The sequence below is a fragment of the Pseudoalteromonas sp. P1-7a genome, from assembly GCF_001401855.1.
Taxonomy (GTDB): Bacteria; Pseudomonadota; Gammaproteobacteria; order Enterobacterales; family Alteromonadaceae; genus Pseudoalteromonas.
In genome coordinates, this window is the sequence record NZ_LKDU01000023.1 from 1 (window position 1) to 57671 (window position 57671).

Sequence of the window (57671 nt, forward strand, 5' to 3'; positions counted from 1 at the left end):
AAAGCTAAAAGCTAAAAGCTAAAAGCTAAAAGCTAAAAGCTAAAAGCTAAAAGCTAAAAGCTAAAAGCTAAAAGCTAAAAGCTAAAAGTGCTCACATAGTAAACACTTACGCCCTATGCTTTAATATTAAAAACAAGGGAGGGCGTTATGCGTAAAAATCGATTTTTATTTAATAAACACGTTGTGGCAATGGCTACGCTAGGGGCTTTAGCTGCCCCGCTGCCTGTATTGAGTAATGAGCCAGGGGTATTAGTTGAGCAGCTTTGTGCCAGTTGCCATAGTTTAAATAACCTAGAGCGCAGTGCGGGTTATAGCCAAGCGGATTGGCAAACACTCACAAGTTATATGGTTGATACAGGGGAAGGCACGGCCCTTAGTAAAGATATAAGCACGTATTTGGCAAAGCATTACCCTGTTAACACTAAGCGCGAGTCAACGGTGGTTAAAGGCGATTTAAAACTAAACTTTAAATACTGGCAAGTGCCTACGCTTGGGCAACGCGCTCGCGACCCTGTGCAAGGTGAAAACGGGCTTATTTGGTGGGTTGGCCAGTGGGGCAATATTTTAGGCAGGTTAAACCCTAAAACCGGTGAAATGAAAGAGTACACTTTGCCAAGTAGTACGTATGCGCACAGTGTATCGCTTGATAAAAACCAAACCCCTTGGTTTTTAGGTAATAAAAATGGCACGGTTGGGTATTTAGATTTAACGACCGAAAAATTTAAAGTGTATAAAATGCCCAATAAAAATGCCCGTGACCCGCATACTGGCGTGTTTGATGATGCAGGTATTTTTTGGTTTACCCTGCAGCACAGCAACATGGTTGGCAAGTTAGACCCAAAAAGTGGCGATATTAAACTGGCTACTTTACCCACTAAAGGCTCACGGCCCTATGGTATAAAGCTTGATTCAAACGGGACGCCGTGGGTGTCGTGTAATGGCAGTAACTGTCTGGTTAGAGTTGATAAAAACACCATGGCGCTTAGCGAAATAAAACTCCCAGGTGCTAAAACACATACTAGGCGCCTTGCTATTACGCCTGATGATATGGTGTTTTATGTAAACTCTGGTATGGGTAAACTTGGCCGCTATAACCCCAAAAACGGTAAAATAACGCAGTGGGATAACCCCAGCGGCGCAAACAGCCACCCGTATGCCATTGAGTATGCCGATAATGCTATTTGGTTTAATGAATCGGCTAAACGCCCCGAAACACTAGTTAGGTTTGATTTAAAAACTCAAACCATGCAAAGCTGGCAAATTCCCAGTAAAGAAGGGGTTTACTCTGGCTTAATTAGGCATATGCGTATGGGCAATAACGGCTTAATTATTCATCAAACGGCTACTAATCAATTAGCCGAAATTACGTGGTCTAAGTAATTGAGTTTATTAACACGTTATAGAGAGCTGCTAAGCGTTAATACCCTTATGTATGAGGTAGGAGTTTTTTACAACAGTTAGCAATATTTACGTTATTTACAAGAGTGTGCGAATGGGGTTTGACTTAAGTTATTGATTTTTATCTATTGTTTTGGTGGCTTAGGTTTTGCTTAGTAATAGCTGTATTATTTTAAATAAATAAAGGAGTTATTATGAGCAAGGTTATTACTGGGTTATTTGAAAGTGCATCGCAAGCAACACTGGCTATTTATAGGTTAGAAGCATTAGGTATTAATGAAGCTGATATAAGCATTGTAGCCAACGACTCATACGCAAAGGAAGATTTTGCTTTAGATGAGGGAACTAAAGCGGCTGAGGGCGGCATTGTAGGAGCTGCCTCAGGTGGTATTATTGCCGCTCTTGTAGGCGGGTTTACTGCTGTAGGTAGCGTGGCAACAGGTGGAGCAGGCTTGCTCGTAGCTGGTCCATTAGTGGCTGCTTTTGCAGCGGGCGGCGCTGGTGCTGCTGTAGGTGGCACGTTAGGTGCTGCTATTGGTGCATTTATCCCTGAGCACGAAATTAAATATTATGAAGATGCGATTGAAAAGGGCTCTATTTTAATCGGCGTTAAGTACGATAGCGATAACAAAAACGCAATTGAAGAAATTCTTAACAATGCAGGGGCAAGCAACGTCTCTACTGCATAATGGTTAAAGGAATTACCAGAAAGGTGAAACGTAGTTTCACCTTTTTTTATTCATTTTTAAATGTCTTTAAACACACTTTATTTATAGCGTTAAAAAACCCCTATAAGGGGCTTTAGAAAAGTTACACTTATTAGGTGGGTTATTTGTGCTTTCGTTTATCTAGCGCGTAATTTACGGCCATTCTTGCTAAGCCTGCACCCACGCCCGACACCACAGCCCATGTAACGGCTTCTTTAAGATCAGTTTTTTCACTCGGCTTGTTTTTTGGGGCTGGCTCATTGGTTACTTTTTCCCACGACTTTTGTAAACTTTTTCTGGTCAACATGCCAGCTGATGCAGCGGCTAGGCCTATACCTAGTGTTTTAATTAGTTGCTTGTTACTCATAATTCCCTCCATTGTTTAATAACGATAGGGTCATCTATAACCCGTTTAATGACACTAGTATGTGGAGCAATTAGCATACCGACAGCGCAATGGGCGTGGCGAGCATGGTTTATTTTAGTTTGTGTATGAGGGGGTAATTTGATTAAACGCGCTGTGCTACTGGCTTAGCGTAAAGTTAACTAATTAGCCTCTTAGCGGTTAAGTTGTTTTTTAAGCCACCGCAAAAGGTATTTAGGAAAGCGTGGGTTGCCTGCTAGGCCTGTAAAGTTGTCATTTTATTTGTAAATATGCATCAGTTTTTGTACAGCGTTTTGGCAAAATTGCGCAGTATGATTAAAAGTGGCGAGTTGATAATTTCCCATAGCTGATTATTTTATTATGATTCAGCGAGTTAAGTATTATGTAGGTAAATTATGCATCCATAGCGAGCTTGGTATAAAGATTGAACCTAACAGCTAAGCAATCACGGTAATTTATAAACCTGATACTTTACGAGGAGATTACAATGAATAGTTTACTGTTTAATTCATCTGGTAGTAAAAGCGTAACACAAATTTTTAAACCCGCTTGCGCCATATTTTTTACCGCTGCAATGCTACAAAATAGCGCATTGGCGAATGTAGATGTTGATATGCATGCAGTAAGTAAGTCGGGGCAAGGTGAGCTACTTGGCACCGTTACATTGACAGAAAATGAGCATGGGGTGGTATTTACCCCTGCGCTTAAGGGGTTAACGCCTGGGCAGCATGGCTTTCATGTTCATCAATATGCTAGCTGCGAGCCAAAGCAAAAAGACGGTAAAGTTGTACCTGCCGGTGCTGCTGGTGGGCACTTTGATCCTAACAGTACTAAACACCACGATGAACCGTGGAGTAATGGCCACTTAGGCGATTTACCTGCGTTATATGTAAATAAGGATGGCGAAGCTACATCGCCTGTTTTAGCCCCAAGGCTCAAGCTTGAGCAGCTTAAACAACACGCAGTGATGATCCACAAAGGGGGCGACAATTATGCCGACGAACCCAAGAAACTGGGTGGCGGCGGTAAACGTGTTGCGTGCGGCGTAATTAAGTAATACGGAGGTTATTATGCCTTATCAAAATACAAATGAGTTACCGGAGTCGGTAAAAAGTAATTTACCAAAACACGCCCAAGAGATATACCAAGAGGCGTTTAATAGCGCGTGGGATACCTATAAGGACCCAAGCGATAGAAAAAACGATGACGATCGCGAAACCACAGCGCATAAAGTGGCGTGGTCTGCTGTTAAAAATAGCTACAGTAAAAATGATAATGGAAACTGGGTTAAGGCGAGTAATTAGTTACTTGTAAAAGTAAAAAACCAACGTTTAAAAAGCCGCTACAACTTTTGTAGCGGCTTTTTTATAGCGTAATTGGGCTACTCGCTTTTGTGCTTACGGCGTTTATAAAAGGCAAAACCACCTACTACACACGCTAATATAAACGCCATAATAATAGTAAATGCCCACGGCCCAAAATTAGCAATGGCAGGAAGTGCGAGCGCAGTAACAATACCGCCGCCAACCACAGGCTCATAAAGCGGTTGTTTGTAACTAAAGGGGCGAATATGCTCACTAGGGTTCGAGGTAGCCTGTTTTAGCATTAACAGTCCAACCGCCGTGGTGCCCATAGATTGCCCAAGCTCGCCAATCCCTCTCACTTTCCAATCTTTAGGGAAAAACCACCCACCAAAGAAAAAGTAAATAGCTGCGCTATAAGCAACCCCCACCGCACCTAAAATTAAAATACTTTGCCAATATTTAGCAAGCACCGATAAGTTAAGTGCACCCAGTGCGGCAATTATCAGTAAATCGAGGGAGAGGTTAGAAAGCAGGTTTATTTGATAGTGACTAATTAAGTTACCCATGCCTGATTTATTAAGCGCTATTTGCACCACTAAACCCACCATCATGGCAATGGGGAATAAAGGCATGTACTCAAGTATTTTTACAGATGAATCGGCAAAAAGGCTTTTTTCGGCTACTTGTAAGCCGCTAAGTAAAAGCCAAGCAACAATAACAACAGTGCCTAAAATAGCAAAGTGCAGACCAAACGGGCGGTCTTTTACTTCTACTTTTTCGTCGTGGCTAATTTCAAGCTCTTGGTCGCCATCATCGGTGCGATTAGACATAATAGTCCCTAACACGATGGCGCTTATAAGGCCTATTGTTGCTATACCTAGCCCCAAGTCCATACCTTTTGCAAAATCGATACTCTCAAAAGTGGATTGCAGGCCAGCTACGGTGCCATGTCCGCCTTGAAACCCCACAGCAATAAGCGCACCGGCAATTTCATTGGTATCAAATAAAGGGGCTAGTATTAATAATGCTGTGATCATCCCGACTACATATTGGCCTATGGCAATGCTGTAGCCAAAGCTTAAATTGGGTAGGCTTTGATTTAGCGATTGCTTAATTGTAGGTATTCTTTTACCTAAAAATAAACCTGCAAACACCACCACAATTAAATACCCAGGTAACTCCTTCCATATATTTGTGACCTTTTCATCTATCCATAAATTAGTCCCTTGGAGTGACAAATTAATATGCTCACCGAGTAATTGTGGCCCTAATAAAAGAGCCAACACGCCGGCAATTAACGAGGAGGGCACAATTAACCCCCTTAAAAATGTGTACTTAATTAAATTACCTAGCGTTAAAAAAAAGGCTAGTAATAGTAACGACTTAAAAAATATAGCTATATCCATAACTGATTTAACCTGTGTTTTATGCTCCTTTAAACTGCCCGCTAATAAAAAGAGCTATACATGTTTGAGTGCTAAATACGCTAGGTAGCAATATATATTCCAGCAACTTTTAAATTTTAAGTGATTGATAATTCTATTTTAAATATTTTATACTGAATTGAGTGCGACGGCTTTACAGAGTTTTTGTATGATTTTCAAACTAAAGTGTTAGGTAAATAAACAGGGGATGCGCTAAACACTCGTGTGAGTTTCACTCAAATGTGCGTTACTATTTGGCTAAATTAAGTTTGTTTTAGCCCATTGGGATAGCGTTGAATTATTTAGCTCACCTTTATTTTGCACAACCTACAGCCGATTCGCACTTTGGCAATTTATTAGGTGACTTTGGCGGCCGCAGGTATGCACAGCACCTGCCAAGTAGCGTTATACACGCACTAGAAAATCACTACTTAGTTGATAAGTTTACCGACTCACACTATTTAGTAAAATCCGCTAAACAGTACTTTTCGCCCGAGCGAAAACGCTTTGCAGGCGTAGCGATTGACGTGCTGTTTGATCATTTTTTAATTAGGCATTGGCAACACTTTAACAAACTCCCTTTAAATGACTTTAAACACAGCAGCTACGCACTTTTAAATGATCGCATAGCGGTTATGCCACCGCGCATGCAGCATGTTGTAACCAGCATGATTACAAACGATTGGTTTAAAGAGTACGAAACGATAGAAGGGGTAGGGCTTGCGCTCGATAACATAGCCAAACGTATTCGTTTTACTAATAACTTTGCTGGTACTGCTGATGATATAACGCAAAACTACCATGAGTTAGAAACAGTATTTTTAGCGTTTTTTCCTGAGCTGATTGAGCATGTAAAAGAGAGCGGGCTTGAAAAAACATATTAAAAAAGGCCCAACGACACTAGGTTGTTCGGCCTTTTAAGTTTAATTTTTATAGCTATTTTAGTTACTTTTTCTTTTCACTCGGCGCTGGTTGGCCATAATTAGGTGAGCGAGGTCCGTATAATAAGCCGTTGTAAGCATCTGAAGAAAGTAAGCGGCTTGAAGTAATAGCGGCTATTTCAAATCCCTTATCAGTCACAGTTTCTGCTATTTGATTAATAGCTGCCACAACAAGCATACCGACTAGCCCACCGCCGCTATTATTTTGCTGCTCTGCCGAAGATGCTCTAGCTTTGCCTTGCCATAATTGCTCGCCACTTCGTAAATCAACTAATGAAGCTGATACAGTTACAGCGGTTTCGCTAGAAATTACAACATAGCTAGTACCATATTCTTCAATGGTAATATAAAGGGCAGTGTCAGCACCAAAAATATCATGTAGTTTTTTTACAGGTACTTGGTGTACATCACTTGCGACCGTAAGGCCATTGCCCTTGAAGGTTTGTTCAACTAGTGCTACCGGAAAAACGTAAAAACCAGACTCAGCAATAGGGGCTACCATTTGTGTCATAACACTGTAAGGCGCTATAACTTCAGGTGTATTATTTAATGGCGGTAAAATAATTACTGAATGCGGATCTGCTTGTTTAAATGCTGTGTAGTCGTGTGCTGGTGGAGCCGACACACACCCAGTAAGCAGTGCTAATAACGCTATTGTTGTAAGTGTTTTAAAGTTGAACATATTAAGCACCTTTCGCCGATTTTAGAAGGAAATCTATATATTGAACAGACTCAGGGAAAAGTGTTTTTTCTGTTTCAAAGTGAGTTGTACCTAAAGCGGGGTTGCCTGTTTCGAAATAAAGCATGCCCAAGTGAGCATGTAGGCCAGGCGCAACAGGTTTGTTTTTACCAGCGGCTTCGCTGATGATTTGTTCAAGCATGCTAATTTGTTCTTCAGCTGACACTTCATCTGCTTTTAAGTAGGCATAAACTGCAGTGCTATAATCGCCATAGTAATAAATTGGCTCTTTAGTCGAATTACAGCCTGTTAGAGCTGCACAAACCATAATTAGAGATAACAGTTTTTTCATTATTTATCACCCCATTGGCCTGATTCTAAACCAGTAACAAGCTTATTAACGACTTCACGAATCGCTAAATCGAGCACTTTCCCATTTAAAGTTGCATCGTATGAAGCTGTACTACCAAAGCCAATAACTTCGCGTTCCGATAAGCTGTATTCGCCAGCGCCCTGAACAGAGTAAATTACTTCTGAAGTTGTTACATCAACAACATTTAAGGTTACTTTTGCATAGGCAATTTGCGATTTACCTTTGCCTAATAAACCAAATAGTTGGCGATCGCCAATGGCTTTTCGACCGAACTCTGTTACATCGCCTGTTACTACAAACTTTGCACCACTAAGAACTTGTTTTGTACCTGTTAACTTTGCTTCTTCTGCAAGGGCAGCCATGTTGTCGCGATCTAAAACGCTAAAGCGATTTGTTTGTTGTAAATGGCTCATTAATGTCGTTTTGGCTTGGTTACCTAAACGGTCTTGTCCTGAAGAAAATATGCCGTTTTGAAAGCTAGAGCGATTTACAAATTGGCCTACGACTAATTTACTTTTTGTGCCAGAATAGGTTGTGTTGTAGCTTGCTACCGTTGGTGTTTCAACTACTTTTGATGATGTAGTTGCACAGCCTGATAGAGTAGATGCAGTAAGTGCAGAGATTATAATTGTTTTAATGTGTTTATTGCTTATGCGCATAAGTTTTTTATATCCGTTTAAATAAATGCAGAAGTAATCTAGAAAGGAGCTTGCACAAGAAAAACCAGTTTAAGTTCAAGAATCCATTCCAAGCGACTTTATAAACAATAATTCATGTAAACGCAATGTTATTATTAATTTAAGAGCAATATATCAACCGGGAAATAAGTGTAACCCTTACAACCTTGCTTCAACTTTTAACTATTGAATTAAAAAATATGAAGTTAGGACTGATAGCTATTTAAGTGAGCTATATATTAATCCGTCAAGGTAATAGATAAATTGAACGACTGCTCAAGTTATGCTTTAATTGTAGCTACTACTTTTAGGAGCGTTTTATGATCAAATTTTATTTTCACCATACACCTAACCCAATGAAGGTTGCTTTGTTTTTAGAAGAAACAGGCCTACCGTTTGAACTTGTACCACTTGATACTTTAAAAGGTGAGCAACATACACCTGAGTTTAAAGCCATTAATCCTAATGCAAAAGCACCTGCCATTGTTGATGGTGAAACCCGTGTGTTTGATTCGAACGCTATATTAATGTACCTAAGTGAAAAACACGGCAAGTTAGCAGGTAAGCCAGAGAATCGCGCCGAAATGCTTTCATGGTTAATGTTTATTGCATCGGGTTTAGGCCCATACTCAGGGCAAAGTGTTCATTTTAGACACATGGCGCCAGAAGGGCTTGATTACGCAGTAAACCGCTACTTGCGTGAGGCGCAGCGCCATTACGAAGTGCTTGATACACACCTTAAAGGTCGCGACTTTATAGTGGGTGATGAATACACTATTGCTGATGTATCTGCTTGGGGTTGGATTGATAAAGCCCCTGTAGTACTTGGTGAAGAAGGCCTTGCACCATACCCTAATTTAAAGCGTTGGTTTGAAAGCATTGATAGCCGACCAGCGGTTGCGCGTGCACGCAAAATTGGCACCGATGTCGCCTTTAAAAAAGAATTTGATGAAGAAGCCAAACGTGCTTTTTTCCCATCTAATTACCCAAAGAGCTAACGCTTAAAAGTAAAAAAGGGCAATTTTTGCCCTTTTTTATGCGTATTAATTCCTTAATTTTGCTACAGCGCTACTAAGCTATGCTCTAGCATTGATTGAATCTGTTCTACTATTTTAGCTTCTGTTTCTGGTTCAAACTGTTGTATACGCGGAGTATGGATATGTCCGGTAGGTATGCTTGAATTAAGCTCGTCACGTAGGCGTATGCTGCGATACGATATTTCGTTAGATAAATAGCCACCCCCGCCGCCATTTACCGCAACACTGTTCTTAAGTACGCCATACGATCCCGCTTTAAAGGTTTTATTAAGTGTAGTGACTTCGCGGTTGTTGATTACTTTATACGGGCCTTTGGCTTTTTGCATAGCGCTTACAGGTAGGCTAAATTTTACAAACTCATTACCAGGTAGGGGGCGTCCATTTAGCTTAGGAATAACAGGGCTTGTTTGCGTACCGCCGTAGACAATATTAGCGTTATCTGGCGCGGTGACACTGCGGCGTTTACCCGGAAAGTGCTCTAAATCAAACTCGGTTCTGCCCATGCTAACCGTTACAACCATGTCAACGTTATTTAGTGCATAGTAGGGGGCAAGCAGAGACTCTATTATGCCTTGGTCAAAGTCTTTGTAGCGTACTGGTACCATAACCGTGTTAATTTCGGCGCTAACGCCATTGTAATTAATAACTTGGCCGTCGAGTAACAACGCGGCTACCCCAGATGGGTTACTTTGGTTGATATTTTTGTCGAGTAAAAAAGGGTCAAAACCGGTTAGAACAATCTTTTTATCACTGCCTGATGAAAAAGCTAAATCGGTGCGGCCTCGGCTGCCTTCTTCAAGCATTTTTAGCAGCGTATTTATTTGCGCGTCAGATAGCTCAAATTTTGCGGCGGTTGTACGTATTATTTTACTTGAAAGCAGGCGCGCCCAGTAAAGTGCTCTATCGTCGTAGTTTTTAGTTTTAATAATGCGTTGCTTAGCGCTTTCCCAAAGCTCAAAACTATAGGTTTTTATGAGCTGCTTGGCCTCTTTAAAGTTATTGAGCGCTTTGAACTGCTGCTCAAAGCTGGTTACTTCTTTATCAAAGGCGTTTAACACGGCGGGCATTACAGTTTGTGCTTTGCTGATGCGTTGTTCTTCAACGGTGAGTGGATTACTTAAAGCTGCGAATGAAGAGGCAATTAAGCTGGTTGCTAGTAATACTTTGATCATGATACTCCTAATTAAGCCGTTGTTATTTGAGTAACTTACTATCCTACTATTAAACAGTGAGGGCAATTATTTAAAGTTGAATTAATTGATATCTGGTACGGATAGAATGTTACATTATTACATTTTAATGAATTTAGCAAAGCGCCGCACTTTTAGTGGGTTATTTCCTTTACTATAGATTTAATAAAAAACACGGGAATAAAATAATGGTCTCTAGAAGAGAGTTTTTATTAAGTGCAGGCTCGCTTGCGTTTATTGGCTTATCGCGCAGCGCAATGGGTAATGTTGCTTTACCTGAAGTAACAACTAAGCTGCCCGCTTATGGCCCATTAATAGCCGATCCTCAGGCCTTATTAGATTTACCTAAAGGCTTTAGTTATCAGGTTATATCTAAGCTTGGCGATAAAATGGATGATGGTTTAGATGTGCCCGATCGGGCTGATGGCATGGGCTGTATTGCATTAGATAACGAACGCGTAGCCCTTATCCGTAATCATGAATTACAGCCTAAACACATTGATACAGCGTCTGATTTAATTTGTAATCACAAAAGCCCCTTAGCCTATGATTCGCTTGAAAATGGTGTAGCTTTGCCTGGGGGCACTAGTCATATAATTTATAATTTAAAAGAGCAAAAACGCGAGCAAGAATATTTATCGCTATGTGGCACAATACGAAACTGCTCAGGCGGTGTAACACCATGGGGTAGTTGGCTAACGTGCGAAGAAACCGTTATGGATAAAAGCGATGGTTTGTCACAATCTCATGGTTACATTTTTGAAGTTCCAGCTAGTGCCAAAGGCTTAACTAAGCCAGAGCCATTATATGATATGGGCCGATTTAACCATGAAGCCGCAGCAATAGACCCACAAACCGGTATTGTTTATTTAACTGAAGATAGAGGCGATAGTTTGTTTTATCGGTTTATTCCTCATCATCGCGATAAGTTAAATAAAGGCGGCACATTGCAAGCTATGGTAATTAAAAACCAGCCTCAGTTTGATAGCCGAAATTGGGACTCTCCGGCCATGCCACTTCACAGCGACCTTTTGGTTGAATGGATAACACTTACAGACCCTAAAAGCCCAAATGATGACTTACGCAAGCAAGGTTATAAAAAAGGCGCAGCCTTATTTGCACGGGGGGAGGGGATACATTGGGGTAAAAATGAGCTTTATTTTTGCTGTACTAATGGGGGCAAAAAGCAGTTAGGTCAGGTAATGAAGTACACACCATCAAAAAACGAAGGTACTGAGTTAGAGCAAAATGAACCTGGCAAAATACAACTATTTGTAGAAAGTACAAACGAGTCGTTATACAATTTTGGTGATAATTTAACGGTAGCGCCTAATGGGCATTTAATTGTATGTGAGGATCAATATACTGATACGGTGAATAACCATATACGCGGGGTAACACCTAAAGGAGAGGTGTATAACTTTGCTAAATTGCATACGCAAACAGAGCTTGCTGGGGCGTGTTTTTCACCTGACGGGCAAACCTTATTTGTAAATGTATACATGCCATCTAAAACGTTGGCTATTACTGGTCCTTGGGATAGTTTTAAGCTTTAAAGCGGTAAAAAATACAAACGCTTAGCATGCTTATACTAGGCGTTTGTATTTTAACAATCCTTGTAGATTTACCAAATCCGTTAGCAAGCTTTAATCGTCCTTGGTGCATTTACTGCATCCTTTATGTAATAAGTAACGGGTCCTTGTAGTTTGCACTTCATCCTGTACCAACTTATGTAACGTATCCTTGTATGATTATTAGTCCCTTAACACTTATTAACATTCCTTGTATGGCAAAGTAGGTAATCAATTAATGATTTAGTTTACCAGCAGACGATTCAATGTGAGCACGCACAAACCATTGAAATTGCTCCAAATCGCCAAGCTGGCTGGTGATCATGTCTTCAGATACAGGGTCTAATTCAGACAGCGTGCTAATGGCATTACGATGATCGGCGTTTACGCCACTGTATACTTTGTCTAATGCGCCCAAATGTTCAATAACAAAGGCTTTACCTAATGAATATTCATCCCACGTGCGGCGATCTACAATTGACTTAGGTGTACCTTGTGGCGTACCGCCTAATGTAGCAATACGCTCTGCGATGGTGTCGGTCATTTCGCGAATAGCATCCACCTGCGGGTCTAACATTTCATGAACGCCAATAAAACTAGGGCCCACTACATTCCAATGAATATGCTTTAAAGTAAGTTGTAAATCTAAAAGAGATACAAGTCGATTATCGAGTGTTTCAATTGTTTTTTTTGCTGTTTCGTTATCCATACCTGGGGCTGTAAATTCAATTGGGTGTTGTGAGTTACTCATAATGTCTCCCGTTATGTAATGTGTTGTATGTAGCCATTGCTACTATTTAACTTGCAATACATGAAGCAAAGCCTATGCCTATTAGAATTGTTTATATAATCCTTTGATAATTAATGGTTTATTTTAATTTCTAGTGTGAGGTAAACAAAAGGAAGGGCGGAGATTATGAATTTTATGCACTGATTTTTGTAAATTCTGCATACTAGCAATAAAGTCGGAATGCGTGTGGTACGCGTTTAAATTAGACGGCGTTTAGAAAGGCATAATCGGTGTAGTGCAACTATTTTGCGTACTTAGTAGTTAATTTAGACCCGCATTACATGAGCTTTAAAAGTTAGTTTTAGGGCGCACGCGTTTCAATATTTAAGTTAGACATAATTTATAAACTAAGCAGCTATACCTAAAAGGAGCCAATTGTGTACCTACGTTAAATTAGCACTCACACTTTATATTCATACAAAGCCTGTACAGTTCTTCGATTGCTGCATATAACTGCCTAGATTTAAAAAATCATTCTTTATACTTATTTAATCTCTTTAGTTGGTGAATGCTCACTGATATACTCCTGCCGCATTTTAATTGGGGTTATGTAAATAAATAATGAATTTTTTTAAAGCACTGTTTACAATATCTATACTGCTTTTGTCTCACTCAGCTCTAGCAGAAAATTGGAGCATCACACAGCTTCACACAAACTTTGGCGATGCCTTAAATCCTTTTACTGGGGAGTCGTCATTTACACGCACCTACACCATAGAGCATGCCTCAGAGCATGACTTGGGTGATAACTACTTTTTTATCGATTTTTTAAACGACAGCCTTAGTGATGGTTTTCAAGATACGGGTATTTATGGCGAGTGGTACACAACACTTAGCTTATCTAAAGCCTTAGAGACTTCTTTAAAATACGGACCAATAAAAGACACAGGTTTAGTATTTGGTATAAATGCCGGTGAAGAGGGGTTAATGAAATACACCCCAGGCATAAAGCTCAGCTGGGATGCGCCAGGCTTTGATTTTTTAACAACCACTTTTGCAGGCTATATTGATGCCAATGGTGGCGTTCAAAAAGATCAGTTAGCTAAACAAGATAACAGTATTTTTATAGACCTTGCTTGGGGTGCTCCTTTCTCGTTAGGTAGCCAAGCATTTTACTTTACCGGCCATGTTGAATACATCTCAGGGCGTAATGATGAGTTAGACAAAAAAGTTAATGAATGGCTACTTGCGCAGCCTGCAGTGTATTGGGATGTTGGGCAAAACTTTAATTTAGATGCTAAGCAATTAATGGTGGGAGCTGAATGGCGTTATTGGTACAACAAGCTTGGTACGGCTGACATAGAAAACCAGCCCTTTTTACATGCCATTTGGGTATTTTAAGCAAAGCATGCTTTGCTAGGCTGATAAAAAAATAGCGCCTTTTGGCGCTATTTTTGTCAGTGTGGTTGGAACTATAAATGGTTGGTTTTATACCAACCCGCAATAAAACTTAATCATTTTTAGGGGCTAAAAGTGTCGCTATCTGCGTTAAAAAACTCTCATTTAGAACAACTAAATAGCGAATTTTTTGCCTTCCTATCAACACGTTTTTCCATCCTCAAAATAGATCACGTAATTATACGGATTGGTATTACTCGTAACCACGAGGTTTTTTGGTTTTTATTACTGCGATGTAAGCATGCCAGCTGGCATAGCTTAGCAAAGGCATAATTACAATAAAGCCCGCGGCGCCGGTAGCAAAGCCGATGGCTACGAGTAAAAATATACAAATAGACCACACCACCATAGCGGCAAAGTTAGTTTTAACAGCGTTCATAGAGCTGATCACTGCGGTCATAATATCTACTCGGCGCTCCATCATTATTTGCGGAGCAAAAGCAGAAAGCGAAAACACAGTTACAAGCAATACACCACCTATTAAACTGCCTAGCGTTAAAAACGCTGATAATTCTTCAAAGGTGGGGTTGGCATGGCTAGGATATAAAGCATGCACAAGCGCGGCTAATCGCATCCAAGCTATCATGATCACCATTAGCATTATTGCAAAACCCCATTCACCTACCGGGTTTCTAAACATCGACTTAATAGAGTGGCTTAATGTGGGTTTATGCCCTTTCTCAAGCTCCCATGCTACATCGTAAAGACCTGCGGCAAAGGCAGGGCCTATTAATGCAAATGCCACGGTTGCGGGCAGTATCACTAAATAAGTCCCTGTAAACATTGCCGAGTAAATAATAGCTACAGGAATTAGGGTAAATATAACCCCGTAAATTAGGCTCAATATGGGCGCACGGGTCATGTCTTTAAACGCCAGTGCGAGCCAGTGAAAAGCTGCAAATGTGTTTACCTTATTGCATTCAATGCAGCGGGCAAATTCAGAGTGTTTATTAATCGTATTTGTTGTTGGCATAACAACGCTCCTTAACAAGGTGTCTCTTAAAGGTTTAGAACACATTGGCTTTATTTACAAATTGAACAACATATACGCAACAAAAAATATTTTCGGTCAATTTATATACTAATTTGGTTTTGACAGCTGCTATTGGTGAGATAAATGAAAGGCTAATTTAGTAAGTAGGTATAAATTTGCAATTTGGTTAGTAAAAAGTTAATAAGTGGTGCTGGTAAGCTTTTTTTAATTACAACCAGTCTAACAGGAATAATAAAATGGACGAGATAATACATAATATTGATGTAAATCAGTATTTGCCCGCAGCAATAATGTGGGCAACAAATATTTTAATGGCAATCGTTATATTACTAATAGGTTTATGGCTTGCAGGCAAAGTGCGTAATATGATTGTAAGTTTATGCCATAAATACACTCATTTTGATGACACACTATTTAGGTTTTTAGGTAGCATGGCGCGCTATGTTATTTTAGCGTTTGTATTTATTGCCGTGTTAAACCGCTTTGGTGTGCAAACAGCTTCAATTATTGCACTATTAGGTGCAGCAGGCTTAGCTATAGGGTTAGCACTGCAAGGTGCTATGTCTAACTTGGCTGCCGGTGTGATGTTACTTATATTCAGACCTTATAAAGTAAACGACTTTATAGAAGCTGCAGGGCGCTTTGGTAAAGTTACCGAGGTTGATATGTTTACCACTATTTTGCAAACGTTCGATAATCAGCAAGTGATTATCCCCAATAGCCAAATTTGGGGAGCGCAGATTATTAATCATTCGCACCATCCTATTCGCGGCGTAGATATGCATTTTGGTGTGGCATATGATGAAAACACCGATGCTGTTCGCAAGGTTATTGATAGTGTGCTTGAGGCTCACCCACATATTTTAAAAGACCCAGCCCCTTTTGTTGAAGTAGAAACACTTAACAATAGCTCGGTAGACTTTTTAGTAAGGCCGTTTTGTAAAGGTGAGCACTACTTTGAAATTTTATACACAGTGCCCGAGCTGATTAAAAAAGCCCTTGATGATAACAATATCGAAATTCCATTCCCGCATCGTAAAGTTATTTTAGTTAACGAGAATAAAGACTAATATAAATCCTTTTTAAAAAGAGCACTTTTAAGTGCTCTTTTTTTGTCTGAAAAAGTTACATGCTTGTGTAAATTTTACTTTTTTATAAATTAGCCAAAATACGACTTTGTTACCTTTACCCTCCTTTTTTACTAGGTTAGTAGGCTGGTCTTGATATTGCATTTGCAAGGTCGCTTTTAGTTTTAAAGCTTATAAAAACTATTGACCCATTAAATCAAATTGTATGAAGGACTAAACATGGCTGAATCATTTAAATACGCAGGCAATAAAGGGCATGGCGGCGAGTTGCATCAAAAGGCGTCGGATGAACACCCTACCATGACCACGGCGCAGGGCTGCCCTGTAAGCGACGACCAAAATTCATTGCGTGCGGGCAAGCGCGGCCCAGGGCTTCTGGAAGATCACGTAATGCGCGAAAAATTATTTCACTTTGATCACGAACGCATTCCTGAGCGTGTGGTCCACGCAAGAGGGTACGGCGCACACGGATATTTTGAAACTTACGACACGCTTGAAGATTTAACCTGTGCAGATATTTTTCAGCGCAAAGGTGAAAAAACTCCAGTGTTTGCACGATTCTCAACTGTGGCAGGAAATAAAGGGTCTCCCGATTTAGCACGTGATGTTCGCGGCTTTGCTGTTAAATTTTACACCCAAGAAGGAAACTGGGATTTAGTGGGTAACAACATACCTGTATTTTTTATTCAGGATGCGATGAAGTTTCCCGATTTAATTCACTCTGCTAAGGCTGAACCAGACCGTGGCTTTCCGCAAGCACAAACCGCGCACGATAACTTTTGGGACTTTGTAAGTTTATCGCCCGAGTCGGTACATATGCTCATGTGGGCCATGTCAGATAGAGCTATACCGCGATCTTTACGCTTTATGGAAGGCTTTGGTGTTCATACCTTTAAATTTATTAATGCCAAAGGGGATGAGAAATTTGTTAAGTTTCATTGGAAACCAAAAGCCGGTATGCAGTCAGTTGTGTGGAATGAAGCACTTAAACTGAATGGCGCCGACCCTGACTTTCATCGCAGAGACATGTGGGAGTCTATTGGTAAAGGCGACTTCCCAGAGTGGGAGCTAGGCGTACAGGTGTTTGACCAACAATTTGCAGATGAATTTGAATTTGATGTTTTTGATTCCACTAAACTTATACCGGAAGAGCAAGTGCCCGTAAAAATTGTTGGGCGCATGGTACTTGACCGCGTAGTCGACAACTTTTTTGCCGAAACAGAGCAAGTTGCATTTTGTACACAAAACATTGTGCCGGGGCTTGATTTTACACCCGACCCATTACTGCAAGGACGTAATTTTTCGTATTTAGATACGCAAACCAAGCGCTTAGGCGGCCCTAACTTTACGCATATTCCGGTTAATGCGCCTAAATGTCCAATGCGCCATTTTCAACAAGATGGTCATATGGCAATGCATAACCCTAAAGGGCGTGTTAACTACGAGCCAAACTCGTGGAGCGGCGATGAACATAACCCACGCGAATGCCCAGTGCATGGCTTTAAAAGCTCAAGCGAGCCAGAAGTAAGCGGTGGAGATAAGCTGCGTTATCGCTCAGAAACATTTAGCGATCACTACAGTCAAGCTCGCCAATTTTACTTAAGCCAAACAGAAGTAGAGCAAGCGCACATTCAATATGCGTTTGTATTTGAGCTTTCAAAAGTAGAGCATGTGCCAATTCGTGAGCGAGTGGTTTCGCATTTATTAAATGTAGACAAAACATTAGCGCAAGAAGTGGCTAAGGGTCTACGCCTGCAAGACATGCCAGAGCCTGCAGAAGCGGCTATGCCAACGCGTAACGATTTACCTGTGTCGGATGCACTTAGTATTTTAAAAAATGCGCCTAATACCTTTAAAGGTCGTAAATTAGGTATTTTAGTAAGCGATGGTTTTGATGCCGATATTTTCAACTCAGTTATAAATGCCTTAGACGCTGAAGGCGCTAACTACGAAATTGTGGCCGCACAAGTGGGTGGAGCATGTTGTAGTAAAGGTAAGCATGTAGCAGCTGATCAAGTAATTAATGGCGGTCCTTCGGTGCTTTACGATGCGGTGATGGTACTTGCAACGCAAGAAGGCGCTAAGAAGCTTGCCGGTATTCCTGAGGCTAAGGACTTTGTAAGCGATGCATTCGCGCATATGAAGTATATAGGCTATACACAAGATGCTATGGCATTGTTTGAAGCCGCAGGGCTTGATGATGGTAAGGTTGATGATGGTTGGATAGATTTAAACACGCACTCCGCAAATACCTTTATTGAAACATTACGCAATTTGAGATTTTGGCAGCGTTAACAAACAAGTGTTTGTAGAAAAGAAAAACCACACTTTGTAAAAAGTGTGGTTTTTTTATGAAAAGAGAGTGTTGTATGGGCTTTTTAGTGGTATACAATAGGTTTATTACAAAACTCTATCACCCTTATTGTTTTGACAACGTGGTGTTTAGTATTAGCCAAATAGCTTGCTATTAGTTAATTATAAGAAATTCGCCGTTGTTAAAAAGCAAGTTAATACTCGCTGATAATTACTTATCGCTTTTAATAGTTTATTGTGCACGTTGAAGCGTTATTTTTTGTGCAGTAATGAAAGTCAGTATAATAGTGGGACTGTGTGGGCTTTTTATTGTATAAAATGTAGTCGTGCATTAATTTGGTGCTCAAGCGGCCCATTTCAAATGGATTTTGCCCTATGTTAGCGGAGGACAACCCTCTACTTAATACATTGAGTTGTATTTCTTCAGTATCGGCTGAGACGATTATAATATCTTTATTTTCAATCATTTGTTTGTATGGACCAAGCGCATTAACATAGTGTGGGTTAAACTGTGCAAACCCCGCTACAGCTAGAAAAATGGGCGGGTTGTCCGTATTTAATAAACTCATCAACTGCTCTAGTGACTTTTCACGTTTACCCAAACTAAACATTGGGCAACGACTATCTTCGCGCCAGCCATTTTTACCTGTTAGCTTTGTTTTGGCTTGCTCAGACAGTGCATACCTAACCCCAGCAATACGCTTGTTTAAATTAGGAGTGGTGTGATGTCCCGACTGTATGCATATCGTATTATTTGCTTTATTGGTAAGTTTTTTTACTTGCTCGCCCAGGGCAACTCCAAAGTCGAAGTTATTACTCCCTACATAGGTTAGGCGGTACTGTTGGTGTTTTTCTAACAGGTCTGAATCAAACGTTATAACGGGAATATTTTTACTTTTAAGCGCCATTAATGAGTGAGTGACCAAGTGCTGAGAGTCGGTTGTTGCTACGATTAAACCATCAATTCCTTGGTCAATTAATCTATTTATTGCCATAGTTTGGCTGCGAATATCTTGAAAATCTTTTGGTCCATCGTACTTGCACTCGATTTCAGGATGCTCACGACCAAAGTGTAAACAGCCTTTGAATGCTTGCTGATAAAAGGTGTCATTTTTTGTTTTACCTACAATGCCAATTACAACTTTTGCCGCACTTTGGTGAGCCAATAAAACACACCAGCTTAAAAATAAGCATTTCAGAACTTTATACTTTTTAAGCGCTAAGCTAATTTTAGCTACCATTATAAAAGTCCTAATTATTTAAAAGTAGTAAGGTATATATTACAGCCAGTATAGTTATAGAACTTAAATTAGCTAGTTTGGATAAAGTGACTTAAGTGGGTGCCACGTTGAAATAATTGTTTTTAGCCTATAGGCTGAATATATACCCCCAAAACTAATGGAGAGCGTAATGACTGTTTCAGCAATTCCAAAAGGGTTTAGTTCAGTAACTCCGTATTTAATTATAGAAGGCGCGCAGCAAGCCATATGCTTTTATTGCGATGCATTTGATGCACAACTTGTTATGCAAATGCCGCTGCCAGAGGGCGGTATAGCCCATGCTGAAATTATTATTGGTGACTCGCACATTATGATTTCGGACTCATGTCCTGATGAGTCTTTTAAAAGCCCACAAAAACTTGGTGGAACGCCGGTAAGTTTAATGCTTTATGTAGAGGATGTAGATAGCGTATTCAAAAAGGCAATTGAACTTGGCGCTACAGAAGTACGCCCAGTGCACGACCAGTTTTATGGTGATAGAGCCGGCACCCTACAAGACCCATTCGGGCATGTTTGGACCATAGGCACCCACAAAGAAGATTTAAGCGAGCAAGAAATTAACCAACGAATGGCCGACTTAATGTCAAAAGAGCAAGATGCTTAGCGCAACTTGCCCTTCGTTTGAATAATATTATTACCCTAAATTTATCGCTAAATATTTTATTTCGTCACCGTTTATTTGCGGTAAAAAATAAATATCTTGGTACTTAAAATATTGTTGCTCGTTAATCGTGACAGCCTCTGCTGAAATAGGGAGGGTGTCGTAGGTTTGGCCTAACTCATAATTTTTAGCACTGCCTACCTTTATAGCTTGGTTAACCACTATTTTAGGCTCATCAACCACTCTGTAACCATTATTATCTGCTACATAATATACATTTTGGTAGGTGTAGTAAGTGGTATTGTGACGCTTAAAGTGCGAATAATGCCTCGGTAGTGAGCGGATTCTTAAACCTCTTGGTGGCTTAACTACGTGGTAGCCTCTTTTTGCTTTACGATAATAAATACCATCACTTAATGTAAACGTAATGCCATTAAATCTGATTGATGCACTGTTACGCGGTAAATGATTAAAATAATGCCCAGGTCTGTAGGTTACTACCTTGTGTCGGTTATGTTTAAAATAATTACGAGTGCGTTGCTGTTGTTTGTAATGGGCAACTTTGCGCTTTTGCTCTTTGCGGTGCTCTCGTTTGGCTTGCTTGCGCTCTTTATGGTCGTTTTTTTTATATTCTATACGCTGTTTTTTGTCATCGCGGCGCTCATCTCGTTTGTATTCGATGCGTTTTGCGCGCTCATTATTAAAACTTTTTGCGTTTTCTCGCTCATTGGGTGCTGCATATGCAGCGCCAGATACTGCACTTATGGCAAGTAGAGCAGGGAGTAATTGAGTCAGTTTCATACTAGTGCCTCGTGTATGTTGTTACATAACTGGGTTCAATACTAGCGCTTTAAACTGAATGGTAACTGACATGTAACCGATAACACGGCTGTGTTTACAGCTTTTTACTAACGTTTACTGTTCTTGACACAAGCCAACGCTTTCTCACATTTTTGACGATTTTAGGCACTTTTATAAGGCTTTAAGCAGCGTAACTAATTGTTACGGCAAGTGCTTTTAACACTTGCTGTAAGTTGTATTTAACCTAAACTTTGGATAATAAATTTATCTCGAGCAGCTATTTTCAGCGCTAACTGTGTTGAATTTACTTGCAGTAGGCCAGCTATTGACGCGTAAATTCACCTTGTTTTTACTCAAACCTCTGACTAAAGAGAATAAACTTAAATATCACCATGGTTAAATATTTTGGTAAGTCTATTAATTAGCGTTTTGGTTTTTCGGGTAAGGCCGCTTTTAATTGCGCCTGTGTCACGTTAAGTGTTTTTGCTACAATCGTTAAATCGGCATTAGGGCCACCAGCATTTTGCATTGCTTGCATAAGCGCCTTTTCGCTAACGCCTAGCTTTTTAGCAGCCTCACCAAACCCAGGTGGTGACATGCCGCCATTAGGACCTCCGGCTTTAGGACCACCGCCACCAGGTGGTTCATGGCGCGTTGTTCTAGTGCCTTCAGGTGGCTTAGCGCCTACGCCCGCTTGTGCTGTGGTCGCAAAGTTGTTTTGTGCAACCACGCCTTTTAAGCACTTAGGTAAATTAGGGAACGTATTACTGGCATGATAGTGATAAGTAACTGTTCCGCTTTCACCCGTAGGGCCTATGTGGCCATTACAGCTATCAAGCTCGGCGGGGGTTGTGCCATCAATTTCTTGGCTTCCGTAAATCGGGTAACCATCAAAGGCATAACCAAATAGGGCGCTTGGCTTTTGCGTTAAATTATTACAGTTGGCGTTTACATGTTCGTGTTTATATACGCTGTCTATATCACTGGCGGTGCCGTGGTAGTGGTACCAACCACCCGGATCGATATGGCCTGCGCACGTATCAAGCGCGGGTAAATGCCCAGTATGTTGCACACTTGGCGCATCCGAAAAAATAGGCACACCCGCAAGCGCTATACCCACCTTAGATACTGTGCCCAACGCTGTTGATTGCTCAGACATAACAGGGTGCAGTGGTAAAAGGGCGGTAATTTCTACGCTTTTATCTACCGATACATTAATACATGCATGATCAACTGTTGGGCGAATGGTCGCGTTATCAACAATATGCACGTTGCCGTCTTCATCGTAAAAGGTAAAACCTTGCTCGTTAAGCATGGTTAAAAACGCTTTATCTAATCTGTATAGGCCTGCATCGGTGCCATCCCAATCCCAAATTCCGCCAACGTCGTCGAGTGTTTCTGGGCAAAAAGGACCTACTTCAATGTTGTCGGGCTGATATTTTAAAACCACTTGAGTACATTGGGTTTGCGAGCCGTTTTCAAGCGTACATTCAACAGTTTGTGGTAGTTTTACCATGGCTTTAATATTAAATGCATCGGTATTAATAAGCGTGTTTTTGAGCGTTTTTTTATGAGAGGTAACTGCTGTATTATCGTTTTGAGCGTGTTCGTCACATGCCGATAAAAGTAGCATGGCACTTAATATGCTCAGGGCGAGTGTGCCCTTTTTAGTGTTAACACCAAGTACTTTGAAACGACTTCGTTTAATTGCTCTCATACTTACCCCAAAACCATTTATTTACCTTGGTTTTAGTATGACAATAAATTGTGCAAATAAAATGTAAGTTTCATAGTTATTGATATGTTTAAGCTGCTCAGTTGGCTTTTGGTCAGCACTATTGAGAGTGCTTGTTAAGTAATTCAATAAAATCACACCATTAAATAGCTCATCTGACTACACATGTGAGCCACTGCTTTATTAGCCTAATATTTAACCTAATAAACATTTTATATGTAAAGTTTAGGCATAAAAAAACGCACAGGTGTGCGTTTTTATTTTTAATTAAATAATTATATTTTTTCCCAGTAGGGTTCGTCACCAAAGTAGCCACTAAAGTAGTCTATAAAAGCCCTAACTTTTGGTGCTAATAAGCGTGAGCTTGGATAAACGCTCCAAATAGCGGTGTCGGATGCAAGTGGGTAGTCTTGTAAAATTTGTACCAGCTCACCACTTTGTAGTTTTTTATAGGCACACCAGCTCGACATTAACGTAATACCTAAGCCTTGCACGCACGCGTCGCGCACTGCTTCACCGTTGTCAGCTTGTAATACATTATTGGTTTTAATGTTTTGTGTGCCCTCGGGTGTAATAAACGACCATGTCGTTAAACCATGTAAATTAACACAGGTATGATTTTTTAAATCTTGCGGTGTTGTTGGGGTGCCGTGTTTTGCAAGGTAATTGGGCGATGCGCAAATTAAGCGTTTATCGCGAGCGATTTTTCGGGCTATAAGGGTTGAATCATTAAGAGCAGCGTCACGTATTGCTATATCAAACCCGCCGCCGACCATATCAATGATGCTATCACTTAAACGTAAATCAATAGTGAGGTCGGGGTATTGCTCAATAAATCCAGCCAATGCAGGAATAATATGCATACGCCCGAACGAAGCAGGGGCGGTAATGCGCAATTTTCCTTGTGGCGTTACGCTGCCAATTCCTACCGAGGCGCGCGCCATTTCTACATTGGCAAGGACTTCCTCGGCATGGGGTAAAAAAGCTTGGCCTTCTTCGGTTAGCGATACTTTTCGGGTTGTACGATGAATAAGTTTAACGCCGAGCGTTTCTTCAAGCTTATTTATTTGTGCACTAGAAACTGCAGCCGACAAACCTAACTCCTTGCCAGCTAAGCTAATATTGTGCGTGGTTGCGATTCTGACAAACAGGTTTAAATGGGCAATATTCATTATCAAATTTTTCAATAAACTGATTATTTAAACAACTATATTATCAATGGTTAGTTGTGTAAATATACTAGTGGCTTATTCATTGTGACTTTTCCTGTGGCGCTTACTATAAGCGCCTTTTTTTTCGGTATTTTTCTCGTTTAAATTTTTAAGTTTAGAGTGAGCCTGCCTTATGAACCGTAATAAATCATTACTATTAAAGCATTTATTTAAGCAAACTTGGCCTATGTTAGTTGGCTTGTTTTCTATTATGGGGAGCCAGCTGGTTGATAGTATTTTTATTGCTAAGCTAGGCGCTGAGCCGCTCGCTGTAGTTGCCTTTAGTATTGCTATTTTTCAGGTAATTGTGGGAGTACAAGTAGGCTTAGGTATTGCGGCAACTGCAACTATTTCCACAGCACTTGGAGAAAATAAAGTTAACTACGCACGCTACCTAGGTAGCTTAATTGTGGTTATTGGCACCGCAATAGTCACGCTATTGTGCTTGGCGCTGTGGCTTTTTCAGCAGTATATTATTTTAGCGCTGGGTGCAACGCCTTCTTTATTTAATTTAACCGAGCTTTACTGGCTACCTTGGCTAATAAGCTGCTGGCTTGGCGCGCTTCTTTATTTTGGTTACAGCATTTGCCGCGCTCATAACGAAACCTTATTACCAGGGCGAATTATGGTGCTAACCAGCGTGTTAAATATAGCGCTCGATCCATTGTTTATGTTTACTTTTGATATGGGTTTAGCGGGTGCTGCATGGGCAAGCTGTGTTGCTTTTGCAATAGGCTTAATCGTGGTGTTTTGCACGCTTATTAAACGAGAACTGCTAACTTTTGGCGTTTTAAAAAATCGTACCGAGCAGGCAATAAAAGCCATTGCAAAAATGATGGCACCGGCCTTACTTTCACAGTTTATTCCGCCTATTTCAGCCATGATAGTAACTGCACTTATTGCCGCATATGGTGGGTTTGCTGTAGCTGCGTGGGGGCTTGCAAACCGTATTGAATATATTGCGATTATTTTAATTTTAGCGCTTACCATGGCACTGCCGCCTATTGTTGGAAATTTAAAAGGGCGGGGGGAGCTTAGGCAAATATTAAGCGTAGTAAAACTTGCGTGCGGCTTTGTAATTGGCATACAAATTTTATTAGCAGTTATTATGCTAGGCATAGCTAATCCACTTGCACATGTGCTTAGCAATAATAGTGAAATTGTTGCTAACCTGACAGATTACTTTGTTTTTGTGCCCCTGAGTTATGCAGCTTTAGGTGTGTGTATGATCACAGTATCGGTATGTAACGCGCTGGGGTTTCCAACAACGGCCTTATTTATCTCCATATTGCGACTATTTTTGTGTTACCTACCGCTACTTTGGTTAGGCTCGTATTTTTACGGTTTAACAGGGTTATTTATCGGTATGGCATGCGGCAATACCTTGTCGGGTATTGTGGGTTGGCAGCTATTTAAGCAGCAATATAAGCGGTTAACAACGCATGTTGGCGAGCGCTCAATTACTGTTTAATTATCAATATATTGAAGAAAGTTATTCCACTTAAATTGCAATTATCAAAATAGTTAAATGCAATTACTATGCACCTCATTGAATCATTGCTTTATCTATAGCAGCCGAATGTGCTGTGTTTAGGTCAAGCAATTGCAATAAAAAAGAGCTGCTTGAGGTGAATAACATGAAACTTTATAAATTGTTTTTAATAGCTATAACGCTATACGCAGGCGCTGCAACGGCTGCACAAAATTACTTTTCGATGAGCTACATACAAGGTGAAGGAGACGTGCGAGGGGTTAAGGTGGCTTATCAATATGCCTTAGATTACCAAATAGAAGGCTTTGAAGAGCTAGAGATTTACCTAGAAGCCAATGCCAACTTTTTTGAATACTATGACCCAAAACGCTACGACGCTAATTTAGGTTTATCGCTCTCGCCTGTAATTTTTTATCCTATTGGCAGTATTGCTGGAAACCGGGTTTTTGCCGAGTTTGGTATTGGCTTAAGCCTATTAGACGACACTAAATTTGCGGGTAAAAACATAAGCACCCATTATCAATTTGAAGACCGCCTAGGCATTGCCATGAAATTTGGTGAGGCTGAGCAACACAGCGTGTCGCTCAAGTATTTTCATTATTCAAACGCAGGTATTAAAAAGCCCAACCCTGGCCTTGATTTCATATCGCTAAGCTACTCACGCGCACTTTAAGTGAGTAAATCAGCGCTTATAATATACGTAAAAATGCCACGAGATCGGCTTGTTCTTGCTTAGTTAAATTAAGCTTTATAAGCAGGTCGGTGGTTTTGGGGAAGTGTGGGTCGTTTAGTTGGCTTTTTCGTGGTCGCGGTCTTACTCCACCATGGTTGTATAAGGCGACAATACCGGCTAAATCATCAAATAAGCCGTTATGCATCCACGGAAATGTTTGCATTAAACCTAAAAGCGACGGCGTTCTAAATTGGCCTATATGCTCAGGGTTTTGGGTGGCATCATAGCGGCCTTTATCTTCAAAACGGCGGCCATAATAATGCAGCCCCGTACCATGGAATTGGTTGTCGCTGAGCAGCGGGCCATTATGGCAGGTCATGCATTTGGCTTTCGTTCTGAAAAGGTGCAGACCATTTAGTTCACTATCACTCAAGCTATTAATTGCGTGTTGTGGGTTTTTATTAAGCTGCGTTAAAAACGTTTTATAGCGGCTACTTGGCGCGGCTAATGTTCGCTCAAATGCAACTAAGGCTTTTGCCATTTGCTCTGTGGTTAACGTGCTGCTATTAAAAGCGCTTTTGTTAAATGCATGGTAGCTTTTGTCTTTATTTACTCGCGCTAAAGCTATCTTTGGGTCTAAGTCCATTTCAATAGGGTTTGCTATGGGCATTAGTGCTTGTTGCTCTGCGGTGCTGGCGCGACCATCCCAAAAAAAACTTTGCCATTGATCTATACCAAAAATAGCGGGAGTATTACGCGTACCTACTTGATCGTCAATGCCTATGGCGGTTGTGCGGCCATCATGAAAGCCTTTATCGCGTTCATGGCAGGTGGCACAACTAATGGTATTATTACGCGAGAGCTGCACATCATGAAAAAGCTTATCGCCTAACGCAACGTGTTCAGGTTTAGGCGAGGCTACAGGCAAAAGCGACATGGGCTCTACACGTCTGCCATCACTGGTTTGTATAGCAGGCCAATGTGCTTGGCCTTTGCTATACAGTGAGCGTAAATCGTTACTACTTGCTGATTTGGCATTTAAGCTAAATGAGCACAATACAAAAATGCTTAATAACCTAATCATAGTTATAGCTAACTCCTAGCCAAAACATACGCCCAGGCTCAATACCCGATGCACCTTCGTTTACTGTGTAAGTACGTGCATTTAATAAGTTAGAAATATCTGCTCTTATTTCAACTGACTGGGTTTTTGTCAGGTTGTGGCTATAGCGTAGGCTTAGGCCTAGCATGGTTCTGGCACGAACTTCTTGTTCTTCGTATACATCAACAAGTGTTGACTCTACAGGGCAATTTGCACAGCTTTGTTCAAGGCTTATGCTTTCGCTTGCGCCGGTACTCACTGCGCTGGTGTAGCTATCACTAAAGGTTACGTTAAGGCCTGTGCTTAATGAATTGCTCCAATCAACATTCCAACCTAGTGCACCGGTTATCGGAGTGCCAAAGTTTGTACGAATTTGCTCAAGCTGCCCAAGTGTTACAAGCTCGCTGCTGCCACTTGCATTTACGTAGTAAACAAGTTCATCAAGAGGGGTGTTTTCAGCCGTGGCATTGTAGTCGTCGTTAGAGACTTTGTTTTCAGCGTAGGAGGCGTTAGCCCATAATGAATGGCTACCAAATTGTGCGCTCCACGAAATAGAATAACGCTCTGAGCTGCCATCGCCTTCGTTGGTCATACGGATATATTTATAACCATCGCTAGCAGCTTCTTCATCGGTAACCTGAGAGAATTGCTGATGCTTTTTACGTTTTACATATCTGAGCGATACATTGCCCGCTTTTTCAAATGAATGGGCAATACCTAGCGCGAGTTCATCATCGTACGGGGTGTTTACATCATCAAAGCGGTATTTAAACGCCCCAGTATAGTTAGAAGGCAACCACCCTTGAAGGTAACCGTTTTCAATTGGGCGGTATTCTCGGTATGAAAAACGCTGTTGTTCTTTGACTTTATAACCAATAATAGCTGAATCGTAATAGCGATTAACGCCTGCGCTAATAATAGTGCGGTTGTTGTTAAAAACATCGTAACCCAGCGATATACGTGGTGCAATATTATGATTTGCTAAAAAGTCATCATATTCGTAGCGCATACCTAAATTGAGGCTTAGCTGACCTAGTGTGATGCTATCGGTAGCATAAAATGAGGCACGATTAAGTGTTACATTTATATACTCTGCAGGGGTAACTAAACGGCCATTAAAATACTGTGCTGTTGCGGTTACATTATTTGTATAAGCGCTAATGTGCGCTTGATTATTAAAATCAATTTCGCCACCAAGTTGCGCTGCAAGTTCGTCAATAGAAATAGTGGTTTGCAGCGCTTGGCAATCAAGCGTATAACCACTGCAATTAAGAGGTGTGCTAGCGCTAGACCAAATAATAGGCGAATCGTAGCTGTAGCTATTTTGTATGCGTTCGCGTTCTACTTCTTGGCGAATAAGTTCAATACCGGCTTTTATACGGTGCTCAGTGCCAGCAAACTCCAGCGTTTTAAAATCAAGAGTGTTTTTCCAGCTGGTGGTGTATTGGGTATTATCAAGCGCGCCGTATCCCCCTTGGCGAGAATAACGTGTTTGTGCATCACCTTGGTCGGCGTATTGCCCCCAATCTTTCCCTTTGGCTTGTAGCCAGCTATAAAAGTGCGCAGGGCCTTCTCGGCTGCTGTCACTCATACTAAAATTAAGATTACTGTGCCACGATGCAAAGTCAAAATGCTCGGTTAATGCCGCAACGGCGCCAATAGCCCCGCCTTCTAAATGAAAGTCACTGTCTTTGGCATCCGTAATAAAATTATCAACTTCGTAGGGGGAGTACATTAGTGTTAAATCTAATGCATCTACCCAGCCATTTCGGTAGCCATACTTCACAATCGCATTTATGTTTGTTCTGCTTTGCGTTTTTACTTCCCCTAGCGATAAATCGCTGATGTCGCTGGTTAAGTAACTAACACTCATCATTACGCCATGGCGCTTATTTATTTGTTTATTAGCACGCAGGTTATAGCTAATTTTTTCGTATTTAGGCTCTTCAAGCGTACTTTGGTCAACATTTTGCTGTGAACTATCTTGATCGGCCTCTATAAAATGATAACTCCCCCAGCTACTTTGATTCCCCCGCACGCCAAAACTAAAACTGTCGTTTGCAAATACGCTTTTGGTTTTACTATCAACAATACCACCCGAAAAACCACCAAATTCAGCCGGAATGTTATGGTCGTAAACAGTAATAGATTCAACTACATCGGAGTTTACGTTCATACTTTGCACGCCACCCGATACATCGTCTGATGAAGAGCTTAATCGGCTGCTACTGGCTGGGTCTATGCGGTTATTGTAATTTAACCCATCTAACGAAAACCCTGTTTGCCAAGGTTGCGCCCCTGAGATTGATATTTCCGGCGCGCTGATCTCAGCTAAGCTACCAATAGAGTAGGCTTCGTTACTTAGCTGTACACCAGGGAGCAATGCAATTAGCTCATTTATATCGCCATTGCCTTTAGGTGTGGCGTTTATAAAATCACGATTTAAGTAAGAACGCCCAATAACTTCGGGTACTTCAATGCCTATGTACTGGCCTTTTACTTCAATGTGCTCAAGTGCTTCACAGCGCTCTTTTTGCTCATCTTTAAGTTCGTTACATGGCTGTGGTTTTGGCTCGGTCTGCTGTTGCTGCTCTGCGGCGTATACACCCTGAGAAAGCAAAAGCAGACACGCGAGGGTAGTCGGTGTCTGCATTTATTACGGCTCTTAGTTAAATACCTAGTGGGGTAGTGTCTTCGCTATCAATTACGCCATCGTTATCGGCGTCTTGGTCGGCAATTAACCCAGCTAAGGCTATGTCTTCATCGCTGGCGTTAGGTAAAAAGAAGTTAGGTAGGCCGTCGTGGTCGGTATCTACGCTTGCTATCGCTATGCCTCTAAAGTCATCGCGAGAGGCGACTAAGTTGGTCAAGCCTATGTAAAGCTCAAGCTGATCGGCCTCGCCATTAACCCCGTTACTAATTAAGCTTTGTGCTTTGCTAATATCGTTAATTAACGTAAAACTGTTAACTAAGTCTTCCATATTGTCGGCAATAATTGTATCGGCAAAGCCCAAAATAAGAGGCTCAAGCGCATTTAAAAGCGTGCTAGCTTGTGTTTTTGCATTACTATAATTTGCTGAAAAGTCGCTAATGTTCGCTGCGTTTGAACCCATACTTGAAAGCATAGAATAACGTTCAAATTCACCTGTTTGAGCTTCTTCTAAGCCAATTACTTCGGCTTTAACAGCGGCTAAAATAGTTTCTAGCTGATCGCTTGTTAATGCATTTAGCTCAGGGGTTATTTCAGTAATCGCATCATTTAAAGTGGTACTTGCCAGTGATGTTTGGTTTGCATTAACTAAGTAACCTAAAGTTTCTAAGCGGGCTTCAAATCTGTCTTCGGTATCTTCATCTAGTGCAATGTAGCTAAGTAGTTGATTGTGTACACCAGCTACTTGCTCCGATAAGCCGCCTTTAATAAGCGATACTATTACTTGGTTATGCGCTGTAATTGATGAGTTATTACTTAGCGTGCGTATATCGCCATCATTAAGCGTATTAAGCATGCTTAAGCATTTATTAGCGGCATTTGCTGTATCGCCACCGACCTGCGCAGTTAAATCAACTAACAATTTACAGCCCTTTGAACCGGTTAAAAACGTGGTTGATGACTCTTTGCTAATGTATTCATCAGAGGCTAAAAAGTCGCCCGCATAGGTAAATATTTGCTGTGCTAAGTCGTTTCTGCCGGCTTCACTTAAAATTAGGCCTGTGCCTGGGACGTTATCAAGTTCGGTAAGTGCTCTAAAAAATTCGTTGTAATCACCATTTTCAGTAAAAAAGCTGCGAGCTTGTGCTGCGGCACTCGTTATATCTTCACCAGCAAGTAGGCGGTTAGCTATATTAAAACCATACACTTGTTCTAGCGCGTTATTTATATCGGTTTCGCTGTCTGACAGCGTTATTGCAGGGTTTTCGTCGCTTTGATATAAGCCTTCAATTAAGCCTGCTAAAAATTGAATCGGGTAGGTGTAGTTATCTAAAGTAGCGGCGCTATATGGCGATGCAGAATAGGCATAATTACTATCAAAACCAGTAGAGCCATACATAGCAAGTACTTGGTTAGTGTAATCTTTTGCCGCTTCAAATTCGCCAGCTCTATAAAGATATTGCGCAGCCCATGCCCCGTGCAACGTTTTGTATTGCTCGTATGGTTGGCCTTCGTATTCGCCGCTACGTACCAGTCTGTAACCCGCTTTTACCGCAAGTTGCGCGTAGTTATTGGCAAGTAATTTAGCTTGTGTTAAATCGCTTTCATCTAAGCTTTGTGCATAGCTTTGTAGGGCATCATCTATTGATAAGCGTACGCCATTTAAAAAGTAGCCATAGCTTGATGTGTACTCGTCTTCGCGTACTTGCTCAGCGTATAACGAAATTGTGTTTAACAAATTACTTGCTTGTGAGACTTGATCGGCGCCTAGATAGCTTTTTACTAAAGAGTAAAGCGCTGATGCGTCTGATGAGGCAATATTATCGAAGCCTTTATCAGCTAAGTATTGGTTGTAGGCCGCCACCGCTTGGTCGCGGTAATCGTTTGCTTGTTCTGTTTGGCCTATTTCATCAAGTGCTTGCGCTACACCTTTTAGTGCCGAAGAACGTGCTGTTTGCTCGTTTATTAGTGCTAAATAGTCGTTAGCAGTATCTAAAAATCCTGCACGCGCATAGGCGGCAGCTTGTGTTGCGTATATATCGTAACGAGACAGTTCATCAGCAATATTGGCGCTTAGCTCATCAGCTTGTTTTAAGTGAGATAGGCTAGAGCTGTAGTAATAATTAAGTTTGTCTTCGTTAGTTACATAAGAAGGGCTTAACGAAATAATTGCAGTTAACGGCTCGCTAATTAGGCCATCGGTGTAACTAATTTCAAATTGCTCATCAATGCTGCTTAGCGTTTGTGCTTCATAGGTAAATTCACCTGTGGTGCTATTTATGCTCATTACGCCATTACTCGGTGGTGTAATTAAGCTAATAGTTACGGTGTCACCATCTAAATCTTGCGTAGTAATAATCCCTTGCGTGGTGGTTGAAGAGGTAACAAACACATTAGTGGTTAGTAGCTGCGGCGCATCATTAACATTTTCTACGCTAAAACGTACCACAACATTTGCGGTTAAGCTGCCATCGCTTGCGCTAATAGTTGCGCTATCTTCGCCATAGTAATTACTAAAAGGCGTATATGTAAATTCACCATTTGCTTCTACTGCTATAGTGCCGTTACTAGGAGCATTAGCCAGTGTGTAGCTAAGAGCATCGTCGTCGGTGGCTGTTACTTGAGCAGTAAATGAAGTGTCTTCGTTTACAGTAAAGCTTAAATTAGGTTGTGCAAACTGCGGGGCTGTATTGCCAGAGCCGCCTCCACAGCCAGCTAAAGCAAGGGCGCATAGTATTGGGGTAAACTTAATTAGCTTGTTCATTATTGTTAACATAGAAAGTTAATGATGTTGCGAATGATAACGTATATCAATTAGATTTAAAAGTTTAATCTCCTTTTGTATTATAAATAGGTAATATTAGCTGGTGGTTTAAAATGTTCCTAAAAAGCAAAACCCTGTTATTAACAGGGCTTTATTATGAGTAAAATAGGAGGTTAGTAAGAGAGGAAGAGTTATTAGTTTAAGTCGCTAATGATAAGAAGCGGAAAATTTTTAACTGAACGAGGTTGCCAATTATTATAGCTAATATTGCTAATTCCAAAATAGTTAAGCACTTTAGGTGAGTACGTCCAACCACGAGCACGTTGCTTTATGGCAGCACTGCGTAAATTGGGTTTTAACCCAACAGTGAGTAAGTCGTGATTTACGTTTAATTTGTAGTAGAGAGCTTTTTCGCGCAGGCTTGCTTTATTAATGACCTCATCGTAATGAGCACGTAATTCTTTCCATTTTTGGCTTTTTTGAGGCTCTTTTAATTGCTTTACCATGGCATCAATATCACTATCTAACCACTTTGCTGAAGCTGCATCACCATGCCATCCAATAATTGCACCGGGCTCTATTATAGTTGGGTGCCCAGCAAGTAATACATAATTAGCACACGACGAAAAACAAAACTGCTTTATATTTACGGTTAATTTATGCGCCAAAATTAGCTCAGCTAAATCCATCCCTAAATCAATATTTCCGCCACCGCTGGTAATAGTAAAAGTATGAATAGTGGGATTGTTTTTTAACAACTCAGCTGCCGTATTGTTATTTTGTTGGTTGATTTGACCACTATAAATAAGCGTTTTATCGTTTAAGGTGACTTTAGCCTGTAATAAAGTAGGAAGTATTAAAAAAAGAGTAAAAATTAATTTTAGCATGTGAGATGTGTATAAGGATTTTTGCCAAAGCCTACGTAAATTGACAGAACGTGGCAAATATTAATTTATCTAAAGTAGTTAACCCCTTTTAACCCACTCTTAACCCTTGGCCTAATAAACTGTGTGCAATGATGTAAATTAGGCACAGTTAAATGGTTTATTTTAAAAAGCGTTCAACAGTTTTATTGCTTGCATTTAGCTGCACGCTTGCTGCGTGTAGTAGCCAGCCAAGTTATACAGGTAATAGCACCGAGCAGTCTCTAAAGCAGCATACAAATTGGCAATACACTCAAGAAGATGCAATCAAGGTAAGTTATATTACCGATTTAGTGAATATAGCGGGGCTTGATTCCCTTATTGAGCAAGCCATTGCAAATAACCCGTCGTTTAATCAAGTGCATGTGGCGCTAAAACTTGCTTATGCACAGCGTGATGTAACCGCAGCAAGCCAATGGTTTAGCATCAATGCCGACTTTGACGCTCAGCGCAACGAAACAACCGGCACACAGTACAGCTCATCGCTAGGGGTTAGCTGGGAAGCCGACGTATGGCAAAAAATTGCTGATAACGTTGCCGCGCAAGACATGACCATAGCTAGTAATCAGGCCACTTACCAAAGCGCTAAAGACACCTTAGTAGCCAGCGTGATACGCACGTATTTAAATATTATTTTGCAGCAAGATTTACTCAACATAGAGCAGCAGCGTTTAACGGTTTTAGAAAATAACGAGCAAAGTATTGTTGAGCGTTACCAATACGGTTTAGGTGATTTAGAAGCCCTTGATACCGCGCGTACAAATACCGCCTCAACTAGAGCCACTATTGCCGATTACCAAGAGCAAATAGCGCAAGCAAAACGCGCTTTAGTATTATTAGTGGGCGTTGATAAACTTGAAAACTTACCATCTAGCGCTGTTTTACCTGAGGTTATGGAGCCGCTAAGTGCATTACCAGAGCAAGATTTAGCGCGTCGCCCCGACTTACAAAGTGCTTATTATAATATTCAATCTAAGCGTTATTTAGTGGATGTAGCTTATAAAGATTTACTCCCTAGCATTACGCTTTCGGCATCACTTAGTGATTTAGCAACCACACCCAGCAAAGCGTTATTAACCAGCCCAGTATGGAACTTACTAGGCAGTTTAAGTGCGCCGTTGTTTCAAGGTGGCGCATTGCGTGCACAAGTTGATATTGCAAAACTAAATGCCGAACAAGCGTTTTGGGAATACCAAGACACCTTATTAAGCGCTGTAAACGAAGTAGAAAACGCACTAGGGCAAGAGCAATCATTAACACAGCAGCAGCTTCAAATCAGTAACGCACTTGCCAGTGCTAAGCGTAGCTATAGCAACTACCAAAGCAAATACCAGCAAGGTTTGGTTGATATTTTAGACCTACTCACTGTGCAGCAGCAGGTGTACGACCTACAAGCTCAGCTTAGCCAAATAAATTACACCCTTTTAACTAACCGTATAGATTTAGGCCTTGCTTTGGGCCTTGGAGCATCGTCATGAAAATTTCGCCAGTACCTGTTGTTGTAACCCTAGTTGCCATTGTTTGCATAGGGCTTGCTATTTCATATAACGGCCAAAAAATGGCGCAGCAAGCAAATGGTCCAAAGCCAGAGCCGGCTAAATCTGTGGCACCCAATGTATCTGTTATAAATGCTGTGCCAAGTACATACCAAGCCTATGTTAGTGGCCACGGTGAGGCTAAAGCACATTGGGCACTTAGCTTAAAAGCACAAGTTAAAGGCGAAATAACGGATATGAGTGAGCAATTTGCCACAGGTAATGTCGTTAAAAAAGGCCAAGTGCTTGCACAAATAGATAACACCGAATACTTACAAGCAGTCGCGAGCGCTAAAGCCACATTGGCAGATGCCAAGCTTGCACTGCAAGAGGAGCAAGACTTAGGAAACCAAGCAAAACGTGAATGGCAGCGCTCGGGCGTTACCCAAGCGCCTAGCTCACCCTTAGTATTTAGAACGCTTCAGCTAGAAGCTGCACAAGCTACGGCCGATAATGCGCAATACGCATTACAAACCGCACAGCGTGATGAAAAAAACACCCATATAAGTGCGCCGTTTGATGCTGTTATTTTATCGCGCGATATAGACCTAGGTACATATGTAAGCATTGGCGATACACTGGCTACATTAAATAGCACCGACAAAGTAGAAATTAGCGTGCCGCTTTCGTTAAGCCAGTGGCAAAACTTAGCAAGCGATAAGTCGGGTGAGGTTATTTTAAGTGATGTAACAACACAAAATCAGTGGCAAGGTTATATAGCTCGCTTTGAGCAACACCTTGATGACAGCTCGCGTCAGCGTACTGTAGTGGTTGCACTAGATAAACCTTTTGAGCAAGCAACACCGTTGTTACCTGGTACTTTTTTAGCGGTGCAAATTGTGGGTAAAACACTTAATAACGTAATTAAATTGCCTGCATCAGCCGTATCGCAAGATGGCTTAATTTGGTACGTAAATGAGCAAAATACGTTAGTAAGTGCTAAAGCGCAAAAACTATTTGAGCGCGGTGATTACGTTTATATCTCTCCTATTGAAGGGCATACCAATTTACGCGTAGTTGCACGCCCGTTAGTGAGCTACCTAAACGAAATGTTAGTAAACCCCGTTGTTGAGGAGATGCCATAATGAGCCCGCATCAAGCACCGCAATTACCTAATAACACTAACCCTTTGCACGGCATTATTAGCTGGTTTGCTAATAACTCAGTGGCCGCCAATTTATTACTCATTAGTGTAATAGTAATGGGGATAATGTCCCTCTCTACTTTGCGTAAAGAGGCGTTTCCAAGTCTTGAGCCGGATACTATTTCTGTATCAGTTGTTTATGACAGTGGTGACGCCCTGCAAGCAGAGGAAGGCATTGCGCTGAAAATAGAAGAAGCCCTTGAAACCGTACCGGGTATTAAGCGTATTACCTCTACATCAGATGCCAGCGGCAGCCATGTAAGCATAGAGAAAAAAACCGACTACTCGCTTGATGAGCTACTCACCGACGTTAAAAACCAAGTAGATGCCATAAACAACTTTCCGGCAGATGCCGAAGAGCCGGTGATCGACAAAGCCCGCAGGCAAGATCACGCATTATCCATACAATTATTTGGTGATGCCGATCGCCATACATTGCAAAGCCTTGGTGAGCAATTAAAAGCTGATTTATTAGCTAAATCAGGCATTAGCGATGTAGAGCAATCAGGCGTGCTTGACCCTATGATGTCGGTAGAAATCGACGAAGGTAAATTACAAGCCTACGGCTTAACCATTAGCGACGTAAGTGAAGTAATTAATAACGAATCATCGAGCCCGCTTTCGACTAGCTTACGCGATAGCAATAAAATTATACGTTTAAAAGCCGCTGACCAAGCTTATTGGCAGCGCGACTTTGCTGATATTGTGTTACTAACAACGCAATCAGGCACACAAATTAAATTAGGTGATGTAGCAACCGTTACCGACACCTTCGCAGAAGATACCAACTCGTTAAGCCGTTACAATCAAAAAAATGCTGTAGGCATTGAAATTTTAATGGATGAAAACAGCGATATAACCACGATTGTTAAGCAAGCTCAAAGTGTAATTGATACGTGGCATGAGCGCGGTTTATTACCACAAAATGTAGAGCTTGAGAGCTGGCAAGATAAAAGCACCATGATCACCGAGCGCCTATCGCTACTTACTAAAAACGCCGTAACCGGTATTATTATGGTGTTTGTAATTTTAGCGATATTTTTAAACGTACGCGTTGCGCTATGGGTAGCAGGCGGCTTACCATTTGTATTTTTTGGCACGCTGTACTTTATGACCGACAGTTACACCGCGCTGACCATAAATGAAATGACCACCTTTGGTTTTATTATGGCACTAGGCATAGTGGTCGACGATGCAGTGGTGGTAGGGGAGAGTATTTATACCACCCGTAAAAAGCATGGCGATACCCTCAATAACACAATTTTAGGCACCATGAAGGTGGCGGTGCCCACCATCTTTGGCGTATTGACCACGGTGGCTGCGTTTGTGGCACTTTCGAATGTATCAGGCAACCTAGGTAAAATTTACGCCCAGTTTGCAACCGTAGTGACTATTTGTTTACTGCTTTCGGTTGTTGAATCAAAACTTATTTTACCGTCGCATTTAGCCCATATTAGCACTAAGCGTCAGTTAAAATCGGGCATAAGCGGCTTGTGGTCTAAGGTGCAGCACGGTGCCGACAGCGGCCTAAATTGGTTTAGCGAAAATGTGTATCGCCGCGTTATTGAATACTCGCTACGCTTTAGGTATGCCGTAGTTGCTGCTTTTATAGCCTTTTTTATCCTGGTTATTGGTATGCCAATGACAGGCGCAGTGAAAGTGGGGTTTTTCCCAAGCATTGCCGGCGATACCGTCAGCGCTGAGCTTGTTATGCAAAACGATGCGGCGTATGGGCAAACTAATAAAAACTTGTTAGCGCTTGAGCAGGCTGCAATTCAAGCTGAGCAAAACTTAATGGATAAGTTTGATTCGCAAGAGAGTGAAATAACCAGCTTACAACTTGTGAGTAGTAGCGATACAAGTGGTACCGTTACGGTTGAATTACTGAACGAAGGCGCCTTTACAGCAAATGAATTTGCACAAGAGTGGCAACGCCTTGCTGGCATGCCAGAGGGCAGTAAAAAACTACAAGTATTAGCCACACGTAAAATGGTTGATAACTTTAAAGTAGAGCTAAAAGCGTGGGATGATGAAACCGTAATGGCTGCAGGCGCATTATTTAAAGAGCGCTTACAAAACACCGCTGGCGTTAATGGCATAGACGATAATTTAAACCCAGGTCAGCCACAGCTTAAATTTACCTTAAGCGCACAAGGGCGCGCTTTAGGTATGAATACGGCGAGCCTATCAGAGCAAGTTTTACAAGCTTTCGGTGGTGCAATTGTACAGCGCTACCAACGCGATAAAGACGAAGTAAAAGTACGTGTACGCTACCCTGAAAATGCCCGTAAAACACCGGCTGATATAATGCAGTCGCGTATTAGATTACCCGATGGCACCGTAGTGCCTTTGGTTAACGTAGCAAATATAAGCAGCGAATATCAACAAGATGAAATAACCCGCATTGATGGCCTACGTGCAATTTACTTAAGTGCGCAAGTTGACAAAAACGTAGTGGCCTCTAATGAGCTGGTTGATAATTTAAGTCGCGATTTAGTTCCTGAGCTTACTAAGCAGTTCCCTAACTTAAGTATTCACTTTGCCGGCGAAGCCGAAGAGCAAGATGAAACTACAGGCTCAATGGGCACTATGTTTATAGCAGCGTTATTAGTTATATACGTATTGCTTGCTATTCCGCTTAAATCTTACATTCAACCTATGTTGATTATGGTGGCGATTCCATTTGGTGTTGTAGGGGCTATTTTAGGCCACTGGTGGAACGACTTAACCATAAGTATACTCTCGTTAAATGGTATTTTGGCGCTAAGCGGGGTAGTCGTAAACGACAGCTTATTACTTGTTTCGCGCTTTAACGAGCTTGTAAAAGATGAGGGCATGAACACCCACGATGCCATTATAGAGTCATGTACAAGCCGTTTACGTGCAGTAATGCTTACCTCTATTACAACCTATGCGGGCTTAGTGCCATTATTGGGCGAAACCTCAATGCAGGCGCAGTTTTTAATCCCTGCTGCGGCATCACTTGGCTATGGTATTTTGTTTGCTACGGTTATTACGTTAATACTTATTCCGGCCTTGCTAATGATTCAAGTTGAGATTAAGCGCTTAATTGCCAATGTGATAGACTTTTTAAGTGGAAAACGCACTCAAGGAGCAACCTCTTAATGATAAACGTACTACTGGTTGAAGACGACATAGACCTGGCAACAACAATTGTTGATTATCTCGATATAGAAGACATTGAGTGTGACCACGCAAGCAACGGCGTTATGGGCTTAAATTTACTGCAAATTAACCACTATCAAATGATTATTTTAGATGTAAACATGCCTAAAATGGACGGCTTAACAATGTGTAGGACATTGCGCGAACAAGGTAAAGATACGCCGGTATTAATGCTCACTGCTCGCGATAGCCTCGATAATAAACTAGAAGGCTTCGATGCTGGTAGCGACGACTACCTAGTAAAACCTTTTGCCATGAAAGAGCTGGTAGCGCGTGTACAAGTATTGGCAAAGCGTAAAAGCGGTGAGGTAAAACGCCTCACCTTAGCTAATTTAAATTTAGATTTAGCAAAGCGCAGTGCCGAGGTGGAGGGGCAAACACTAAAGTTATCGCCTATCGCCTTTAAATTGTTAGAGACCCTAGTACGCGAAGCGCCGCAGCCTGTTACACGCAGCGCTATTATGCAAGCTGTTTGGGGCGAAGAACAGCCTGATAGTAATAGCTTAAAAGTGCATATTTACCATTTGCGTAAGCAGTTAGAAGGGGCATCTAAACAAGTAAAGCTTGAAACCATTCCAAGTGTTGGCTTTGCAATAAAACCAACCCAAGAGCAACCGCAATGAAAATAAGGCCAAGCCTAAGAATTTACTTTTTTGCCAGTATGGTGGTGCTTAGCTCTGCTATGGCCATCGGCTATTCATTTTTAAGTGTAAATTACTTTGTTGATGGCCTTGATAAAGGCTTAAACGGGATAATGCTAAAGCTTACGCAAACAACGCAGGTAAAAGCAGGGGAGCCAAAAGACATAATAGGTTTTACTGTTGCAAGCCGCTGGGAAGATATGCCAAGCATAATTAAACAGCGTTTTTCAAAGCCTACAGAAATAGGCTTACTGCACAAAAGAAAAGATCAGTCGTCGATGTTTACATTGCCTGAGAATCTTTTTTTTGTTGTGTATTATCCAAATGAATTGGGCGAGCCACGTTATGTATCGCGTATTATGCTCGAAAAAGACCGCCCCACGGTCATTGCCAATATAGATCCCGAACAGCGCATGCTATGGATTGTTGTAACGGGCTTGGCAGCTATTGTGTTATTTGCGTTTTTTTTGTTTATGGTAATGAAAAAAATAGCCAAGCCCGTGGAGTCCTTACGAGGGTGGGCTAAATCGTTAAATCAAGCTAATTTACAGCAAACCCCGCCTGATTTTAATTACCATGAGCTTAATGTTTTAGCCACATTAATACGCAGTAGCTTGCTTTCGGCGCACGAAAGCGTAGAGCGCGAACAGCGCTTTTTAAGCTATGCTAGTCACGAGCTGCGTACGCCAATTTCGGTTATTCGCAGCAACGTAGAGCTACTCAACCGTTTAAGCGAAAAAGCCCCGTTGAGCGATAAACAGCAGCTTACACTTAAGCGTATAGAGCGCGCTGGTTTAACCATGAGCGATTTAACCGATACGCTATTATGGCTAAGCCGCAACGAAGATCAGCAAAGTAGCCCTGAGCCTGTAAATCTGAGTGATAAAATAACGAGCCTAAGTAATGAGCTTAATTACCTGCTTAATGCTAAGCACGTTGAGGTGGTTTTAAACACCCAGCAAGAGCGCTTAATTACAACCGACGCTACTGCGTGTCACATTGTACTGACTAACTTAATTCGTAATGCTTATCAGCATACACAAGCGGGCCAAGTACACATTACGCAGCAAGGCAGTAAAATCACTATTGTTAATTGTAGTAAGCAGGACGATGCCCCTAAAGCGAGCGAGCCTTCAGTAAAACCCGCCAGCATAGGGTACGGACTAGGCCTGCAATTAAGTGAAAAAATAATTAAACGCCACGGCTGGGTTTACGATGTAAACGACATGCCAGGGCGCTATGAAGTGGTGGTCGATTTTAGCTAGTTACTTGGTTAATTAGGTTTCAAGTATTGATAACCGCGCTAAAGCTTTTTTATAAAGGGTTAGCGCGGTTTTTTATGTGAAATTAAACATTTGATTAAATAGTATGCGATAGTAGAGTGTAAAACTCGGTATGGGAAATTGCTCTATAGCAATCAGGGCAATCCAGTACAAACTAGTTGCGATTATTGAATGTTTTATTTTAGGAAATGTATGCAGATACTTTTAGTTTTTGTATTACTTTGCCCATTTTGGGTATGTAGTGCTGAAAACACATCGCTTATTATTTCTGAAAATGTACTGAGCTCAGATGAAGCAAACAAATTACACATTCATCGACTAGTTGATGGAAATAGTGAAAATTTGGACGATAGCTGGATAATACTAATGTATCCAGAAGTTGATCAGCAAGGTCAACTAATATCAGAGTTATGCATAAATATTAATAGTGGTCCAAAGAATTTAGCTTCGTTGTGTGCTGCTATAAACAAGTCTGAAATTAGCGGGTTTAATCGTTCTGATTTTGAAATAGGGGAAAGTGTTTCTGTTTCAGCTAATTTTATATACGGTGCAGCTAGTTATACTTTACAAAATGTTTTATTACTTGAAAGCGAAGACTATGAGTCATTCAAAGAGCGATATAATAAACGCGGCGACCCAGAGAATGATTAATAGTCATATATTTAGCAAACAATACAAAAAACGATACCAACATATTTAGTGTTGGCTAACAGGGAGTGTTTATTTTATGTTCAAAATTATAATTATTTTAATATCAATTATTTCTTTTAATGCCTTGGCAGCAGAAGAAGTGAAGCTTGGAGTTGTAGGGAACGTTGGGGCGGATGGCTTTTTTAGCCCAAAAGTAATGTCATTTATTATTGAAGAAGTAAAGCCTAATTCACCCGCTGAAAAAGCAGGGATTATTGCAGGGCAAAAAATTATTTCTATAGAGGGCTGTAAAATTCCGGGCTGCCCTGCCAGTAAAGCAAAAAAATTAATGCGCAAGGAATCAGGGGATATCTTAAAGTTAGTTTTAGAAAATGAGGATGGTAGCCAAGTTCCTTTAAAGGTTCCTATGAATGCTTGGTAAGCCTAATGAGCTTTAAGCGCCGTTAATTGTCGGATGGCGCTGCACTTCCGACCTACGTTTTTAAACGGTTTAAAAGTCTATTAAAAAAGCGGCTTAACGCAACGAAGGTTAAGCCGCTTTTTTGTGATTACTGATAGGATAATACTTGTAAAAGATTACTTGGCTGAAGCTTGTTTGGTTTTTCTAAACATAAACTCAAGCGGAATGTGTAGACGTTTTGCCCACGCGTTTTCGGTGTGATCTTCACCCGGGAAGTACTGGCTTTGCCAAAGTTTTGCCGGATACTTATGTTCCATAAATAAATCATCAATTTGCGCTTGTAGCTTAGGGTACATGGCATCTAAAGTGCTGTCGCCATAATCAAAATACACCTTTTGGTTACTTAGCTTTACGATGTTGTTGGCAATGTAATTTTTAAACTCGGCAAATACTTCGTCGTCGTGGCTAAAAATACCCGGCCAGTGGGTCGACATACAAATAGCACCTGCAAATTCGTTAGGGTAATTAAGTAGTGTATACCACGATATAAGCCCACCCATGCTAGAGCCACCAATATAGCGGTGCCGCGCGCCTTTATTTACGTTGTAGTTAGACTCAATGTAAGGAATAACTTCTTTAATTAAAAAGCGTGAGTAGTTATCTGAGTAAACCTTAGAGGCAAATAATTTATGGCCTGGGTATTTTTCTAACTGGTACAGGGCGTTTTGCTTTTGCTTGCTTAAGGCCTCAAACGGTTGCTGTGGGTAATATTCGCTGTGGCGGTTTTCTACGGCGTTTGGAATACCTACCACAATAAACGGGCGTACTTTGCCTTGCTCTATTAGTGTGCCCGCTACTTCATCTACGCGCCATTCTTGCTTGTTCCATGTGCTATTTGCATCAAACAACATGCGGCCATCGTGCATGTAGAGCACGTCGTAGGTGGTGTGTTTGTTGTAACCTGGCGGTAGCCAAACATTTAAAAAGCGGTTTTTTACAAACTGTGATTTTATATTGTCGATTACCTCAATGTGGCCTTTGCTTACTTGCACATTGGCCGTGTTTGCATAGCTGGTATGCACTACAAATATTGATAAGCTTAACAGTAAAGCAACTAATTTCATGGTGGCGCCTTAGCATACAAAAAGTGCACTATCACAAGCTTGCGTTGTTAATTCAATGTGAATACGTATGCACTTGTATTTAAGCAACGCATGCATACGCATACAATTTATAAATCGCTGCGCCAGCCCATGCCTGACTCTTCCATAAGGCGCTCGTATACGCCTTCAATATTAAGTGGCAGCCAGGCTTGGTATTGCTTTAAATCTGAAAATTCATCGAGCTTAACGTTTTGTTTTATTTGTTCTAGGCTTTGCCCCGCGAGCGCTGCAGCGGTTACTTGGCTGTAAAGCTGCTCTATATAGCTTAAATAACGTACTACATCGGCTTTATTACCCATATCGGCATGGCCGCCCACAAAGGTATTAAAGTCGTAATTTAAAACCGCTTGGGTTGAATTAATCATACCTTGAATATCGTAGCTCCATAGTTTTTGCCATGGCATTCTGCCAATAACAATCCAGTCGACTACAAATAATGTTTTTTGTTTTTCGAACAGCATACTTAGTGAGCCTCGGCCATCGTTAGGGCCGTGGTAGTTAAGTTTTAAGGTTGAGCCGCCAAGGGTAAGTATTAGCTCGTCATCAAAAGTAAGGTTAGGCATAACCGTTTTTATTTGCGTGTTTTTAATATCTTGCGCAGTAAGTTTGTGTGCTACAAAGGTAGTGTGCGGGCTTTTAAATACCTCTGCACCGTAAATATGGTCGCTGTGATTATGGCTGTATACAACGTATTTAACGGGTACGTTAAAGCGGGTTTTAATTTGCTCCTTTAACCAAGTGGCGGCTTTTTTATTAAGTGGGTCGGTAACTATTGCGCCTTGTGGAGTGATTAAAAATACCGAGCGGTGTCTGTCGTCAATAAAGCGGTGGAGGCCATCGCCTAAATCTTCAATTTCGTAACTTTGTGCCATAAAACCTGTAAGTAGTAGGCTGGTGGCAAGTAGTATTTGTAATAAGCGAGGCATACACATTTCTGTTTAATGTTCTTAGTATTAAGTAAGAAAGTGCTAATGAGTATAAAATTTCAGTCAAAGTAAAAGCCATTTTATTTTAAATATAAAATGGCTTTGTTAGGTTGGATTTAACGCAGGGTGAGTTGTTGGTTTATTTCGTCAAAAATACCGGCATCGTCTATGGTTGAAGGAATTTGTAGTTCGTCGCCATCGACCAATTGACGTAAATTTTTGCGTAGTATTTTACCTGAACGAGTTTTTGGTAATCGCTCTACGCTTACTATCGTTTTAAGGCACGCTATAGCGCCTATTTGGTTGCGTACTGTTTGCACAAGCGCTTGCTCTACATCGGTAGGGGAGCCGGTAAAGTCGTTTTTAAGTACGATCATGGCCATCGGTAATTGGCCTTTTAGTGTATCGGTAACCCCAAACACCGCGCACTCTGCAACGGCAGGGTGGGATGCGACTATTTCTTCCATTTCGCCAGTTGAAAGCCTATGGCCTGCTACGTTTATAACATCGTCTGTGCGGCCCATTATAAATAGGTAACCATCATCATCTATGTAACCACCATCGCCGGAAAGATAATACCCCGGGTACTGAGTTAAATAACCGGTTTTAAAGCGCGCTGTGTTTTGCCAAATGGTGGGTAAGCAACCTGGCGGCAGCGGCAATTTTATAGCCACCACGCCTTGCTCGTTTGGTGCGCATTGCTTGCCTTGCATATTCAATATTTGCACATCAAACCCAGGGGTTGGCACGGTTGAGCTACCTGGTTTTGTTACTAATTCTTCTATGCCTACGGGGTTACAGGCTATAGCCCAGCCAGTTTCTGTTTGCCACCAATGATCGAGTATGGGCAGCTTTGTTTTTTCTTTAAGCCAGCTATACGTTGGCGGGTCGAGCCGCTCGCCTGCTAAAAATATGCGCTTTAAACTACGGGTGTTGTATTGTTTAAAGCCCTCTGCATTTGGGTCTTCTTTTTTAATGGCTCTAAAGGCGGTGGGCGCTGTAAATAATGCATTTACTTGGTACTGCTCTACTACACGCCAAAATGCACTGGCATCAGGTGTGCGAACTGGTTTGCCTTCGTATAATATTGTTGTACAGCGATAAATTAGCGGGGCATACACTATGTATGAATGCCCAACTACCCAGCCTATGTCTGAGGCAGCCCAAAACACGTCGCCGGGCTGCATACCGTAAACGGTTTCCATGCTGTAGTGCATAGCAACGCCATGGCCGCCGTTTTCGCGCACTACGCCTTTGGGCGTACCTGTGGTGCCTGATGTATATAAAATATAAAGTGGATCACTGCCACTTACAGGCACTGGCTCCACTGCAGTGGCTGTTTGCATTGCTTCATCCCAGTTAATATCCCTTGAGGGGATAAGCGTGGCAGCTACTTGTTCGCGTTGGTAAATAACGCAGTGATCTATTTTATGATTGGCAAGAGCTATGGCGTGATCAATCAGCGGTTTATATTCTATTACGCTATCTATCTCTACACCGCACGAAGCGCTTAGTATGAGTTTAGGCTTTGCATCGTCAATGCGTATGGCAAGTTCATGTGCTGCAAAGCCGCCAAATACCACAGAATGTATAGCACCTAATCGGGCGCAGGCCAGCATGCCAATTACAGCTTGGGGGATCATGGGCATATAAATAACAACACGGTCGCCTTTACTAACGCCTAACGATTGCATTACACCGGCAAATTTAGCTACCTCTTGCTGTAGCTGGTAGTAGCTATACTTTTGCTGCGTGTTGGTAACGGGGGAGTCGTAAATAAGCGCGGTTTGCTCGCCAAAGCCGGCAGTAACGTGTTGGTCGAGCGCTAAAAAACTAGTGTTTAGTTGGCCATCATCAAACCAATGGTAAAGGCCGTCAGTGTCTTGTGTGTAGGCGTGTTCAGGCTTTTTATACCAAGGTAGGCGCTTTGCTTGTTCAAGCCAAAATTGTGCTGGGTTTTGTTTAAAGCTTTCGTATTGTTGTTTATATGGGCCTAACATCATGGGCTCCTAATACTAAATGTGTGTGAGAGACCTTACAAAATGTAGGCTTTTTTTTAACCGATAGGTATTCGACTATGGTCGGCTAAAAGTTAATCAACAATTTGGGGTTAAAAATACAAAATTGACAATACAAAGCGTGTAGCTCAGCATGGCGAGCAATTAAAATGAGTGAAAACAATTTATGAGTAACACAGTACGAGTAGGCGTGGCGGTTATTATTATGCGCCAAAACACTATTTTATTAGGTGAGCGAATAGGTGCACATGGTGCAAATACATGGGCAACGCCTGGCGGGCATTTAGAGTTTGGCGAAAGTGTTGAGCAATGCGCAATACGCGAGGTATTTGAAGAAACAGGGCTAAATGTGAGTAAAATTACTAAGCTTGATTTTACTAACGATATTTTTAGTGCTGACAATAAACACTACATTACTTTATACGTAAAAGCCGATTACGAAGGCGGCGAACCTGTGCTAAACGAGCCAAATAAATGTATGCAGTGGCGTTGGTGCGATATTAATAATTTACCATCGCCACTGTTTACATCACTTAAAAACTACTTAACGACAACAACCCTTACGGCTTAGTTGACGGGCTTAATACTAATTTTTTAAAGCTCACTTGGGCATAATCACCATTTTGTTTGTCGGTGGCCCAATCGCCTGTGCCTAAACAACCTGGGTACCAAATACCTTTAGCACTTTTGGTGCTACATTGGTTATATGCACCCGCTTTAAAGTAATGCCAATCGGCAGCATAGCCATTGGGGTGATCTTTTTCATCTACTTTGCCATAGGCATCTATGTTATTGCCCAAGTTAATTGCGTAGTTAACGTCTTTTTTGCCTTGTGCGCTAAAGGTTAAGTACATCACGTTTTTATGTACGTTTACTGTGTAGCTAAAGTCTTCGCCAAGCGCTATGCCCGCCACACCGGGATCGTTTGGGTTTTCCCACGTGTTACCCCAAACAGGGTATGTAATGTCGGTACGGTTAGGATCTTTTTTTGGTAAGTTACGTTCGTAGTTCCAAAAAACAGATCCGGTTTTATGGCCAGGCCATTTTTTATAATAAATTTTAAGCGGTTCGTTACCCCAGCCAAAACCCAGTTTTGTATCTATTAGGGCTTGATCCTTACCTGCGTGAATTTGCCCTACTACCACAGAATAAGCGGCTTTTTTATTAGGATCGTTAGCGCGAAGTGCAACATGATCAACCTTTAGGGTGGCTTCCATTTTCCCGCCTACCGAGCCAAAACGCTCCGATAGCGGGTGTACAGCTAAGGCAAAGTTATTTTTTGAATTTTTAGTTTTTATTTTGGTATTTGTGCCGCGGATCATTTGTCTTAACTCACTGCGGGTATTGGTTGAGTTGGCGCTGGTAAGCGCTTTATTTGGCGAGGTAAATACCATATAGCCTTGATCATCAAGGTAGAAAAAATCAGGGTGTGCGTAGGTTTGAATCTCTTCAACATCGATTGTATCTATTTTTCCATCGTTATTAAGATCGACAGGAACGTTAATTTTCCATTGCGATAAATCAAATTTTGACGCAGGTACTGCGACATTACTATCAACAGGTGTAGTAGTACTGGCACAGCCCATAAATAACAAAGGGGTAACAGCAGCCAGTGCTGTGAGTTTAAAAGTAGATGTTAGATTTTTCATTGTTGTCTCTGTGTGATGATTTTAAAATGAACGATATTAACGTCGCTTAACTTTAATCTAACATACCAATTTAAAATATCAACATTACCAATTTTGTATTTATGTAATTTTTATAGTGCTATTTTGGTTATACCAATGTGATTTTTTGTTGATTTTGTTTTTTACGTTTTTTATTTAAGTGTTTGCGCTGCGCTTTTTTTACATGTTTAACTATCCACTTTGTCATAAGGGGCATAAGTTCTGGCGCAAAGTTATGGCCCATCCCCGGGACTACTCTTAACTTGGCTTTTTTTATAAGGCTTGCCGTTTTTTTGCCTGCACTTACGGGTATTACCACATCGTCGCTGCCATGAATTACTAAAGTGGGCGTTTTAATTTTACGAATTAAATGTTGTCTATCTTTACTCGCGGCCATAGCAATAAGTTGGCGTTTGTAGCCATTTGGATTATGCGCGCGTTCTACAATTTGCGTTGCATGATGGCGAAGTGCGTCTTCTGATTGAGGGTAAGCGGGGCTTCCAATAAGTTTGTTAAGTTTAATGTTGTAGTTTATTGCCTCATCACGGCTGGATGTTTTGGGCTTTAATTTGGCAAGCTTTATAAATACGCCAATGCTTTTGGCACTCAGCCTTGGCAGGCTAGAGCTTGACATAATCGTGGTTAAACTTAGCACCTTTTTTTTATGTTGAGCTGCAATTAGCTGAGCAATCATACCGCCCATAGAAGCACCTACAAAATGCGCTTTTTTTATTTTAAGCGCCGCCATAAGCGCCAATACATCGTTTGCCATATCATCAAGTAAATAGGGCGTTTGCGTGCGTATGGGCAGGCGTTTACTTAACCACGATTTAAATAAACTCGGGCTAGGGTGATGCTCTAAATGGGTAGATAGGCCAGTATCGCGGTTATCAAAGCGTATAACCCTAAAGCCTTTTTTTACTAAGGTGTAGTAAAGCGAGTCTGGCCACACGGTCATTTGTGCGCCTAAACCCATAATAAGTATGATTGCGGGGGCTTTTTTATCGCCTTCGTCTTGGTAACTGAGTTTTATACCCTGAGGTGTTTTAATTAATCGCATAGCCAACTAGCAATGTTTACGTTGCTAAAATTATAGACCCTGTTTATTACAACTTGTTGGCAGTAGCCGGAAGCGGTAGCTGCCACTTGGTTAAAATAGCCTGGTATTCACCGTTTTCTTTTAGCGTGTTAAGTGCATGGCTAATAGCGCTTGCGGTGTGTTTATCTAAGGTTTTGTTGGCACTAAAATATAATTTTGAAGGGTAGTCAGTTAAATGAATTCGCTTAGTTATTAAATTGGAATTTAGGCCTGAGTGCTTTAGCTCGTTATTTAACGTAAGTGTGTTGGTTAATACAAAATCGATGCGTTTTTTATAAAGCATTTGCCATAGTTGTTGATAGTAGCTTACAAGAACTAGGTTTTCACCTTCAACAAAACCGGCATTCTTTAAATAGTTTGCACTAGAATAGCCACGTATGGTGGCTACTTGGTAAAATTTTGCGTGGTTGAGATGGGTAACTTCGTCTGTACGGTTTTTTAAACTAACCAAATACGCATCAGCGAAGTATGATTCACCTAACCAGGTGTATTGGCTTGCCCTAATGGGGGTTTTTAAAAGAGACAACGCAATTGCATTTGGGTTGTTTTTAAGCATTGTAAAAATACGCGCCATCGGGATTATTTCAAACTTGGCGGATAGCTTTGTGTGTTTAATGGTGGCTTTGGCTAAATCGATTAATGCGCCGTCAGGTTGGTTATTTTCATTTATAAAATGATAAGGCGGCAGGTCTTCTGCGATAAAGGTAATGGTCTGTGCGTTGCACATAACGCTATAAAGCATAAACATACAAATACTCATAACAACACGCACAAATATAACCCACATTTTTATTATTATGTGCTCTAGTTTAAAGAGTGTTGATTAAAAGGTATACCATTAATGTTTATTTATTGTGAGTGGCTATGCCGATTATTTACTTTTTATAAACTGTGTGGGTGTGCAATAGTGCCAACGTAAAAAGGCGCGATTAAACGAGCTTTGATCTTTAAAGCCCAACAGGTTAGCGAGTTCGCTAAGTGGGAGCGTGCCAATTAACGTGTGGGAGCGGTTTTTTCTTTCTTGTTCGAGCAATTGCGCAAAGGTTACATGTTGTTTTTTTAAATGACGTTGTAGCGTGCGCGGTGTTACGTTTAATGTGCTTGCAACACTCATAAGCTGGCAATTTTGTAGCGTTGTTTTAGTAGAAAGTATTTGTTTAACTTTTTCTACAAGGCTTTGATGGCTTTTAAAGTGCGATAACTGCTGCTGTGAAAGCTGCTTAAATGTAGCATTTACAATGGCGTTGTCGGTTTTAAAGGCAAGGTCTAAATAACGACTGGGAAAGCTGATTTGATTATGTGCTGTACCGCTTGTAACAGGGCACTTAAACCACGTCTCTAACTGATGTGTGTGCTTTTTAGGCCAATTATGTATAAAGCTGATACTGTTTGGGCAAAGTGATGCGTTTATTAGCTGGCGAATAACGCTTACCCAAGCGGTCATGTTTCGTAGTACAACTTGTTCATTACAATGAGGATGGGCATGCCAGCGAACCGTGGCGGTGTCTGCAGTTTGCAAAAACTGCGCTTTACCAATATCTGCCACTAAGCTGTCGTAATTTAACAGTGCCTTTATAGCGTTACTTAGCGTATCGCTCGATTCAATTAAATAGCCCAATATACCGTAATCAGCGGGGCGAATGTGCATACCTAAAGTAAAACCAAACAGCGGATCGTTTAGCGCTTTTTGGCCATACTCAAGCAGCGCATTGTAACTTTGTAAGCTAATACGCGGTGCTAGTTGCTGACTACGCTGGCGACTAAATTCAGTAAACCCGATGGCGTTAAGAGCTGTATTAGAATCAATACCTTGAGTTTGCAAGTAATCTAAAATGCTCGAAAAATAATGATCAGCCAGTGTATGCATTTGTCGTCTAAAGCTAAAAAATGGTCGTGTATGAGCAAGCTTGCCATGTTCAATTTTTATATGCTAGTTACATGAGTAATTATCTTCGCTGTAACCAATGATCTTTATATCAATAAAACAAACGCTTAATGCAGAACCTTTGCAAATAATAACCACCTTGTTGGATCATCAGCAGTTAGATCGTTTTTTTAATGCCAAGTTTGAGCTAATACAAACACAAAATAGTGGTGAGCTAAAAGGTGGTAAAGGCGCCATTAGGCAAGTAAAAATGGCAAATGCCACGTTTAATGAGCGTATAATAATGGCTAACCCCAGCCATATTTGCTATCAAATAATCGGTGATAAGCCTGTGGCACACCATCAAGGTGATATTTATTTAGTTGCTAATACAGGCGCTAAAAGTAGCACTACCGAGCTTACTTATTGTATACGCTGTAAAGCGCCGTGGTGGCTGCCAAATGCTTTGCTAAAACACCTAATTAGTAAAGATATAACCCAGGCATTAATTAAACTGCAGTATTACTTTATGGCGGGCAAAGTATGAACTCAGAAATTATTTTACTTGCCCTAAGTCCTGTGTTTTTAGTATTTGTGTGCTTTGAATTTGGAAAATTTAAGCGCTATTACAATATAAAAGATAGCCTAGCAAACACTGTTTTAGCCTTGCTGCACCAAGGCGCGGATGCAATAGCATTGCTGCTACTTATGCCATTTTTTTATATGCTTTACGAATACCGCTTATTTGATATAAAGCTAAGTGTATTAAGTGTTGCTTTTGCATTTTTGCTGCAAGATTTTTTGTACTATTGGTTTCATCGTGCATCGCACCATATTCATTGGTTGTGGGCGGCCCATGTGGTGCACCACAGCTCCACTAAAATGAATTTTACCACTGCATTTAGGCAAAGCATAATGTACCCAGTAGCCGGCATGTGGGTATTTTGGCTGCCTATGATACTGCTTGGCTTTGACCCTTTAACCGTATTTAGCGTAGTGGCCCTTAATTTGGCGTATCAATTTTTTGTGCATACGCAAATCGTAGGCAAGTTAGGCTGGTTTGAAAGCGTATTTAATACGCCATCGCACCACAGGGTTCATCATGCAATTAATAAGCATTACCTTGATAAAAACTTTGCCGGTGTGCTTATTATTTGGGATAAATTATTTGGCACATTTGTAGAAGAAGCCAAAAATCAGCCCTGTAAATACGGCATCGTAGGGCAGCTAAATAGCAATAACCCACTAATAATAACGTTTCATCAGTGGGCTCATTTATTAAGAAGTACCTATACGGCGAAAGGGTTAAAAGCTAAATGCAAAGTGCTATTTGGCTACCCAACTAGTAGTGTTAAAGTTAAAAACGAGTGATTTAGCCAAGTGGCTTTTTACTTCTTGGCGCGCCGAGTAAAATAAACATATGGCAAATACAAATAGATAAAAACGCACTTACCCCTAGCGCACCGCCATAACCATCAAGCTTTGGGACTAGGTATTCAAATAAAAACGAAAATAAAATAGATGAGCTGGTAACGGTATAAATACCAAACCTATGTGGGGCACTCATGCCTATAAATGTGCCGCCAAAAAATACGACTGAGTATAAGTCAGGGTTTAGGTTTAAAGCAGTTAATAGTAAATAAGCAATAATAGAAAGCGACGCCGAGGCTCGTATGCCGTCAAAACGATTATGTTTGGCTAAGTAAAACGTTAAAAATGCACCTAATAAGGCTATAAATGGGTATTCTAAATTCATAAAACCACTCCTTTAGCCAACATAAATAAAGCCACGCTTGCAAAGGCAACACTGCCAAGCTTACCGCCAAATCCGGTAAACATATTTATGGTAAGCACATATAAACTGGCGCCAATAACTGAAATTATGGCTATCTCCCAATAACTTGTAATCAAGTGCGTAGAGCACATGCCGGCAAAGCTACCTGCGTAAATAGCCGCATAAGGGTGGTTTTTATAACGCGCAGGAAAAGGAATAAACGAGCCAATAAGCCCCGTTAGCGCCGCCGAAATAACTAAAGGCAGAGCAAAAGTAGTGTGCATGGCAAAGCAGGCAACAAAGCCTAAAAAGAAAGTTATAAACTTTAAAAATAAGAATTTAATCATAGTGGCGCATTTTAAACTAATCCTTTTACGCTTTCTAACTATCTCTAATAAATAAAATGTGGGGGCTAGCGTTAATTGTTATTAAGACTATTTTTTAAGCTTTGGTGGTATTAACTATGCTTATTTTTGGCTGTTAATGTTTCATAAATTATATTTTATGTATAATAGAGGTTATTAATATACAAATTTAAAAGATTAAAGGTAATTTATGTCTAACTGTTTGCACTTGGCTATACCCGCGGGCGATCTAAAAGTGGCTAAAACGTTTTACTGTGATGTGCTTGGCTGTAAAACAGGGAACAGCGAAGAAGGGCGCTGGGTAGACATAGACTTTTGGGGTAATGAGCTCACATTACACCAAAGCGAAGAGCGCCTACCCACTGTGCGCCATGATGTAGATATGGGGGCTGTGGCGGTACCGCATTTTGGTATTCACTTATCAGAAGACGAATTTAACGGTTTAAAAAAACGTATAGAAGATGCGGGGCTTGAATACCTAGACAAACCTTATCGTCGTTTTGTTGGTGATGAGTTTGAACAAGAAACCTTTTTTATCGAAGATCCAAACGGCAACGTGCTTGAAATGAAAACCATGGTAAACCCTGAGGTTTTATTTAAAAAAGCATAAGCAATATTTATTTAAAAAAAGGCCACTTTTGTAGTGGCCTTTTTTGTACCTATAGGTGAAAATAATTACACCGTATGAGTGATATTTATTCACTCTACAGTACGGACTTTAAAACGTAGACTAACACGCAACTCTCATACTTTATGGTTGTTTATGTTGCTGTTAAAACTCACCTTTGCGCCGATACTTTTATTTTTTATTCACTATGCCCAAAAACGCTTTGGCAGCTTTGTAAGTGGTATTATTCCTGGGTTACCTATCACATCAGGCCCTATTAGTTATTTCATTGCGCTTGAGCAAGGTAAGCTATTTGCGAGTAATTCAGCTGTTGCGTCGCTGTATGGCATGAGCGGTATTGGCTTATTTTGTTTTTGTTATGCCGCCATGCTTGCAAAATATGGGGTCGTTAAAGCGCTGTTTGCTGCATTAATACTGTGGTGTACTTTTAGTGCATTTACCTTGTTATTCCCGGTGAGTATTGCCTTTGCATCGCTGCTTTCGCTAGGAACATTATGGGTGCTTGCGCTGGCCTCAAGTAAGTTAAAGTTTGCGCCCGATGCTAAACCTTTTATCGCGGCCTGGGAGCTGCCTGTAAAAATGCTATTGGTCAGTTGCTTTATTGTTTTAGTTACGTTTTTATCAGCAAATATAGGCGCTATGTGGAGTGGCTTGCTATCTACCTTCCCGGTGATATTAGCGGTAATGGGCAGTATTGCGCATGCTAGTAATAAAAAATACTCAGCGTATAAGGTGCTTAACGGTGGCATTATTGGCTCGTTAGGCGGCTGCGTATTTTTTGCTGTAATTGCACTGGCGCTTAAGTTTGAATTTGTGATTTGGCAGGTATACGCTGCGGCTGCAGTGTGCTCAACGTTGTTTACCATTATTATGAGCCACTATGTAAACCGTAAACAATTTGCAAAGCCGGTTACGGTTTAATAGCAATAAGCTATATTGCTTAAAATTAGCCATCTACTAATGTGAGTGGCTTAACTTTTCGTTGTAACTTTTCATGGTACATGGCAGTGTCGCCCGCTTTTAAAATTTCATCAATAGAGTAGGGCGGTTCACTAAATACGGTGGTTCCCACGCTGGCTTTAATGGCAATAGGGTCGTTGTTGTGATTTATTGTGAGCCTATTTAAGGTGGTTTTTAAATGATGAGTTTTAGGGCTTACCTGCGCATTTTTATAAAAGTGCGCTAGCACTACAAATTCATCACCGCCTAAACGCCCTACAGCATCGTTGCTGCGAACACTACTTTTTAAGCAAGTGGCGACTTTGCATAAAGCATCGTCACCTACGGCGTGGCCGTAGGTGTCATTTATTTGTTTAAAGTCATCTAAATCTATATACATTAAGCACAATACACCGCCTTTTTTAGTGTGTAAATCTATAAGCGAAGATGATTTTTTAGCCCAGCCTCTGCGGTTTAAAATACTACAAAGAGGGTCGTAGTCGGCTTCGGTCTCGGCGCGCTTTTGTGCGATTCGCATGCGGCTAATACGCCTTGATACCGCAACGGCTAACAAAAATGATTCAACCGCAAATGCTAACACAAACCCATAACGCTGCATAAACGGGCTTTGGTTAATAAGCAGCACCCTAAAGATCATACTGACTAACACAAGGCTAAGCGCTACAAAAACGAGTGTTGCTTCACGTACCCCCTTGAGAGCTTGCATAGCTGCCAGTGTAAAAATAACAGCCACAATAAAGAGTGAACAATAAGACATCACATACCCTGCTATTGTCCAAAAAAACAGGTTTGTAAATAGCATTTTAAGTACTGCACTTAGCATGACAGCACAGGCTAATGCTTTGAGTAACTTAGTTAATCTAGGCCAGCGTTTGTTTGTTTCTAGCAAAGCGAGCATAAACCATGTGGCACTTAGCACAGTTAAACCAATACTGAGCAGATATAAATTAAAAATAACGCCAGATACATGCTGTGTTACAAATAAATACAGTTGCCCTTCTTGTAATAAAATAAAGCTACCAATACAAAAAATATAAATGCTGTAGAGCTTAAATACACTTTCGTTAAGCCTGTGCCCCATTATTAATACATAAAAAATAAGCGTTATGCATAGCCCATAAAATGATCCCATAATCAGCGAATGTTGCTGCGTTTTTTCAAAATAAGTATGGGTGTGTTGCCATTTAAATCGCGGTGTGTAATTAAGCTTTGACTCTAATGTTATTGTGGCTGTAAAGGTACCTGAGTCCATTAAATAGGCGACTTGGCCTGATTTTAATGGCGCTTTTATCGTATTTTTTTGCCGCCAAGTAAAGCTATCAAGTCCTGGGCGCAAAAAACTGAGTACGCCAGCGTTTTCAAGTGAGCAATTAATTTGGTATTGATTAACACCGCGCTGAGCTGTCAGTTCAGAAGGAGTATTTACCTTTAGCACAGAGGCCGGCGTGGATGAATTTAAGTGCTTTATTTTGCATACATCGGCAGCATGAGAATCAAAAGTAATAAATAATGCGAGCAAAAGAATAAAAATAAAAAAGAACGCTTCTTTATTTTTAGGTGGGAAAAAAGTCAATCTATTACTTTCATAGCTCATAAGCGGATCCAATTTTTTACTACTTTTTTATACTAGCAGAGCCGCACTATTTAGCTATTAGTTTACTGTTTAATAAGGTTTAAAACTGCGCGATTAAAATCACTCTTACATGTGTAAGTGCTCTATGTACAAAATAACACGCTCAACAACTCAACTTTAAACGTAGTGTTTATAATTAACCAATAATATCGATATTAATGTTTTTAAATGATGATAGTAAACTGTGTTCATCGGTTAGCAAAACTAACACCTTATAAATTTACACAGGATAAAACGCATGACACTACTACAAAAAATATTAAACTCTAAAGCAGGCGCAGCAGCACTTATTTTACGTGTACCAGTGGGTTTAATTTTAGCAGCGCACGGCGCGCAAAAATTATTTGCTTGGTTTGGCGGTTACGGCCTTGAAGGCACAGGGCAGTGGATGGCAAGTATTGGCTTAGAGCCTGGATACTGGTTGGCTTTAATGGCAGGCAGCGCTGAATTTTTTGGCGGTATTGCATTAGCACTTGGTTTATTAACACGCCCAGCAGCCATAGTTACGGCGTTTACAATGTTGATTGCTATATTTAGTGTACACATTAACAATGGTTTATTTATGGCTAACAATGGTTACGAATACGCACTTACTTTATTAGTTGTAACTGCTGCGCTTGCTGTACAAGGGGCTGGTAGCTTTTCGGTTGATAGTGTTATTGCTAAAAAGCTAGCTGATAAATAGCTCCAGGAATTTATAGTTAAAAAATAGCGGCTAATTTAGCCGCTATTTTTGTTTGAGTTGAGGGCTATATTATTTAGTCAAAAAAGTTAAAGAGTAGTTGAACTGCTTTTGCTCAAGTAAATATTCTTTATGGGTACTAGGGCTCCACGAATCATCGCCGCCAACACCCATATGTTGATGATCAATATGGATATGTAAGCAATCATCAGCTACTAGCTCATTAGTGTGCTTTGCTTGCGATAACATATTTTGTGAGTACTCACTGGCCGCAAATAAAAACGCACCAGTTACGGTTAAATTATTAACGCTTAGTAATTGGCAATCACTACGTACGCCGTTATCGGTTGGGAATATATACGGTGTATGTAGCTCATTTAAGCATAAGCTGTAATAACCTAAACGCGCAGCTGCTTTGCGATCTGGGTAGTTTTCAAATGGGCCTAAACCAAGCCAATCTACTAGAGTATCGCTTTGTTTATTAAGCGTTGTGCTTAACCCTATACGCGGCATGGGCGGCAAAGCATCGTTTAGTTGCACATCAACATTTA

53 protein-coding genes (1 of these 53 running past the window's edge) are annotated in these 57671 nt (G+C 41.0%); 26 read left to right on the plus strand and 27 right to left on the minus strand.

Annotation, left to right across the window (positions count from 1 at the left end):
- The first annotated feature begins 147 nt into the window (after positions 1–147).
- Together AN389_RS13810 and AN389_RS13815 are read left to right on the plus strand one after the other, a co-directional pair.
- The gene (locus AN389_RS13810; protein ID WP_082430564.1) at positions 148–1380 is read left to right on the plus strand and encodes a cytochrome C; all 1233 of its coding nucleotides are present in this window, start codon (positions 148–150) and stop codon (positions 1378–1380) included.
- Positions 1381–1592: 212 nt separating this feature from the next.
- The gene (locus tag AN389_RS13815) at positions 1593–2087 is read left to right on the plus strand and encodes a hypothetical protein (protein WP_055020056.1); all 495 of its coding nucleotides are present in this window, start codon (positions 1593–1595) and stop codon (positions 2085–2087) included.
- A 139-nt stretch (positions 2088–2226) separates the two neighbouring features.
- Here the strand turns inward: AN389_RS13815 and AN389_RS13820 are convergent, their stop codons facing one another.
- Entirely contained in the window at positions 2227–2472 is a 246-nt protein-coding gene (locus tag AN389_RS13820; RefSeq protein WP_055020057.1) for a DUF4235 domain-containing protein, read from the minus strand.
- A 505-nt stretch (positions 2473–2977) separates the two neighbouring features.
- On the opposite strand from AN389_RS13820, the gene sodC reads away from it, so the two are divergent.
- Together sodC and AN389_RS13830 are read left to right on the plus strand one after the other, a co-directional pair.
- Positions 2978–3547, plus strand: a complete 570-nt coding sequence (gene sodC, locus AN389_RS13825) for a superoxide dismutase family protein (protein ID WP_082430565.1) — start codon at positions 2978–2980, stop codon at positions 3545–3547.
- A gap of 13 nt (positions 3548–3560) precedes the next feature.
- The gene (locus AN389_RS13830; protein WP_055016386.1) at positions 3561–3794 is read left to right on the plus strand and encodes a ChaB family protein; all 234 of its coding nucleotides are present in this window, start codon (positions 3561–3563) and stop codon (positions 3792–3794) included.
- A 77-nt stretch (positions 3795–3871) separates the two neighbouring features.
- Here the strand turns inward: AN389_RS13830 and AN389_RS13835 are convergent, their stop codons facing one another.
- A complete protein-coding gene (locus tag AN389_RS13835) occupies positions 3872–5200 on the minus strand; it encodes a hypothetical protein (protein WP_055020058.1) in 1329 nt (442 codons plus the stop codon).
- A 311-nt stretch (positions 5201–5511) separates the two neighbouring features.
- On the opposite strand from AN389_RS13835, the gene AN389_RS13840 reads away from it, so the two are divergent.
- Entirely contained in the window at positions 5512–6102 is a 591-nt protein-coding gene (locus tag AN389_RS13840; RefSeq protein ID WP_055020059.1) for an ACP phosphodiesterase, read from the plus strand.
- 61 nt (positions 6103–6163) lie between these two features.
- On the opposite strand, the gene AN389_RS13845 is transcribed toward AN389_RS13840, so the two are convergent.
- Genes AN389_RS13845 through AN389_RS13855 form a run of 3 tightly spaced genes read right to left on the minus strand, consistent with a single transcriptional unit; the run spans position 6164 to position 7870 of the window.
- A complete protein-coding gene (locus AN389_RS13845) occupies positions 6164–6841 on the minus strand; it encodes a DUF799 domain-containing protein (protein ID WP_055018454.1) in 678 nt (225 codons plus the stop codon).
- Position 6842: 1 nt separating this feature from the next.
- The gene (locus AN389_RS13850) at positions 6843–7190 is read right to left on the minus strand and encodes a DUF4810 domain-containing protein (protein ID WP_055020060.1); all 348 of its coding nucleotides are present in this window, start codon (positions 7188–7190) and stop codon (positions 6843–6845) included.
- Positions 7190–7870, minus strand: coding sequence for a CsgG/HfaB family protein (locus tag AN389_RS13855; RefSeq protein WP_055020061.1), 681 nt, complete (start codon positions 7868–7870; stop codon positions 7190–7192). Before AN389_RS13855 ends, AN389_RS13850 begins: the two co-directional genes overlap by 1 nt.
- Positions 7871–8208: 338 nt before the next feature.
- On the opposite strand from AN389_RS13855, the gene AN389_RS13860 reads away from it, so the two are divergent.
- On the plus strand, positions 8209–8886 hold the full coding sequence (locus AN389_RS13860; RefSeq protein WP_055020062.1) for a glutathione S-transferase family protein: 678 nt from the start codon (positions 8209–8211) through the stop codon (positions 8884–8886).
- 62 nt (positions 8887–8948) lie between these two features.
- Here AN389_RS13860 and AN389_RS13865 read toward each other — a convergent pair whose 3' ends face one another.
- The gene (locus AN389_RS13865; protein ID WP_055020063.1) at positions 8949–10097 is read right to left on the minus strand and encodes a hypothetical protein; all 1149 of its coding nucleotides are present in this window, start codon (positions 10095–10097) and stop codon (positions 8949–8951) included.
- Between the two features lie 206 nt (positions 10098–10303).
- On the opposite strand from AN389_RS13865, the gene AN389_RS13870 reads away from it, so the two are divergent.
- A complete protein-coding gene (locus AN389_RS13870; protein ID WP_055020064.1) occupies positions 10304–11671 on the plus strand; it encodes an alkaline phosphatase PhoX in 1368 nt (455 codons plus the stop codon).
- 250 nt (positions 11672–11921) lie between these two features.
- On the opposite strand, the gene dps is transcribed toward AN389_RS13870, so the two are convergent.
- Positions 11922–12437, minus strand: coding sequence for a DNA starvation/stationary phase protection protein Dps (dps, locus tag AN389_RS13875; protein ID WP_055016379.1), 516 nt, complete (start codon positions 12435–12437; stop codon positions 11922–11924).
- Positions 12438–13037: 600 nt separating this feature from the next.
- Between dps and AN389_RS13880 the strand changes: the two genes are divergently transcribed.
- The gene (locus tag AN389_RS13880) at positions 13038–13817 is read left to right on the plus strand and encodes a nucleoside-binding protein (RefSeq protein WP_055020065.1); all 780 of its coding nucleotides are present in this window, start codon (positions 13038–13040) and stop codon (positions 13815–13817) included.
- A gap of 250 nt (positions 13818–14067) precedes the next feature.
- On the opposite strand, the gene AN389_RS13885 is transcribed toward AN389_RS13880, so the two are convergent.
- A complete protein-coding gene (locus tag AN389_RS13885) occupies positions 14068–14847 on the minus strand; it encodes a DUF2189 domain-containing protein (protein WP_055016373.1) in 780 nt (259 codons plus the stop codon).
- 257 nt (positions 14848–15104) lie between these two features.
- On the opposite strand from AN389_RS13885, the gene AN389_RS13890 reads away from it, so the two are divergent.
- Together AN389_RS13890 and AN389_RS13895 are read left to right on the plus strand one after the other, a co-directional pair.
- On the plus strand, positions 15105–15938 hold the full coding sequence (locus AN389_RS13890) for a mechanosensitive ion channel family protein (RefSeq protein ID WP_055016372.1): 834 nt from the start codon (positions 15105–15107) through the stop codon (positions 15936–15938).
- Positions 15939–16175: 237 nt separating this feature from the next.
- Positions 16176–18251 carry a catalase gene (locus tag AN389_RS13895; protein ID WP_055018448.1) on the plus strand — a complete coding sequence of 692 codons (2076 nt, stop codon included), beginning with the start codon at positions 16176–16178 and terminating at the stop codon, positions 18249–18251.
- A gap of 242 nt (positions 18252–18493) precedes the next feature.
- Here AN389_RS13895 and AN389_RS13900 read toward each other — a convergent pair whose 3' ends face one another.
- Positions 18494–19510 (minus strand): substrate-binding domain-containing protein, encoded by a 1017-nt coding sequence (locus tag AN389_RS13900; protein ID WP_055018447.1) that lies wholly within the window; start codon positions 19508–19510, stop codon positions 18494–18496.
- A gap of 169 nt (positions 19511–19679) precedes the next feature.
- Here AN389_RS13900 and AN389_RS13905 point away from each other — a divergent pair, with 169 nt between their 5' ends.
- A complete protein-coding gene (locus tag AN389_RS13905; protein WP_055016369.1) occupies positions 19680–20153 on the plus strand; it encodes a VOC family protein in 474 nt (157 codons plus the stop codon).
- A gap of 30 nt (positions 20154–20183) precedes the next feature.
- Here the strand turns inward: AN389_RS13905 and AN389_RS13910 are convergent, their stop codons facing one another.
- The 3 genes from AN389_RS13910 to AN389_RS13920 form a co-directional block, all read right to left on the minus strand.
- Positions 20184–20951: a DUF6515 family protein gene (locus tag AN389_RS13910; protein WP_055020066.1), complete on the minus strand. Its 768-nt coding sequence runs from the start codon at positions 20949–20951 to the stop codon at positions 20184–20186.
- Between the two features lie 421 nt (positions 20952–21372).
- A complete protein-coding gene (locus tag AN389_RS13915) occupies positions 21373–22668 on the minus strand; it encodes a YHYH protein (RefSeq protein ID WP_055020067.1) in 1296 nt (431 codons plus the stop codon).
- Positions 22669–22961: 293 nt separating this feature from the next.
- Complete coding sequence (locus tag AN389_RS13920; RefSeq protein WP_055016366.1) at positions 22962–23858, minus strand: LysR family transcriptional regulator; 897 nt, start codon at positions 23856–23858, stop codon at positions 22962–22964.
- 172 nt (positions 23859–24030) lie between these two features.
- Between AN389_RS13920 and AN389_RS13925 the strand changes: the two genes are divergently transcribed.
- Positions 24031–25368, plus strand: a complete 1338-nt coding sequence (locus AN389_RS13925) for an MATE family efflux transporter (protein WP_055020068.1) — start codon at positions 24031–24033, stop codon at positions 25366–25368.
- Positions 25369–25534: 166 nt separating this feature from the next.
- Positions 25535–26062: an acyloxyacyl hydrolase gene (locus AN389_RS13930; protein WP_055020069.1), complete on the plus strand. Its 528-nt coding sequence runs from the start codon at positions 25535–25537 to the stop codon at positions 26060–26062.
- Positions 26063–26078: 16 nt separating this feature from the next.
- Here AN389_RS13930 and AN389_RS13935 read toward each other — a convergent pair whose 3' ends face one another.
- The 4 genes from AN389_RS13935 to AN389_RS20600 all read right to left on the minus strand — a co-directional run bounded on the left by AN389_RS13935 (position 26079) and on the right by AN389_RS20600 (position 33465).
- Positions 26079–27146 carry a cytochrome-c peroxidase gene (locus AN389_RS13935; protein WP_055020070.1) on the minus strand — a complete coding sequence of 356 codons (1068 nt, stop codon included), beginning with the start codon at positions 27144–27146 and terminating at the stop codon, positions 26079–26081.
- A complete protein-coding gene (locus AN389_RS13940) occupies positions 27139–29817 on the minus strand; it encodes a TonB-dependent receptor plug domain-containing protein (protein WP_055018442.1) in 2679 nt (892 codons plus the stop codon). The genes AN389_RS13935 and AN389_RS13940 overlap by 8 nt, the downstream gene beginning before the upstream one ends.
- A gap of 16 nt (positions 29818–29833) precedes the next feature.
- The gene (locus AN389_RS13945; RefSeq protein ID WP_055020071.1) at positions 29834–32578 is read right to left on the minus strand and encodes a cadherin-like domain-containing protein; all 2745 of its coding nucleotides are present in this window, start codon (positions 32576–32578) and stop codon (positions 29834–29836) included.
- 194 nt (positions 32579–32772) lie between these two features.
- A complete protein-coding gene (locus AN389_RS20600; RefSeq protein ID WP_082430566.1) occupies positions 32773–33465 on the minus strand; it encodes a hypothetical protein in 693 nt (230 codons plus the stop codon).
- Between the two features lie 152 nt (positions 33466–33617).
- On the opposite strand from AN389_RS20600, the gene AN389_RS13960 reads away from it, so the two are divergent.
- The 7 genes from AN389_RS13960 to AN389_RS13990 all read left to right on the plus strand — a co-directional run bounded on the left by AN389_RS13960 (position 33618) and on the right by AN389_RS13990 (position 42362).
- The gene (locus AN389_RS13960; RefSeq protein WP_055016359.1) at positions 33618–34979 is read left to right on the plus strand and encodes a TolC family protein; all 1362 of its coding nucleotides are present in this window, start codon (positions 33618–33620) and stop codon (positions 34977–34979) included.
- Positions 34976–36121, plus strand: a complete 1146-nt coding sequence (locus AN389_RS13965; RefSeq protein WP_055020073.1) for an efflux RND transporter periplasmic adaptor subunit — start codon at positions 34976–34978, stop codon at positions 36119–36121. The genes AN389_RS13960 and AN389_RS13965 overlap by 4 nt, the downstream gene beginning before the upstream one ends.
- Positions 36121–39306, plus strand: coding sequence for an efflux RND transporter permease subunit (locus AN389_RS13970; protein WP_055020074.1), 3186 nt, complete (start codon positions 36121–36123; stop codon positions 39304–39306). The genes AN389_RS13965 and AN389_RS13970 overlap by 1 nt, the downstream gene beginning before the upstream one ends.
- Positions 39306–39989, plus strand: a complete 684-nt coding sequence (locus tag AN389_RS13975) for a response regulator transcription factor (RefSeq protein WP_055018439.1) — start codon at positions 39306–39308, stop codon at positions 39987–39989. Before AN389_RS13970 ends, AN389_RS13975 begins: the two co-directional genes overlap by 1 nt.
- Positions 39986–41272, plus strand: coding sequence for a HAMP domain-containing sensor histidine kinase (locus tag AN389_RS13980; RefSeq protein ID WP_055020075.1), 1287 nt, complete (start codon positions 39986–39988; stop codon positions 41270–41272). The genes AN389_RS13975 and AN389_RS13980 overlap by 4 nt, the downstream gene beginning before the upstream one ends.
- A 210-nt stretch (positions 41273–41482) precedes the next feature.
- Positions 41483–41941, plus strand: a complete 459-nt coding sequence (locus tag AN389_RS13985; RefSeq protein ID WP_055020076.1) for a hypothetical protein — start codon at positions 41483–41485, stop codon at positions 41939–41941.
- Between the two features lie 76 nt (positions 41942–42017).
- Positions 42018–42362 carry a PDZ domain-containing protein gene (locus tag AN389_RS13990; RefSeq protein ID WP_055020077.1) on the plus strand — a complete coding sequence of 115 codons (345 nt, stop codon included), beginning with the start codon at positions 42018–42020 and terminating at the stop codon, positions 42360–42362.
- Positions 42363–42517: 155 nt separating this feature from the next.
- On the opposite strand, the gene AN389_RS13995 is transcribed toward AN389_RS13990, so the two are convergent.
- From AN389_RS13995 to AN389_RS14005, 3 genes are all read right to left on the minus strand, one after another.
- Entirely contained in the window at positions 42518–43465 is a 948-nt protein-coding gene (locus tag AN389_RS13995) for an alpha/beta hydrolase (RefSeq protein ID WP_055020078.1), read from the minus strand.
- Between the two features lie 107 nt (positions 43466–43572).
- Positions 43573–44430: an MBL fold metallo-hydrolase gene (locus AN389_RS14000; protein WP_055020087.1), complete on the minus strand. Its 858-nt coding sequence runs from the start codon at positions 44428–44430 to the stop codon at positions 43573–43575.
- A gap of 116 nt (positions 44431–44546) precedes the next feature.
- Positions 44547–46430 carry an AMP-binding protein gene (locus tag AN389_RS14005; protein WP_055020079.1) on the minus strand — a complete coding sequence of 628 codons (1884 nt, stop codon included), beginning with the start codon at positions 46428–46430 and terminating at the stop codon, positions 44547–44549.
- A gap of 184 nt (positions 46431–46614) precedes the next feature.
- Here AN389_RS14005 and AN389_RS14010 point away from each other — a divergent pair, with 184 nt between their 5' ends.
- Positions 46615–47019 carry an NUDIX hydrolase gene (locus AN389_RS14010; RefSeq protein ID WP_055015074.1) on the plus strand — a complete coding sequence of 135 codons (405 nt, stop codon included), beginning with the start codon at positions 46615–46617 and terminating at the stop codon, positions 47017–47019.
- On the opposite strand, the gene AN389_RS14015 is transcribed toward AN389_RS14010, so the two are convergent.
- From AN389_RS14015 to AN389_RS14030, 4 genes are all read right to left on the minus strand, one after another.
- Entirely contained in the window at positions 47009–48097 is a 1089-nt protein-coding gene (locus AN389_RS14015) for a polysaccharide lyase family 7 protein (protein ID WP_055015075.1), read from the minus strand. The two genes, AN389_RS14010 and AN389_RS14015, sit on opposite strands and share 11 nt — an antisense overlap.
- Before the next feature lie 127 nt (positions 48098–48224).
- On the minus strand, positions 48225–49175 hold the full coding sequence (locus AN389_RS14020) for an alpha/beta fold hydrolase (RefSeq protein WP_055020080.1): 951 nt from the start codon (positions 49173–49175) through the stop codon (positions 48225–48227).
- A 46-nt stretch (positions 49176–49221) separates the two neighbouring features.
- The gene (locus tag AN389_RS14025; RefSeq protein ID WP_408003058.1) at positions 49222–49962 is read right to left on the minus strand and encodes a substrate-binding periplasmic protein; all 741 of its coding nucleotides are present in this window, start codon (positions 49960–49962) and stop codon (positions 49222–49224) included.
- A gap of 123 nt (positions 49963–50085) precedes the next feature.
- Positions 50086–51081 (minus strand): AraC family transcriptional regulator, encoded by a 996-nt coding sequence (locus AN389_RS14030; RefSeq protein ID WP_055020081.1) that lies wholly within the window; start codon positions 51079–51081, stop codon positions 50086–50088.
- Positions 51082–51178: 97 nt separating this feature from the next.
- Here AN389_RS14030 and AN389_RS14035 point away from each other — a divergent pair, with 97 nt between their 5' ends.
- Positions 51179–51625: an SRPBCC family protein gene (locus AN389_RS14035; protein WP_055015078.1), complete on the plus strand. Its 447-nt coding sequence runs from the start codon at positions 51179–51181 to the stop codon at positions 51623–51625.
- The gene (locus AN389_RS14040) at positions 51622–52449 is read left to right on the plus strand and encodes a sterol desaturase family protein (RefSeq protein ID WP_055015079.1); all 828 of its coding nucleotides are present in this window, start codon (positions 51622–51624) and stop codon (positions 52447–52449) included. Before AN389_RS14035 ends, AN389_RS14040 begins: the two co-directional genes overlap by 4 nt.
- A 1-nt stretch (position 52450) precedes the next feature.
- On the opposite strand, the gene AN389_RS14045 is transcribed toward AN389_RS14040, so the two are convergent.
- Both AN389_RS14045 and AN389_RS14050 read right to left on the minus strand, forming a co-directional pair.
- Positions 52451–52834 (minus strand): hypothetical protein, encoded by a 384-nt coding sequence (locus tag AN389_RS14045; protein ID WP_055015080.1) that lies wholly within the window; start codon positions 52832–52834, stop codon positions 52451–52453.
- Positions 52831–53136, minus strand: coding sequence for a hypothetical protein (locus AN389_RS14050; RefSeq protein WP_055015155.1), 306 nt, complete (start codon positions 53134–53136; stop codon positions 52831–52833). The genes AN389_RS14045 and AN389_RS14050 overlap by 4 nt, the downstream gene beginning before the upstream one ends.
- A 271-nt stretch (positions 53137–53407) precedes the next feature.
- Between AN389_RS14050 and AN389_RS14055 the strand changes: the two genes are divergently transcribed.
- Both AN389_RS14055 and AN389_RS14060 read left to right on the plus strand, forming a co-directional pair.
- Entirely contained in the window at positions 53408–53827 is a 420-nt protein-coding gene (locus AN389_RS14055; RefSeq protein WP_024033213.1) for a VOC family protein, read from the plus strand.
- Positions 53828–53980: 153 nt separating this feature from the next.
- Positions 53981–54766, plus strand: a complete 786-nt coding sequence (locus AN389_RS14060; RefSeq protein ID WP_235575981.1) for a hypothetical protein — start codon at positions 53981–53983, stop codon at positions 54764–54766.
- Positions 54767–54791: 25 nt separating this feature from the next.
- On the opposite strand, the gene AN389_RS14065 is transcribed toward AN389_RS14060, so the two are convergent.
- Positions 54792–56399 (minus strand): diguanylate cyclase, encoded by a 1608-nt coding sequence (locus AN389_RS14065; protein WP_055018429.1) that lies wholly within the window; start codon positions 56397–56399, stop codon positions 54792–54794.
- A 277-nt stretch (positions 56400–56676) separates the two neighbouring features.
- On the opposite strand from AN389_RS14065, the gene AN389_RS14070 reads away from it, so the two are divergent.
- Complete coding sequence (locus AN389_RS14070) at positions 56677–57123, plus strand: DoxX family protein (protein ID WP_055015082.1); 447 nt, start codon at positions 56677–56679, stop codon at positions 57121–57123.
- 69 nt (positions 57124–57192) lie between these two features.
- Here the strand turns inward: AN389_RS14070 and AN389_RS14075 are convergent, their stop codons facing one another.
- Positions 57193–57671: the end of a beta-galactosidase gene (locus AN389_RS14075; RefSeq protein ID WP_055020082.1), read on the minus strand. The gene runs 2617 nt beyond the window's last position; 479 of the gene's 3096 nt are visible here — the last part of the coding sequence; the start codon falls outside the window, past its right edge; it ends in the stop codon at positions 57193–57195.

Bases quoted from the DNA above. Each gene is read 5' to 3' on its own strand.
- AN389_RS13810 (WP_082430564.1), top strand. From the start codon at position 148: ATGCGTAAAAATCGATTTTTATTTAATAAACACGTTGTGGCAATGGCT.
- AN389_RS13815 (WP_055020056.1), top strand. From the start codon at position 1,593: ATGAGCAAGGTTATTACTGGGTTATTTGAAAGTGCATCGCAAGCAACA.
- AN389_RS13820 (WP_055020057.1), bottom strand. From the start codon at position 2,472: ATGAGTAACAAGCAACTAATTAAAACACTAGGTATAGGCCTAGCCGCT.
- sodC (WP_082430565.1), top strand. From the start codon at position 2,978: ATGAATAGTTTACTGTTTAATTCATCTGGTAGTAAAAGCGTAACACAA.
- AN389_RS13830 (WP_055016386.1), top strand. From the start codon at position 3,561: ATGCCTTATCAAAATACAAATGAGTTACCGGAGTCGGTAAAAAGTAAT.
- AN389_RS13835 (WP_055020058.1), bottom strand. From the start codon at position 5,200: ATGGATATAGCTATATTTTTTAAGTCGTTACTATTACTAGCCTTTTTT.
- AN389_RS13845 (WP_055018454.1), bottom strand. From the start codon at position 6,841: ATGTTCAACTTTAAAACACTTACAACAATAGCGTTATTAGCACTGCTT.
- AN389_RS13850 (WP_055020060.1), bottom strand. From the start codon at position 7,190: ATGAAAAAACTGTTATCTCTAATTATGGTTTGTGCAGCTCTAACAGGC.
- AN389_RS13855 (WP_055020061.1), bottom strand. From the start codon at position 7,870: ATGCGCATAAGCAATAAACACATTAAAACAATTATAATCTCTGCACTT.
- AN389_RS13860 (WP_055020062.1), top strand. From the start codon at position 8,209: ATGATCAAATTTTATTTTCACCATACACCTAACCCAATGAAGGTTGCT.
- AN389_RS13865 (WP_055020063.1), bottom strand. From the start codon at position 10,097: ATGATCAAAGTATTACTAGCAACCAGCTTAATTGCCTCTTCATTCGCA.
- AN389_RS13870 (WP_055020064.1), top strand. From the start codon at position 10,304: ATGGTCTCTAGAAGAGAGTTTTTATTAAGTGCAGGCTCGCTTGCGTTT.
- dps (WP_055016379.1), bottom strand. From the start codon at position 12,437: ATGAGTAACTCACAACACCCAATTGAATTTACAGCCCCAGGTATGGAT.
- AN389_RS13880 (WP_055020065.1), top strand. From the start codon at position 13,038: ATGAATTTTTTTAAAGCACTGTTTACAATATCTATACTGCTTTTGTCT.
- AN389_RS13885 (WP_055016373.1), bottom strand. From the start codon at position 14,847: ATGCCAACAACAAATACGATTAATAAACACTCTGAATTTGCCCGCTGC.
- AN389_RS13890 (WP_055016372.1), top strand. From the start codon at position 15,105: ATGGACGAGATAATACATAATATTGATGTAAATCAGTATTTGCCCGCA.
- AN389_RS13895 (WP_055018448.1), top strand. From the start codon at position 16,176: ATGGCTGAATCATTTAAATACGCAGGCAATAAAGGGCATGGCGGCGAG.
- AN389_RS13900 (WP_055018447.1), bottom strand. From the start codon at position 19,510: ATGGTAGCTAAAATTAGCTTAGCGCTTAAAAAGTATAAAGTTCTGAAA.
- AN389_RS13905 (WP_055016369.1), top strand. From the start codon at position 19,680: ATGACTGTTTCAGCAATTCCAAAAGGGTTTAGTTCAGTAACTCCGTAT.
- AN389_RS13910 (WP_055020066.1), bottom strand. From the start codon at position 20,951: ATGAAACTGACTCAATTACTCCCTGCTCTACTTGCCATAAGTGCAGTA.
- AN389_RS13915 (WP_055020067.1), bottom strand. From the start codon at position 22,668: ATGAGAGCAATTAAACGAAGTCGTTTCAAAGTACTTGGTGTTAACACT.
- AN389_RS13920 (WP_055016366.1), bottom strand. From the start codon at position 23,858: ATGAATATTGCCCATTTAAACCTGTTTGTCAGAATCGCAACCACGCAC.
- AN389_RS13925 (WP_055020068.1), top strand. From the start codon at position 24,031: ATGAACCGTAATAAATCATTACTATTAAAGCATTTATTTAAGCAAACT.
- AN389_RS13930 (WP_055020069.1), top strand. From the start codon at position 25,535: ATGAAACTTTATAAATTGTTTTTAATAGCTATAACGCTATACGCAGGC.
- AN389_RS13935 (WP_055020070.1), bottom strand. From the start codon at position 27,146: ATGATTAGGTTATTAAGCATTTTTGTATTGTGCTCATTTAGCTTAAAT.
- AN389_RS13940 (WP_055018442.1), bottom strand. From the start codon at position 29,817: ATGCAGACACCGACTACCCTCGCGTGTCTGCTTTTGCTTTCTCAGGGT.
- AN389_RS13945 (WP_055020071.1), bottom strand. From the start codon at position 32,578: ATGAACAAGCTAATTAAGTTTACCCCAATACTATGCGCCCTTGCTTTA.
- AN389_RS20600 (WP_082430566.1), bottom strand. From the start codon at position 33,465: ATGCTAAAATTAATTTTTACTCTTTTTTTAATACTTCCTACTTTATTA.
- AN389_RS13960 (WP_055016359.1), top strand. From the start codon at position 33,618: ATGGTTTATTTTAAAAAGCGTTCAACAGTTTTATTGCTTGCATTTAGC.
- AN389_RS13965 (WP_055020073.1), top strand. From the start codon at position 34,976: ATGAAAATTTCGCCAGTACCTGTTGTTGTAACCCTAGTTGCCATTGTT.
- AN389_RS13970 (WP_055020074.1), top strand. From the start codon at position 36,121: ATGAGCCCGCATCAAGCACCGCAATTACCTAATAACACTAACCCTTTG.
- AN389_RS13975 (WP_055018439.1), top strand. From the start codon at position 39,306: ATGATAAACGTACTACTGGTTGAAGACGACATAGACCTGGCAACAACA.
- AN389_RS13980 (WP_055020075.1), top strand. From the start codon at position 39,986: ATGAAAATAAGGCCAAGCCTAAGAATTTACTTTTTTGCCAGTATGGTG.
- AN389_RS13985 (WP_055020076.1), top strand. From the start codon at position 41,483: ATGCAGATACTTTTAGTTTTTGTATTACTTTGCCCATTTTGGGTATGT.
- AN389_RS13990 (WP_055020077.1), top strand. From the start codon at position 42,018: ATGTTCAAAATTATAATTATTTTAATATCAATTATTTCTTTTAATGCC.
- AN389_RS13995 (WP_055020078.1), bottom strand. From the start codon at position 43,465: ATGAAATTAGTTGCTTTACTGTTAAGCTTATCAATATTTGTAGTGCAT.
- AN389_RS14000 (WP_055020087.1), bottom strand. From the start codon at position 44,430: ATGCCTCGCTTATTACAAATACTACTTGCCACCAGCCTACTACTTACA.
- AN389_RS14005 (WP_055020079.1), bottom strand. From the start codon at position 46,430: ATGTTAGGCCCATATAAACAACAATACGAAAGCTTTAAACAAAACCCA.
- AN389_RS14010 (WP_055015074.1), top strand. From the start codon at position 46,615: ATGAGTAACACAGTACGAGTAGGCGTGGCGGTTATTATTATGCGCCAA.
- AN389_RS14015 (WP_055015075.1), bottom strand. From the start codon at position 48,097: ATGAAAAATCTAACATCTACTTTTAAACTCACAGCACTGGCTGCTGTT.
- AN389_RS14020 (WP_055020080.1), bottom strand. From the start codon at position 49,175: ATGCGATTAATTAAAACACCTCAGGGTATAAAACTCAGTTACCAAGAC.
- AN389_RS14025 (WP_408003058.1), bottom strand. From the start codon at position 49,962: ATGTTTATGCTTTATAGCGTTATGTGCAACGCACAGACCATTACCTTT.
- AN389_RS14030 (WP_055020081.1), bottom strand. From the start codon at position 51,081: ATGCATACACTGGCTGATCATTATTTTTCGAGCATTTTAGATTACTTG.
- AN389_RS14035 (WP_055015078.1), top strand. From the start codon at position 51,179: ATGATCTTTATATCAATAAAACAAACGCTTAATGCAGAACCTTTGCAA.
- AN389_RS14040 (WP_055015079.1), top strand. From the start codon at position 51,622: ATGAACTCAGAAATTATTTTACTTGCCCTAAGTCCTGTGTTTTTAGTA.
- AN389_RS14045 (WP_055015080.1), bottom strand. From the start codon at position 52,834: ATGAATTTAGAATACCCATTTATAGCCTTATTAGGTGCATTTTTAACG.
- AN389_RS14050 (WP_055015155.1), bottom strand. From the start codon at position 53,136: ATGCACACTACTTTTGCTCTGCCTTTAGTTATTTCGGCGGCGCTAACG.
- AN389_RS14055 (WP_024033213.1), top strand. From the start codon at position 53,408: ATGTCTAACTGTTTGCACTTGGCTATACCCGCGGGCGATCTAAAAGTG.
- AN389_RS14060 (WP_235575981.1), top strand. From the start codon at position 53,981: ATGTTGCTGTTAAAACTCACCTTTGCGCCGATACTTTTATTTTTTATT.
- AN389_RS14065 (WP_055018429.1), bottom strand. From the start codon at position 56,399: ATGAGCTATGAAAGTAATAGATTGACTTTTTTCCCACCTAAAAATAAA.
- AN389_RS14070 (WP_055015082.1), top strand. From the start codon at position 56,677: ATGACACTACTACAAAAAATATTAAACTCTAAAGCAGGCGCAGCAGCA.